A 55,585-nucleotide genomic window follows, 5' to 3' on the forward strand; every position below is an offset into this window, starting at 1 on the left:
GGGGTGGACGGGACCCCGAAGGGCGCGGACGGCCCGGAGCCGCTGTGCACGGACCCGGTCCCGGTGTCCCGGCCGGACGCGCCTTCGCGGTGCCAGCCACACGCCCGGTCGCAGCCGTGCCGCCGGCCCGGTGTGCCGGTGAACGTTCCGCATGTGAATGGCCGGAGAACGGCCTTCACAGAAGACACACAACGGTCGCACAGTCTCAGCAACGACCGAACACCCCCCACGGAACGGATGGTTCACCATGCCTGGCGCCTTCCTCATGAGCGGTGCGGTGGCCGCACTGCTCACCGGGACCACCGCCTTCCTGCCCGCCCAGCACGTCGCGTCCCCCGTGTTCACCGACCCGCCGCCCGACCGGATCGTCATCGATGTCGCGACCGTGAACGGATCCGGCTGCCCGCAGGGCACCGCGGCCGTGGCGGTCTCCGAGGACAACACGGCCTTCACGGTGACCTACAGCGACTACCTCGCCCAGGCCGGCGGCAATTCCGACCCGATCGCTTTCCGCAAGAACTGCCAGATCAACCTCGTCGTCCACGTCCCGCAGGGCTTTACGTACGCCATCGCCAGCGTCGACTACCGGGGTTTCGCCGCTCTCCAGTCCGGAGCGAGCGGCATGCAGAAGGCCTCGTACTACTTCCAGGGCTCACCGCAGACCGCGTTCCGCAACCACCCGTTGGACGGCCCCTACAACGACAACTGGCAGGCCACGGACGAGACGGACTGGGCCCAACTGGTCTGGGCGCCCTGCGGAGTCCAGCGCAACTTCAACATCAACACGGAGCTGCGCGTGACTGCGGGCACCACGGAGCCCGACAAGGTCAGCTTCATGACCATGGACTCGACGGACGGGGACATCGGCACGGTGTACCACATGGCGTGGAAGGAGTGCCCGTCGTCGCAGTGACCGCGCTGCCGGTCCCCCTTGCCCGGCCGGGCCCGCTCAGCCCGCCGCGGCGGGCCAGCCCGCGGCGCTGGGCCAGCCCGTCGCCGGCGCCGGGGTGAGCCCGTTGGTGCCCCTGACCTGGGCCGCGGTGAGTCCGCCCTGGGCAGGCACGCCGGGCGGTGTGATGCCCGCCGCAGCCGGCTGCGGTGCCGGAACGGGTTGCGGCACCGGTACGGGCTGGGGCGCCGGAAGGGGCTGCGGCACCGGCAGGGGCTGGGGTGCCGGAAGGGGCTGCGGCACCGGTGCCGGCTGCGTCAGCGGCTGGGGCGCCTCCGGCAGGGGTGCCGGGGGCGCCGTCGGGATCTGCATCCCCGCGCCGTTGGTGGCACCGACCAGCCGGTCCACCGCCGCCGTACCCGAGCTGTAGCTGGTCCCGGTGCCCAGCTCGGGCACGGCGGCTCCCCTCCTGGTCCCGTAGAGCACCTGTTCCAGGCCGGACACCAGGCGACGCACGTCGACCTGGGGGCGCACCACGAGCCGCAGGAAGCGGCTGGACGAACCGATCTTGTTGCCGCACTCGCGGACCAGGATCCGGTGCTCGGTGAGGAGCCGGTCCCGGACCGCGGTGCCCTCCGCGCCGACGGGCAGGCGCACGAAGAGGAAGTTGCCCTGCGAGGGGTAGACCGTCAGGCCCGGCAGCTCGGACAGCCGGCTCGCCATCTCCAGCCGGTCCCGACGGACCTGCTGCAGGCTCTGGGCGTACTCCGCGGCGTGCTCCTTCAGCATGAAGACGACGTGCTCGGCGAAGGAGTTGAGGTTCCACTTCGGCAGCATGGAGCGGATCCGTCCGGCCAGGGCCGGGTTGGCGACCAGATAGCCGAAGCGTACGCCGTGCAGGCCGAAGTTCTTGCCGAGGCTGCGCAGGACCACGACGTTGGGCCGGAGCATCGCCTCCTGGACGACCGAGGGTTCCGTCTCCGCGTCGGCGAACTCCAGGAAGCTCTCGTCGATCACGACCAGGTCCCGGTCGGCCATCGCGTCCATGAACTGCACCACCGCGTGCTTGTGCAGATAGCCGCCGTCGGGGTTGTTGGGGTTGCAGATCACCACCGCCCGCGTCCCGCGCGTGCGGACGAAGTCGGCGTACTGCGCCAGGTCCAGGGCGAAGCCGCCGGACTCCTGCAACGGGAACATGTCGACCCGCTTCCCGGTCTCCATCGGCTGGTCGGTCCAGCGCCCGAACGTGGGGACGGGCACGGCGAGCGACTCGCGGACCAGGAGGTGGTCGATCCAGGTGATCAGCTCCGTCGACCCGTTGCCCATCGCCACGCACTGCGGCGGGAGCTGGAGAAGGCTGCACAGTTCCGCGGTGATCGTGTCGGCGCTGCTCGGGTAGTACGTGACGATCTCCCGGAGGCGGGCCGCCATCTCGTCGAACATCGCAGGGGTGGGGAAGTACGGATTGCAGGGGATACAGAAGTCCGTCGGTCCCGCCCCGTCCCCGTCCTCCCGGGTCAGCGCCGCCATCGACGGGCTGTGCGCCGTGGTGCTGCGGAAGAGCGAGGTGACGTTGCCGGTCAAGGGGACCTCCGTGTCAGGGTGGCCCGTGCGGGGGAGCACGGGCCACCCTGAGATACGGCGGCGGCCCGGGCACCGTTCAACCGGTGCGGCAACGGCCGCACGGCGGGTTCCGCTTCATCGGCCGGGCAGGCGCGGTCGCTCCACCGCCGGGGCCGGTGCCGGCGGCGCCCCCTGTCGGCAGGTGCCTGACCCGGTACCGGACAAGGGCTGCGCAGGCGGTTCAGGAACCGGACCTGCGCTTGTTCCACACGTCGAACCCGACGGCCGCCAGCAGGGCGAATCCCTTGATGACCTGCTGCCAGTCGGTGCCGACGCTCAGCAGGTTCATGCCGTTGTTCAGCACACCGAGGACCAGCCCGCCGATGATCGCTCCGAGGACGGTGCCCACCCCGCCGCTCATGGACGCGCCACCGATGAACGAGGAGGCGATCGCCTCCAGTTCGTAGTTCAGGCCCGCTTTCGGGGAGGCGGCGTTGAGGCGGGCGGCGATCGCCAGGCCCGCCAGCGCCGCGAGCGCGCCCATGTTCATGAAGACGAGGAAGGTGACCTTCTTGTCCTGCACGCCGGACAGCTTGGCCGCCGGCAGGTTGCCGCCGATGGCGTAGACGTGCCGGCCGAACACCGCGTTGCGCATGACGTAGCCGTAGCCGACCACCAGGGCCCCCAGCACCAGCAGCAGGATCGGCGCGCCCTTGTAGCTGGCGAGCAGCAGTGTGAGCACGAGGATCGCGGCGACGATGGAGACCAGCTTGAGCAGGAAGAGGTTGCGGGGGACGACGTCCAGCGAGAACTCCTGCTGGCGCCGGCGGTCGCGGACCTCCTGGAGGACCACGAAGACGATCAGCGCCAGGCCCAGCATCAGGGTGATGTTGTGGTAGTTGGTGTGCGGCCCGGCCTCCGGCAGGAAACCGTTGCCCATCTTCTGGAGCCCGTTCGGGAACGGGCCCAGCGTCTGCCCCTGGAGCAGGATCTCGGTGAAGCCGCGGAAGACCAGCATGCCCGCGAGCGTGACGATGAAGGAGGGGATGCCGAGATACGCGATGAGGAAGCCCTGCGCGGCGCCTCCGACCGCGCCCGCGATCAGGCACAGCACCAGGGCTACCGGCCACGGCACACCGTGCTGCACCGTCAGCACGGCGGCGAAGGCGCCCACGAACGCCGTCATCGAGCCGACCGACAGGTCGATGTGGCCCGCGATGATCACCAGCATCATGCCGATCGCGAGGATCAGCACATAGCCGTTCTGCAGCACCAGGTTGGAGACGTTGCGCGGAAGAAGCAGCTGGCCGTCGGTCCAGAACGCGAACAGGGCGACGATCAGGCCGAGGGCGATCAGCATGCCGTACTGCCGCATGTTGCCGCGCATGTTGCCGGCCAGGAGCTGGAGGACGTTCCCGCCCCCGGCGGCCGGGCCGCCGCCTCTGCCCGGCGGGGCGGCGGCCGGGCTCTTGGTCGCTTCGGTGCTCATCGCGTTACCTCTTGTCCTTCGTCATCCGGCGCATCAGCACTTCCTGCGTGGCCTCGGCCCGCGGCACCTCGCCGGTGAGCCGCCCGGCGGCCATGGTGTAGATGCGGTCGCACATGCCGAGCAGTTCGGGCAGCTCGGAGGAGATGAAGACGACCGCCTTGCCCTGCGCGGCCAACCGGTCGATGACCGTGTAGATCTCGTACTTGGCACCCACGTCGATGCCGCGCGTCGGCTCGTCCAGGATCAGCACGTCCGGCCCGGCGAAGATCCACTTGCTGAGGACGACCTTCTGCTGGTTGCCGCCGGACAGCTTGCCGACCGGCTCGAAGACCGTCGGTGCCTTGATGCTCATGGACTGCCGGAACCCCTCGGAGACCTGCCGCTCCTCGTGCTCGTCGACCACGCCCCGCCGGGCGACCTTGCGCAGTGCGGTCAGCGAGATGTTGCGGTTGATGGTGTCGATGAGGTTGAGGCCGTAGTGCTTGCGGTCCTCGGTGACGTAGGCGATGCCGTGCCCGACCGCCTCCGCGACGGTCCTGGTGCGGATCTCCACGCCGTCCTTGAGGACCGTGCCGCCCGCGTACCGGCCGTAGACGCGGCCGAAGACGCTCATCGCGAGTTCGGTGCGGCCGGCGCCCATCAGGCCCGCGATGCCGACGATCTCCCCGCGGCGGACCCGGATCGACACGTCGTCGACGACCGTGCGGTGCCGGTCGATCGGGTGGTGCACGGTCCAGTTGCGGATCTCCAGCGCCGGGGCCGCGTTCTCCTCGGCCCGGTGCGGGGTGCGCTCGGGGAAGCGGCTGTCGAGGTCGCGCCCCACCATGCCGCTGATGATGCGGTCCTCGGTCGTCTCCGGCGCCCGCACGTCCAGCGTCTCGACGGACAGCCCGTCGCGGATGATCGTGACCGAGTCGGCGACCCTGCGGATCTCGCTGAGCTTGTGGGAGATGATGATCGAGGTGATGCCCTGGTCCTTCAACTGCAGGATCAGGTCCAGGAGTCTTCCGCTGTCCTCGTCGTTGAGCGCCGCGGTCGGTTCGTCGAGGATGAGCAGTCTCACCTTCTTCGACAGCGCCTTCGCGATCTCCACCAGTTGCTGCTTGCCGACGCCGATGTCGGCGACCCGCGTCTCGGGGTGCTCGTCGAGGCCGACCCGGCGCAGCAGTTCGGTGGCGTGCCCGAGGGTCTCCCTCCAGTTGATGAAGCCGCGGGCGGCGTGCTCGTTGCCGAGGAAGATGTTCTCCGCGAGGGAGAGGTGGGGAACCAGGGCCAGTTCCTGGTGGATGATGACGATGCCGAGCTGCTCGCTGGCCCGGATGTCCCGGAACCGGCACACCTGTCCCTCGAAGAGGATGTCGCCCTCGTAGCTGCCGTGGGGATGGACGCCGGAGAGCACCTTCATCAGGGTGGACTTCCCGGCGCCGTTCTCCCCGCAGACGGCGTGGACCTCGCCCTGGCGGACGGTCAGTGTGACGTCCGACAGCGCCTTGACACCGGGAAAGGTCTTGACGATCGAGCGCATTTCCAGGACGGGTCCCGTCATGGGCGTGCCTTCCAATCCGTTGGTGTCGCCCGTTACCTGAGCTGGTCGGCGGTGTAGTAGCCGCCGTCGACGAGGATCTTCTGGTAGTTGTCCTTGTCGACGCTCACCGGCTGGAGCAGGTAGGAGGGGACGACCTTGGCACCGTTGTCATAGGTCTTGGTGTCGTTGACCTCGGGCGTCTTGCCGTCCAGGACGGCGCCGACCATGTTCGAGGCGACCGCTGCCAGCTTGCGGGTGTCCTTGTAGACCGTCTGCGTCTGCTCGCCCGCGATGATCGACTTCACCGAGGCCAGCTCGGCGTCCTGGCCGGTGAGCACGGGCAGCGGCTTGTCCCCGGCTCCGTAGCTGTCCGACTTCAGCGCCGACAGGATGCCGATGGAGATGCCGTCGTAGGGGGAGAGGACCGCGTCCACCCGGGCGCTCTTGTAGGACTTGGTGAGGATGTCGTCCATGCGTCGCTGCGCGGTGGCGCCGTCCCAGCGCAGGGTGGTGACCTGGGTCAGTTCCCTCTGGCCGGAGCGGACGACGAGCTTCTTGCCGTCGATGTAGGGCTGGAGGACGCTCATCGCCCCGTTGAAGAAGTACTGGGTGTTGTTGTCGTCGTTGGAGCCGGCGAAGAGCTCGATGTTGAACGGGCCCTTGCCGTTCTTCAGCCCCAGCTTGTCGACGATGTAGTTCGCCTGGAGCTCGCCGACCCTGCTGTTGTCGAACGAGGCGTAGTAGTCGACGTTCGGTGTGCCGAGGATGAGCCGGTCGTAGGCGATGACCGGGATGTTCGCGTCCTTGGCCTGTTGCAGGACGTTGTTGAGGGACTTGTTGTCGATCGCGGCGACGATCAGCGCCTTCACGCCCTGCGTGATCAGGTTCTCGATCTGGGAGACCTGCTGGTCGGGGTCGTCCTCGCCGTAGACGAGCCTGGTCCGGTAGCCCTTGGCCTCCAGCTCCTTCCTGACGTTGTCGCCGTCGGCGATCCAGCGCTCGGAGGACTTCGTCGGCATCGCGATGCCGATGGTGCCGCCCTGGGCGGACCCCTTGTCCTCCTTGCTGCCGCCCTCGCTGTTCTGCCCGCAGGCGGTCAGGGCGAGGGCGAGGCCGGCGGCTCCGGCTGTGGCGGCGAGGGCGGCTCTGCGGTTGCGCATGGTCATCTTCCTTGATGTCTGAGCACGGCCTGGTCGGGTGGTGCGGCAACGCTGGGCAGGTGCGGTCGGTCCGGGCGGAAGTCCCGGGAGCGGATGACTGTGTGGGATTCTGTTTGACTGCGTCGCCTTCTGTGAAGTGGTGTGTCCGAAAATTTATGAGCGTGTTTCAAAGCGTCGAAGGCTTCCGGGTAGCCGCGAGCCCAGGGGTGCCATGTCCCCGTCTGCGCCGTGCCGCGCCAGCAGGTCCAGTGCCAGCCGGCCGCGCCGCACCCGTTCCCGGGCGGTGGCCAGCGCCACGTCCCGCAGGTGGTGGCCGTAGGGGTAGAGGCCGGGTGCCTTCGACAGGCCGAACTTCAGGTACAGCGGCGCCCCGCGCCGGATCAGTTCGGCGACCTCGTACATCCGTACATAGCCGCCGAGGTCGTCCGGCGCCTCGATGTACATGTCCATCGGGGCGCCCGACGCCTTCCGGATCTCGGTGAGGTGATTGAGCGTCAGGTCGCTCGGCACGTTGACGGAGTCGGCGCCGAGGTGCTCGTACACCGCGTAACTCGCCGGGTTCACGGGCCCGATGAGCGCCGAGACCTTCAGCGTGGTGTCGGCCGGGACGATCCCCCGCGCCCGCGCCCGGTGCAGGGTCCACAGCACTCCCTCGTCGGCGACGAGCAGGCACCTGACGCCCAGTTCCGTGGCGCGTACGGCGTCCTCGACGCATCCGGCGACGGCGTCGCGGCCGCGGGCGCGCGCTCCGGCCCCGCCCGAGTCGGTGCGGGTGGAGCCGCCGATGTCCCAGGTGCCGCGCGGTCCGGTGAAGAGGCAGAGTTCGACGTCGTGCCCGGCGGCGGTCTCGGCCATCTCGGTGATCTCGGCGTCGGTCAGCATCCACACGCCGCTGCCCTGGCTGATCCGGTGGATCGGCACGTCGAGCCGTGCGGCCTCCTTCAGGACCACGGTCAGCGCCTCGGGCCCCTCGCACGAGGGGATCTCCGTGCGCCAGCGGCCGCCTCCGGGGAAGGAGTGCGCGGAGGCGTCGGCGGGGTCGGGCGGAGGTGCGGCGAGGCCCAGCGCGGTGAGCGCCTGCTCGCCGGGGCGTCGGGTGGCCGTGGTGGAGGGAGTGATCACGAGCGGTCCTTCTGTTCGGTATATCGGACGACGTTCGGAGATCTCGGTGTGCGGGGGCGGGACCCGACGCGCGAGGCCCGGCTCGGCGGCGGCGTGGGGTCCTGATGGGGCGGGGTCCCGTGGGGCAGGGCCGGCGGCGCCCGTGCGCGGGGCGCGCGGTACGCCGGTTGGAAAGGCCCGTCGGGTCGCCCACGGACCGGCGTACGCCTACGGGTGGACGAGTACCTTCCCGACCGTCGGGTCGCCGGACCCCACCAGCTCGACGGCGCGGGAGAACGCCGCGAGCGGCAGTTCGTGCGTCACCAACGGCAGCGGATCCAGCAGCCCGGCGGCGAACACCCGCACGGCGTACGCCCAGGCACGGGGCGGAGCCCCGAAGACGGTGTGCACCTCCAGTTGCCGTACGACGAGGTCGGTCGGGTCGAGCCCGTCGGCGCCCGGCGAGGGGATCCCGGTCAGCACCAGCCGCCCCCCGCGCCGCAGCAGCCGGGCGGCGGTCCGGGCGGCGTCGGCGGAACCGGCGGTCTCGATCACGATGTCGAAGTCGTCCGGCAGCCGCCGGTCCCGGGTCAGGAAGGCGGTGGCGCCGAAGTGCCGGGACAGCCCGGCACGGTCGTCGTGCCTGCCGACGACCAGCAGCTCGCCCGGGGACACGGCGCGCAGGAACTGCACGGCGAACATGCCGAGCGTCCCGGTGCCCACCACCGCGACCCGGTCGCCTGGCCGGGCGTTCGCCCGGAGTGCGGCGGCGGCCACGCAGGCGGCCGGCTCCAGCAGCGCCGCCGCGCTCAGGTCGGCGTCGTCGGGCAGCACGTGCAGCAGCCGGGCCGGCAGGGTGAGGGTGGCGGCCATGGCGCCCGGCTGCGTGAACCCGGTCTCCTCGTACCCGGCGGAGCACAGGGTCGTCTCGCCGGCCTGGCAGCGGTCGCAGACCTGGCAGTTGCGGAAGCCCTCGCCGACGACCTTCCTGCCGGCCAGCGAGCGCGGCACCCCGGGTCCGGTGGCCTCGACCGTCCCCGACCACTCGTGACCGGGGACGAGCGGGTAACGGACGTATCCCTCGGGCCGGTTGCCCTGGTACACCTCGCGGTCGCTGCCGCACAGGCCGACGGCGTGCACGCGCACCAGCGCCTCGCCGGGCTGCGGCTCTCGGGGCTCGTGCGGGACGAGCCGGTGCACGCCCGGCGCCTCGACGACGATGGCGCCGCTCATCGCCCGGGCGCCTTCGGCCGCCGCTTCTCCCAGCCCTCGGCCCACAGGTCGAAGCGGGCCCGCTGCTGCGGGAACTCGGCGGCGGCGTCGACGTCGAGCTCGACACCGAGGCCCGGCGCGTCGGTGAGCGCGAAGCAGCCGTCCTCGGGGTCCACCTGCCACGCCCCCTTGACGACCTTCTTGATCTCCGCGTCGGCGAAGTCGTCGAAGTGCTCCAGGACCTTGAAGTTGGGGGAGGTGAACCCGACCTGGAGGGAGGCCGCGGTGAGTACCGGCCCGCCGACGTTGTGCGGCGCCACCAGCATGTAGTGCGTCTCGGCGGTGGCGGCGAGTTTGCGCGTCTCCCAGATGCCGCCGATGTGGCCGACGTCCGGCTGGACGATGTCGACGGCCTGGCTGTCGAACAGCTCGCGGAACTCGATCCGGTCGTGGATCCGTTCGCCCGTGGCCACCGGCACGTCGACCTTGGCGGCGACCTTCTCCAGCGCCCTGAGGTTCTCCGGCGGGACCGGCTCCTCCAGCCAGGCGGGCCGGAACGGCGCGAGTTCCCCGGCGAGCCGGACGGCCGTCGAGGGCGAGAACCGTCCGTGCATCTCCAGCATCAGCTCGGCGTCCGGACCGACGGCGTCGCGCACGGCCTCGACGAGGGAGACGGCGTCCAGGGTCTGCCGGTGGTCCAGCTCGAAGTGACCGGTGCCGAACGGGTCGATCTTCAGCGCCCGGTACCCGCGCTCCATCACCCCGCGGGCCGCCGCGTGGTAGGCCTCGGGCGTCCGCTCGGTGGTGTACCAGCCGTTGGCGTAGGCCTTGACCCGGTCGGTCACCTTCCCGCCGAGCAACTGCCAGACCGGCACGCCGAGGGCCTTGCCCTTGATGTCCCAGCAGGCCATCTCCACGACGGCGATGCCGGACATGACGATCTCGCCGGCCCGCCCGTAGTCCCCGTACTTCATGCGCCGCACGAGGTCCTCGACGGCGAACGGGTCCGAGCCGAGGACGTGGTTGGCCTCGGCCTCCCCGAGATAGCCGAGGAGGGCGCCGGTGCGCCCCAGCATCCGGGTCTCGCCGACTCCTGTGATCCCCTCGTCGGTGTGCACCTGGACATACGTCAGGTTGCGCCAGGGCGTCCCGACCACGTGTGTGCTGATTCCGGTGATGCGCACGGCTGTCGCCCCTCGTGAACGTCAGATCCTGTTCGAAATTTCGTCCCACGTTCGAAATGCTGGCGCGACAGCAGGAGGGTGTAGAGGACATGTCAATGGGCGGGGCGCGGAACGCTTCCACCGGTTCCTGCGGCGGAGACCTGCGGTCGCCTCCTGCGGTGGTGCGCCCGGGGGCGGTCCGTGCGTCGATGTCCGGTCCGCTCCTTCGGCGGTGCGGCCGGGGTGGTGACGGGTCAGGCGGGCGACTCCCCGGAGGAGGACCCCGATTCCAGCATCCGCCGCAGCAGATCGCGCAGGGACAGTCGCTCCTCCTCCGACAGGGCCGCCAGCGGTTCGCGGGCGAAGCCGAGGGAGTCGCGCAGGGCGCGGGCCAGGTGGCGGCCTTCGTCCGTGGCGACCGCCACCTTGACGCGGCGGTCGGCCGGATCGGGCCGGCGCTCCACCAGGCCGCGGGATTCGAGCCGGTCGACGATGCCGGTGACGTTGGACGGCTCGCACTTGAGCTTCTGGGCCAGCTTGCGCATCGGCAGCGGCTCCAGGGTGAGCAGACCGAGCAACCTGGCCTGGGCGCCGGTCAGGGAGTGCTCGGCGGCGGCCTGCTCGTACTCCTCGTGGTAGCGGGCCACGACCGAGCCGATGAGCTCGACGACCTCCAGGGTCACTGCGTCGGGGCGGTGGGTCTTGTGCGGTGTGGCCATGGACACCAGGGTACCCGTTTACTTGACAACATGAAATATTCAGGCGCATGGTTGTTTCAGGTAATGAAGTAAATGGAAGGCTCCTGGCATGATCAACCGTGAATGGCACCTCCTGTCCCGCCCGGTCGGCTGGCCCGAGGCAGGGGACTTCGCCCTGGTGGAAGCTCCGATGCCGACGCCCGGTGAGGGCCAGGTCCTGGTTCGCAACAGGTACCTCTCCGTCGACCCGTACATGCGCGGCCGGATGAGCGCCGCGAAGTCCTATGTCGCCCCCTTCGAGCTCGGCAAGGTCATGCAGGGTGGCGCCGTCGGCGAGGTCGTCGAGTCCCGCGCCGAGGGGATCGAGGTGGGTGACCACGTCCTGCACTTCCTCGGCTGGCGGGAGTACGCCGCGGTGGACGCCGCCCAGGCGGTCAGGGTCGGCTCGGCCGGCTCGGGTGACGTCCCGCTGTCGGCCTACCTCGGCGTCCTCGGCATGACCGGTCTCACCGCCTACGCCGGCCTGCTGCGCACCGCCTCCTTCAAGGAGGGCGACGCCGTGTTCGTCTCCGGCGCCGCGGGTGCCGTCGGCAGTCAGGTGGGGCAGATCGCCAGGCTCAAGGGCGCCTCCCGCGTCATCGGCTCGGCGGGCTCCGACGAGAAGGTCAAGCTCCTGGTCGAGGAGTACGGCTTCGACGCCGCCTTCAACTACCGCAACGGCCCGGTCGCCGAGCAGTTGCGCGCCGCCGCCCCCGACGGCATCGACGTCTACTTCGACAACGTCGGCGGCGACCACCTGGAGGCTGCCATCGGCTCCCTCAACCGGGACGGCCGGATCGCGGTCTGCGGCATGATCTCCGTCTACAACAACACGGAGCCCGCGCCCGGCCCGAAGAACCTGGCCCGACTGATCCAGACCCGCGGCCGCATCGAGGGCTTCCTGGTCGGTGACCACTACGACCTCCAGCCCCAGTTCGTCCAGGAGGTCGGCCCGTGGGTCGCCTCGGGTGCGCTCAAGTACCGCGAGACGGTCGTCGAGGGCGTCGAGAACACCCTGGAGGCGTTCCTCGGCGTGCTGCGCGGCGACAACATCGGGAAGATGGTCGTCAAGCTCTGAGGCGGCCCTGCGGCCGGTGCCCCTGCGGCTCGCGGTCCGGGTGACCCCGAACCTCCTCGGCCCCGGCCCCGTCGTCCCCGCGCCCCGGTGGTGCGGGGTTCGGCGGCTCAGGGGGTGCGGCTTCGGGCCGCCCGTTCCGCGTCCTGGGGGCTTCCCGGGCCGGCCCGGGAAGCCCGACCCTCCGGGACACCCTTCCCGTCGATTCCGGCATGCGGTAACTTCTTTCCGAAATTCGCCGACGGCCTGGGCGCGAGCCGCGGCGGACCGAGGAGGAAGACCATCCCATGCCGATTCAGCAGTCCGACGTCCTGTACACCGCCGTCGCCGTCGCCGAGAACGGCCGCGACGGCCGGGTCGCCACCGACGACGGCAAGCTCGACGTCGTCGTGAACCCGCCGAAGGAGATGGGCGGCAGCGGTGCGGGCACCAACCCGGAGCAGCTGTTCGCCGCCGGCTACAGCGCCTGCTTCCAGGGCGCCCTCGGCGTCGTGGCCCGCCAGGAGGGCGCGGACGTCTCCGGTTCGACCGTGACCGCGAAGGTCGGCATCGGCAGGAACGGTGACGGCTTCGGCATCATCGTGGAGATCTCGGCGGACATCCCGAGGGTCGACGCCGGCACCGCGCGGTCCCTGGTGGAGAAGGCCCACCAGGTCTGCCCGTACTCCAAGGCCACCCGCGGCAACATCACCGTCGTGCTGGTCTGACGGACGGCGCCCGCGGAGGAGGGCCCCGCCCGGACGCCGGGCGGGGCCCTCCTCCGTCACCTCACACGCGCAGGGCAGCCGTGTGCACCGCCCGCACCAGCCGGGCGTTCTCCGGCGCCGCCCCGCCCGGAAAGGCCAGCCGGCGCCGCGTGTAGCCGTAGGCGAGGCCGCTGCGGGGGTCGGCGAAGGCCTGCGATCCGCCGGCGCCGCTGTGGCCGACGGCCCCCGCGCCCAGGAACGGGTACCACATGTCCGCGGTCGCCTGGAAGCCGAGCGCGAACGACTTGTGAGTCCGCTGCACCAGGTCGTACCCCGTCGAGTGGATCTGCCCGAACTCGGCCAGCGTGTCCGGCTTCAGCAGCGGCGGCCGACCGTCCATCTCGCTCGTCATCGCCGCGTACATCCCGGCCAGCCCGCGCGCCGAGGCCACTCCGCCCGCCGACGCCGGCCCCCTGGCGCGCACGGCACGGGAGTTGGCGAGACCCTCCAGCGTCCCCGGGTCCGGCACATGCGTGTTGAACGCGATCGAGGCCAGCGTGTGCGGCCCGTCCGGGCGGGCGTCCAGTGCGGCCTGCTGCCCCGGCGTCGGCCGCATCGGTTGCACGGAGCGGAAGCGGGGCTCCTCGGCCGCGGGCAGCCCCAGGTGGAAGTCCAGGGCGTACGGCGCCCGCACCCGGTCCTCCCAGACGTCCTGGAGCGTTCGCCCCGTCGCCCGTCTCACGACCTCGCCGGTCAGCGCGCCGATGACCAGCGCGTGGTAGCCGAAGGCCGTGCCCGGGCGCCAGAACGGCTTCTGGTCGGCGAGGCGTTCGGCGACGGCCCGGTCGTCGGCCAGTTCCTCCCGGGTGAACCCCGCGTCGAGCCCGACCAGTCCGGCCCGGTGCGCGAGCAGGTCCCGCAGCGTCAGCGAGCCCTTGCCCTCGCTGCCGAACTCCGGCCAGTAGTAGGTCACCTTGCGATCCAGCTCCAGCGTGCCGTCCTGCACGAGCAACGCGACCACGAGGTGCGCCGCGCCCTTGGTGGAGGAGTACACGCCGTAGAGGGAACCGGCGTCCGCGCCCGCCCACAGGTCGACGACCCTGCGCCCGTGCACACAGGCGCACAACTGCCCCTCGTAGTCGGGCCGCTCCTGCGCGACGAACGCGGCGAACTCCTCGCGTGCCGCCTCGAACCCGGCCGCCACCGTGCCGTGGATCTCCTGCGTCATCCGCTCTCCCTCCTCCGCTCTCCGAGATCGGTACGGCGAGATGTACCTGTTCGACTCAACCGCAACATGGGGGTGCCGGTGTCACCGATGCCCGTGCCAATGCCCCGGATGGCGCACGGCCCGGACACCCAAGGGGCATGCTGGGGGCGGGTGCGGCAGGGGAGAACCGCACGGCACGGCCAGGACATCGTACGGGCACGGCACGGGCACGCAGGGCGGGCGAGGCGAGGAGAGCTCCTGGCGACGATCCGGTCGGCTCCCCGCGGGGACGACGTGCAGCGCATGGCACGCACGCACCACCACCGACACCACCGGCCACCTTCCGTGCACCGCCGCGAACGTCACCAGGATCGCAGTCAACACCCCCGGTCCGCACGGTCGTTCCGGCACGGAGCTACCGCCCGCGGACAGTCGCCGCGGCCACCCGCTGACGCCCCTGCACGCCGTGCTCGCGAAACGGGCGTCGGCCCTCCGGGACCGAACCGGCGCTCCTGCGGGAGGTGCCGGGCCGGACGGGCCGCCGGCCGGGGCAGGCCGGGACCCGGCCCTGCCCGCAGGCGGCCGGTAGAGTTCGCCCATGCGTGATCTCGGGGCGGGGCTCGGTCATCTCCTCAAGGGCCAGCGATGGGTGGCCGGGCACGGCAGGCAGTTCGGGTTCGGACTCGTCCCCGGCCTGATCACCTTGGTCCTCTACGCCGCGGCACTCGTCTGCCTCGCCCTGTGGGGGCAGGACTTCGTCACCTGGGCGACGCCCTTCGCGGACGACTGGTCCAGCCCGTGGCCCGGTCTGTTCCGCGGACTCCTGACGGCCCTGCTGTTCGCGCTCGGCCTGCTCCTCGCGGTCGTCACCTTCACCGCGGTCACGCTGCTCGTCGGGCAGCCCTTCTACGAGAGCCTGTCGGTGACCGTCGACCGCGACGTGTCCCCGGACGGCACCGCACCCGAGTCGGAGCTGCCGCTCTGGCGCGAGCTGTGGATCTCCGGCCGGGACAGCCTGCGGATCGTGGTCCGCGCGGGTCTGTGGGGCGTGCTGCTGTTCGCCCTCGGCTTTCTGCCGTTCGTCGGGCAGACCGCCGTCCCGGTGCTGGGCTTCTTCGTCACCGGCTTCTTCCTCACCGAGGAACTGACCGCGGTCGCCCTCCAGCGCCGCGGCGTGCAGCTGCGCGAGCGTCTCGCCCTGCTGCGTTCCCGCAGGCTTCTGGTGTGGGGCTTCGGCACGCCCCTCGCGCTGGCGTTCCTCGTCCCCTTCGTCGCCGTGTTCCTGATGCCCGGCGCGGTCGCCGGAGCGACGCTGCTGGCACGGGAGCTGCTGGGCGAGGAGGTCCGTGACGGCGACGGGCGCCACGACCCCGAGGACGACGTCCCGCCCGCACCCCGGGACGAGCACGCTCACCGGTGACGCCCCCGGAGGCACCCGCCCCGGCCCCGACCATGCCGGCGGGGTGATACTGCGACGCATGAAAGCAGCCAGAGCAGCCAATCTGGGGGTCCTGTTCCTCGTCGAGCTCGGCGCCGTCGCAGCCGCCGCCTACTGGGGCGTCACCCTCGGCGTCCCCGCCGGGCTCGCCTGGCTGCTCGGCCTCGCCGCCCCCGCCGCGCTGATCGTGCTGTGGGGGGCGTGCGGCTCGCCCAGGGCGCCGTACCGGATGCGGGGAGCGGCCCGCGCCGGCTTCGAGACGCTGTGGTTCGGGGCGGGCGCGGTCGCGCTGGTTGCCGCCGGGGCCGTCGGCTGGGCGGTCGCCTTCGCCCTCGTCTGCGCCGTGAGCAAGACGCTGGCGGTCGCCTGGGGGCAGTGACCCCCGTCCACCGCTGGCGTGTCAATCCGCCTGCTCCGTCGATCCACTGCGCGGCTGCTCGGCCGCCCGGCTGCGCGGCTGCTCCTCGGGCTCGCCCAGCAGCCGCAGGAAGTCCCGGAACGCCGCCGGCATGTCCACCGACTCCGGGTCCAGCAGCCACTGGTACTGGAGCCCGTCCATCACCGCCACCAGCAGCGGGGCGGTGCGTTCGGGGGACAGCCCGCTGGGCAGCCGGTCTCCGTACGCGGAGCGCAGGACGCCCGTCATGGTGTCCCGCACCCTGCGGTAGCGCTCGGTGAAGTACCCGCGTGCCGGATGCCCCTCCGTGACGCTCTCGCCGAGCAGCGCCGAGAACGTCCGGATGATGGCGGGCCGCATCGCGTTGTACTCGACGAGGGAGGCGAGCAGGTCGACCCGCCACCGGCTGTCCGGCACCGCGTCCCACCGGTCCCGCTCCTTCAGGACGGCGACGAGCAGTGCCTCCTTGGTGGGGAAGTGGTGCAGCAGTCCCTGCTGGGTCAGTCCCACCCGTTCGGCCACCGCGGCCAGGCTCGCGCCCCGGTAGCCGCGCTCGGCGATCACCTCCAGGGCGGCCCGGACGATCTCCGCTCGCCGTTCCTCGCTCCTGACCCGTGCGTTCATGGCGTCACCGTACGCCATACGACCGCTTGTCATATAACGGGCACATAACGAAACCTACCGGGTTACAGGCGGTGGGTGCACGATGGGGAAACCGCACGGACGTCACCGAGGAGGCACTGCCATGCCGGAGACCCGGCCCACCCCCGCCGACGAAGCCCGCGAGGCAGCCGTCGCATCCGCCCTGGGCAAGCTCGACCTGGACACCAAGACCCGGCTCCTGGCCGGCCAGGACGTCTGGTCCCTGCCCGCCCTCCCGGAGATCGGTCTGCGGTCCCTCGTGATGTCCGACGGCCCGATCGGCGTCCGGGGTGTGCGCTGGTCCGCCGACGACCCGTCCATCGCCCTGCCGTCCCCGACCGCGCTCGCCGCCACCTGGGACCCCGCGCTCGCCCACCGCACCGGCGTCCTGCTCGCCCAGGAGGCCCGGCGCAAGGGCGTGCACGTGCTCCTCGCCCCCACCGTCAACCTCCACCGCTCCCCGCTCGGCGGCCGTCACTTCGAGGCCTACAGCGAGGACCCGTACCTGACCGGCGTCATCGGCGCCGGCTACGTGCGGGGCGTGCAGTCCGGCGGTATCGGCACCACCGTCAAGCACTTCGTCGCCAACGACGCCGAGACCGACCGCTTCACGGTCGACAACCGGGTGGGCGAACGAGCCCTGCGCGAGCTCTACCTGGCCCCCTTCGAGGCCATCGTCGAGCAGGCCCGCCCATGGGGCGTCATGACCGCCTACAACACCGTCAACGGCACGACCATGACCGAGCACCACCATCTGGTGAACGAGGTGCTGCGCGGCGAATGGGGCTTCGACGGGTGCAACGTGTCGGACTGGACGGCCGCCCGCTCCACCGTCGGCGCCGTCGAGGGCGGCCTCGACATCGCCATGCCGGGGCCGCGGACCGTCTACGGCGAGGCGCTCGCCCGGGCCGTCCGGGACGGACGCGTCCAGGAGGGCACCGTCGACGGGGCCGTGCGGAACGTCCTGCGGCTCGCCGCCCGCGTCGGCGCCCTGGAAGGCGCCGCACCCGCCGTCGCCGAGCCGCCCGAGCCCGTCGACGGCCCCGCACTCGCCCGCGAGATCGCCCGCCGCTCCTTCGTCCTGCTGCGCAACGAACGCGGCGCCCTCCCGCTCAGGCCCGGCACGGTCGCGCTGATCGGAGCCGCCGCCCGCGACGCCCGCGTCCTGGGCGGCGGCTCCGCCACGGTCTTCCCGTCCCGTGTCGTCTCCCCGCTCGACGGTCTCACCGCTGCCCTGCCCGAGGGCAGCCTCGGCTACCGGGTCGGCGCCGACCCGGCCACCGAACTCGCCGTCGCCCGGTTCGGCTTCGAACTGCGCGCGGTGTGCCGGGACGCGCGCGGCGACGCCATCGGCAGTCGCTCCGCCCCGAGCGGGCAGATCCAGTGGACGGGCGCCGACCTGCCCGAGGGCGTCACCGGCGCCGCCCTCCACACCGTCGAGCTGACCGGCACCTTCACACCCCGCGAGACCGGCCTGCACACCTTCGGCATCAAAGGCGCCGGAGCCTTCACCCTCACCGTCGCCGGTACGGCGCACTACGACGGCGTCCAGCACCCCGCCGGTGACGGCGACCCCTTCGAGGCGTTCTTCGGCGCCCCGGTCGCCCGTGCCCGGGTGGAACTGATCGCCGGCGAACCGGTCGAGGTCTCCCTCACCCATGTCCACGACCTCCCCGCGGAGGTCCCCATGGAGGTCGTCGCCTTCGCCCTCGCCCACCAGGAACCGCAGCGCGACGCGGACGAGTTGATCGCTGAGGCGGTCGAGGCCGCCCGCGCCGCCGACACCGCCGTCGTCGTGGTCGCCACCACCGAGCGCGTCGAGTCCGAGGGCTTCGACCGCACCGACCTGCGCCTGCCCGGCCGCCAGGACGACCTGGTGCGCGCGGTCGCCGCCGCCAACCCCCGTACCGTCGTGGTCGTCAACTCCGGCTCCCCGGTCGAACTGTCCTGGCGGGACGAGGCGGCCGCCGTGCTGCTCAGCTGGTTCCCCGGCCAGGAGGCCGGCGCGGCACTCGCCGACGTCCTGACCGGTGCCTGCGAGCCGGGCGGCCGGCTCCCCACCACCTGGGGCCCACTGGCCGACGCCCCCGTCACCCAGGTCGCCCCGGCGGACGGCCGGCTCCGCTACGACGAAGGCGTCTTCATCGGCTACCGCGCCTGGGAACGGCAGGGCCGCACCCCGTCCTACCCCTTCGGCCACGGGCTCGGCTACACCGACTGGGCCTACGAGTCCGTCGAGGTGCAGGGCACCACGGCGAGGGTCCGTCTGCGTAACTCCGGCCCGCGCACCGGACGCGAGGTCGTGCAGGTGTACCTCGCGCCCGCCGCGCCCGACGACGCCCGCCCGGCGCGCTGGCTGGCCGGGTTCGCGAGCGTCGGGGCCGGGCCGGGCGAGAGGGCCGAGGCCGTCGTCGAACTCCCGCGCCGTGCCTTCGAGATCTGGGACGAGACGGCCAACGCCTGGACGTTTGTGAAGGGTTCGTACGAGATCCAGGTGGGGCGCTCGATCGCCGACCGCAGGCTCACCGCGGACGTTAACGTCTGATCCGGGACGGGTTCCCCCTCGGGCAGCCCCGGTCCGGAACCTGACCTCCGGACCGGGGCTCGTGAGTGCGGGCGCGCCGCGGGACGTGTCGCGTGAGCGGAGCCTGCCGGAGCGGGGCCCGAACGGCATCCGGCCGCTGCGGCAGTTCACCATCGCCAACTCCAACCACCGCAACCACACCGTCCAGACGCGGGCTCTGCACTCCCACCTGCGATGGCGCAACACGAACGCCCGACACCCCGACGTGCTGGCCGCCCAGCGCCGCGAGCGCGCCCGCATCCGCGGTGAGAAGGGCATCCGCTGGGGAGTGCGGCCCCTCGCCGATGCGGCTTGACCGGCCCCGGCGACCTTGCCCGGCCGGGGCCTAGCAGTAGCCGTTCACCCTGGTGGCGGCTGGAGCGAGGTTGGGCCAGGGATGCCCGGCTCTGTCGGAGGCAGCGGACCGCAGGAGGTCAAGAAGAGCGCGCCCCGGGTAGCCCCGAAAACTCGCGTAGGTGCCGCGGTAGTAGCAGCTCCAGTAGCTCACGACCCGTCGTTGAATGCGTGCGAAGTAGGCCGGGTTGTCCACGATGAACTGCCCGTACGCGAGGTGGCCGCAGGTGCCGGGCGCGGCGAGATCACGGAGTTCATCGCAGATGACGACCAGGATCTCCAAGACGTACTCGCCGACCAACTGCGCGACGAAGGGGACAGCCCATGGGTCCGTGGAACCCACGATCTTCTCCAGGTGGCGTTGCCTGACCACCCCGTCGCAGTGCCTTGAGTACAGGCAGTGCAGAAGCTGCCGTTGGCGCGACGAAAGCGACGCCACCGCATCAGGTGGCGGCTCGTCGTTGTAGAGGCGCTCGGGGATCAAAACCTGCTGGCCCTCTACAACGACCGAGAACGGCGCTGTCGGCAGGAGGCGAGAAGCAGGCATGACCGACACTACTGCCTCGGCCTCGCATGCAAGCTCGGCCGGGAACGCCATGGTCAACGGAGCGCTTCTATCGGGTGGTTGCACAGGCTGAGCATAGGCGGACGTCCCTAGCACGAGCCTGCCCCCCACCACCTCACAGCCACCCATCCCGGTGAACCTATGCGGTCAGAGCACTAGCGGACGCCGAACCCGTAGACCGTCTCCGACCGGTACGTCCCGCCCGGCCGGAGCACCGTGCTCGGGAAACCGGGCCGGTTGGGGGAGTCGGGGAAGTGCTGAGTCTCCAGCGCGACGCCCTGCCCCGGCACGAACGGCTCACCCAGGTGATCTGCGGTGTACAGCTGAAGACCCGGCTCGGTCGTCGCCACCGTCAGCACCCGCCCGGAGAGCGGGTCGTGCAGCTCGGCCACCTCGACGGGGGCGGCGGTGACACCCTTGTCCAGTACGAAGTTGTGGTCGTAGCCGGAGTCCGTGCGGCGGGCCGTACGGAAGTCGAAGCGGGTCCCGGACACGTCCGCGAGTTCCCCCGTGGGGATCAGGTCCGGGCCGACCGGCGTGTAGCGGGAGGCCGCCAGGCGCAGCACATGGCCGGTGGCGGCGCGGCCGGAGCCGGCCAGGTCGAAATAGCTGTGGTTCGTCAGGTTCACCACGGTCGGCGCATCCGTGACCGCCTCGTACGCGACGTGCAGGGCACCCGCCTCGTCCAGGGTGTACGTCGCCGCGACCTCCAGGCGGCCCGGGAAACCCTCCTCGCCGTGCGGGGAGACCCGGGTCAGGCGCAGCCCGTGCCCGGTCGGCTCGACGTCCCACACGCGCTTGTCGAAGCCCCCCGCACCGCCGTGCAGCGAGTGGGCGCCCTCGTTGGGCGCGAGCGCGTACGTCCGCCCGTCCAGGGCGAAGCGGGCGCCCGCGATCCGGTTGGCGTACCGGCCGACCAGCGCACCGAGGTACGGCTCGGGACGGTTCAGGTAGCCGTCGAGGCCGGGGAACCCCAGCACCACCTCCCCGGCACGCCCCTCGCGGTCCGGGACCCGCACCGACTGCACGATCCCCCCGTACGACAGGACCCGCACACGGACGCCCGCGCGCTCCAGCGTCCAGCGGTGCACCGGCGTTCCGTCGGGAAGTGCGCCGAAAAGTTCGCTCATGTGGAAAACCCTAGGTCACGGGCTTCTCGGCGCTGACGGTGCGGTAGGCGATCTCCGCCAGCCTGGCCTGCCCCTCCCTGCTGGGGTGGAACCAGTCCCAGTGGCTCAACTGGTCCGGGCCGAACCGGTAGTCGTGGACGGCACCGCCGTCGTAGCGGCAGTGACGGTCCCCGGCGCAGACCTTCTTCAGCACCTCGTTGTACGCCTCCACCCGCTCCTGCACCGTGTTGCGCCGCTGGTCGGCCGCCGCGTCCAGGGCGTCCGCGTCGCCCAGCATGGACGGGCAGATACCGAGCTTCCACACCTGCCTGCCCAGCGGGTCGGTACGGCCCAGCGACCACAGCCGTTTCAGGTCCGGCACGCTCGCGACGTACACCTGCGCCCGGGGCGCCCGGGCCCGCAGGGTGCGCAGCGCCTCCTGGAACTGGCTGCGGAAGTCGGCCACGGACGTCATCCGCGACGTCGTCCGCCGGCAGGCGTCGTTGGCACCCGCCAGCACCGTCACCAACTCCGGCTTCCGGGACGCCGCCCGCGCCATCTGATCCGGCAGATCCGCCATCCGGGCGCCCGTCACCGCGTAGTTCCAGCTGTGCGTGGCCGCCCGCGCCGGACCCAGCAGCCGCACGGCGAGGGAGTCGACGGCCGCGTCGGCGCCGGTCGCCCAGGACACCTCCGGGCAGTCCGACAGCACCGAGCAGGCGTCGAAGCCGCGCGTGATGGAGTCGCCGACGGCCGCGACCGAGTCCGGGCTGCGGTTCCAGGACGGCGTCGGCGACGGGGTGGCCGCTCTCCTCTGCCCTCCGGAGGAGCCCGGAGATCCGCCACCGGACCCGTCGCAGCCGGCGGCAGCCAGCACGGCGGCCGCCACGACGGCCACCACGGCCCGCCCGCGCTGGATTCGCTTCCGCATCCCCGGCTGATCCCCTCGGTCCCGACGGCAGAGCTCCCCCCAGCATGACAACGACCGGGCGTTCCCGGCCGGTGCCGTGCAACGGCTCACACCCGTACAAGCGTCCCCCTGGGTGAATGGCAGGTGTTTCCCGGCCCCGGGACCGACGGTACGTCACACTCCTTGCGCCGCCGCACGGTAGCCTCGCCATCAACGTGGCAGCCCTGCCGCCGCCGCTGTGCCCGCCCTGCAAGACGACCCGCCTGCCCGGAGGTCCCGGTGACGACACGTGGAGTTCTGTACGTGCACTCCGCGCCGCGCGCGCTGTGCCCGCACGTCGAGTGGGCCGTTGCCGGGGTGCTCGGCACGCGCGTCAACCTCGACTGGATCCGGCAGCCCGCCGCGCCGGGCACCTGGCGTTCGGAGTTCTCCTGGCAGGGCGAGGCCGGCACGGCGTCCAAGCTGGCCTCCGCGCTGCGCGGCTGGCACCTGCTGCGCTTCGAGGTCACCGCCGAGCCGTGCACCACGGCCGAGGGCGAGCGCTACAGCTGTACCCCCGACCTCGGCATCTTCCACGCCGTCACCGGCATCCACGGCGACATCCTCATCCCGGAGGACCGGCTGCGCGCGGCCCTGCTGCGCAGCCGGCGCGGGGAGACCGACCTGGAGGCCGAGATCTCCAAGCTGCTCGGCAAGCCCTGGGACGACGAACTGGAGCCGTTCCGGTACGCCGGGGAGGGCGCGCCCGTGCGCTGGTTGCACCAGGTGGTGTGACCCCGCCGGGGGCGAGGGCGCGGGGCACTCGCGCGACCACCCCACCCGCACCCCAAGGCTGGCGCGTACGTCGATTCCGCCTGCCCGGGCAGGCGCCGTTGAGCCCGTCCCGTTCTGACGGACCCCTCGCACCACGCCCCGTCCTTCGCCCGGGCCCGACACGCCGTACGACACCGGCTCCCGACACGCCGTGCAGTGCCGGTGCACGACACGCCGAAGTCCCGGCCTCCTCACGGAGACCGGGACTTCGCGCACGCTGCGGAGCGTCAGACCGTCCGGAACGCGAGCACCACGTTGTGGCCGCCGAACCCGAAGGAGTCGTTGAGCGCGGCGATGCGGCCCTCGACGGGCAGCTTCCGCGCCTCGCCACGGACGATGTCCGCGTTCACCTCGGGGTCGAGGTTGTCCACGTTGATGGTCGGCGGAGCCACCCGGTGGTACAGGGCCAGCACCGCGGCGACCGTCTCCACGCCGCCGGCGCCGCCCAGCAGGTGACCGGTCATCGACTTGGTCGCGGAGATCGCCATGTGGTCGACATCGTCGCCGAAGGCCTTCCGCAGCGCCTTGATCTCACCGATGTCGCCCTGCGGGGTCGACGTGGCGTGCGCGTTGACGTGCGCGACCTCGGCCGGGTCCAGGTCGGTGGCGGCGAGCAGGTTCTGCAGGGCCGCCGCGATGCCCGTGCCCGAGGGCTCGGGCTGGGTGATGTGGTGGGCGTCGGCGGAGATGCCCTGGCCGACGGCCTCCACGTAGATGCGGGCGCCGCGGGCCCGGGCGTGCTCCTCCGACTCCAGGACGATCACGCCGGCGCCCTCGCCGAGGACGAAGCCGTTGCGGTCGACGTCGAAGGGGCGCGAGGCGCCCTGTGGGTCGTCGTTGCTCTTGGACATCGCCATCATGTTGCCGAACGCGGCGATGGGCAGCGGGTGGATCGCCGCCTCGGTGCCGCCGGCGACGACGACGTCGGCACGGCCGGTGCGGATCATCTCGATCGCGTAGCCGATGGCCTCGGCGCCGGAGGCGCACGCCGAGACGGGGGTGTGCACGCCGGCCTGGGCACCCAGCTCGATGCCGACGTTGGCCGCCGGGGAGTTGGGCATCAGCATCGGCACGGTGTGCGGGGAGACCCGGCGGACACCCTTGTCGCGCAGGATGTCGTACTGGTCCAGCAGGGTGGTCACGCCGCCGATGCCGGAGGCGACGACCGCACCGAGACGGTGCGGGTCGACCTGCGCGTCATCGCCGGCCCTGCCGGTGAAACCGGCGTCCTTCCAGGCCTCCTGAGCCGCGATCAGCGCGAACTGCGCCGAGCGGTCCAGCTTGCGGGCCTGCGGGCGAGGAATGATCTCACCCGGTTCGACGGCGATCTGCGCGGCGATGCGGACCGGCAGCTCGGCCGCCCACTCCTGTTCGAGGGGGCCGACGCCGGAACGACCGGCGACCAGGCCTTCCCAGGTCGAGGCTGCGTCGCCACCCAGCGGTGTGGTTGCGCCGATACCGGTGACGACCACGGTGCGATTGGTCGGGCTCACGGGAAATCTTTCTCCAACGGATCAGAGGATCGAGCGGCGCCACCGCCGGGTGGCGGGGCCGGGGCTACCCGGCCGGAGCAGTGACTCAGGCCTGGTGCTTGAGGATGTAGTCGGTCGCGTCGCCGACCGTCTTGAGGTTCTTGACGTCGTCGTCCGGGATCTTGACGTCGAAGCGCTCTTCGGCGGCGACGACGACCTCGACCATGGACAGCGAGTCGACGTCGAGGTCGTCGGTGAAGGACTTGTCCAGCTGGACGTCCTCAACCGGGATCCCGGCGATCTCGTTCACGATCTCGGCGAGACCGGCGACGATCTCTTCCTGAGTGGCGGCCATGTCGGCGCTCCTTCGTTGGTGTTCCTAGAGGGTGTGGCGCCCGCCGCCGCGGCGGCGGGAGGGCGTTGCCCGCACCGGACCGGATGATCCGGCACGAGGTGCCTAGGGGAGGGTAACGACCGTCGCGGCGTACACGAGACCCGCCCCGAATCCGATGACGAGTGCGGTGTCGCCGCTCTTCGCCTCGCCGGTCGCCAGGAGCCGCTCCATCGCGAGCGGGATCGAGGCGGCCGAGGTGTTGCCGGTGGTGCGTACGTCGCGGGCGACCGTGACGGACTCCGGCAGCTTGAGAGTCTTCACCATCGAGTCGATGATCCGCTCGTTGGCCTGGTGCGGAATGAAGACGTCGAGCTCGCTTGCGCTGATCCCGGCCGCGTCCAGCGCCTGCTGGGCGACCTTCGCCATCTCGAACACGGCCCAGCGGAAGACCGCCTGGCCCTCCTGCGTGATCGCGGGGAAGCGCTCGATCGCGCCGTCACGGTAGTCCGTCCACGGCACGGTCTGCTTGATGGTCTCCGACTTGTCGCCCTCGGAGCCCCACACCGTCGGGCCGATCGCCGGCTCCGGGGAGGGGCCGATCACGACCGCGCCGGCGCCGTCACCGAACAGGAAGGCCGTCGCACGGTCCTCCAGGTCGGTGAGGTCGCTCAGCCGCTCCACGCCGATGACCAGGACGTACTCCGCCGATCCCTCGGCGATCATGCCCTTGGCGAGGGTGATGCCGTAGCCGAAGCCGGCGCAGCCGGCCGAGATGTCGAAGGCCGGGGCCTTGTCCGTGCCCAGCTTGTCGGCGATCTCGGTGGCGACCGCGGGGGTCTGCTTGAAGTGGGACACCGTCGAGACGATCACGGCGCCGATCTGCTCGGCGGAGATCCCGGCGTCCGCGATCGCCTTGCCGGACGCCTCGACCGACATCGCGGCGACGGTCTCGTCCTCGCCGGCCCAGTGCCGGGTCTGGATGCCGGAGCGCGAACGGATCCACTCGTCGGACGAGTCGATCTTCTCCAGGATCACCTCGTTCGGCACGACCCGGGTGGGGCGGTAGCCGCCCACGCCGAGGATGCGCGCGTACGGGGTGCCCTTGCTGGCCTTGATCTTCGCCATGTTCGAATCGGCTCCTTGGGGCTCTCAGGCGTGCTCTGCGATGAGCTCGCGGGCCGCGTCGAGGTCGTCGGGGGTCTTCAGGGCCAGCGTCTTGACGCCGGGCAGGGCGCGCTTGGCGATCCCGGTGAGGGTGCCGCCCGGGCACACCTCGATCAGGGCGGTGACGCCGAGCTCCTGGAAGGTCTCCATGCACAGGTCCCAGCGGACCGGGTTGGCGATCTGGCCGACCAGGCGGGCGACGACCTCGTCACCCGTGGCGACGGTCCGGCCGTCCTTGTTCGAGACGTAGGTGACGACGGGGTCGGCCGGCGTGAACTCCTCGGCCGCCTTCGCCAGCTTGTCGACCGCGGGCCCCATGTGGTGGGTGTGGAAGGCACCGGCCACCTTCAGCGCGACCACCCTGCGGACGCCTTCTGGCTTGTCCGCCTCCAGCGCGGCCAGCTGCTCCAGGGTGCCCGCGGCGACGATCTGGCCCGCGCCGTTGACGTTCGCCGGGGTCAGGCCCAGCTTCTCCAGGTGCGGGATGGTCGTGTCCGGGTCACCGCCGAGCAGCGCCGACATGCCGGTCGCGGTGATCGCGGCGGCCTCGGCCATCGCCAGGCCCCGCTTGCGGACGAGGGTCAGCGCGGAGGCGTCGTCGAGGACGCCCGCGAAGGCGGCGGCGGTGATCTCGCCGACGCTGTGTCCGGCGACGGCGCCCGGGGCGACGTCACCGAGTGCCGCGGCCGACAGGAGCCCGGCGGCGACCAGCAGCGGCTGCGCGACGGCGGTGTCGCGGATCTCCTCGGCGTCGGCCTGCGTGCCGTAGTGGGCGAGGTCCAGTCCGATGGCGTCCGACCACGCGGCGACGCGGTCGGCGGCACCGGGGAGATCGAGCCAGGGGGTCAGGAAGCCAGGCGTCTGAGCGCCCTGGCCGGGAGCGACGAGTACGAGCACTCTCACACTCTCTCTTGGGTACGGGCGCAGCCGCCCGTGAGGACAAGGACGAAGAACACGAGGGGGTTTTGTGGACCTCCGACAAAGACTAGGTCTGGGGATCTCCATCCACCAGACGCCCGAGGATCAACGCGATGCGCAGGGTGAACGCGGAGCGTACATCGGACGGCGACCAGCCGGTGACGTCGGTCACACGTCGGAGCCGGTAGCGGACGGTGTTGGGGTGGACGAACAGCATCCGGGCCGCCCCTTCCAGACTGCTCGCCTGTTCCAGGTAGACACTGAGGGTCTCCAGCAGGGCCGAACCGGCCTCCTCCAGCGGTCTGTAGATCTCCTCCACCAACTGCTCACGCGCGCTCGGATCCCCGGCGATGGCGCGCTCCGGCAGGAGATCGTCCGCCAGCACCGGCCGCGGGGCGTCCTGCCACGCCGAGCACGCCTTCAGCCCCGCCGCGGCGGCCTGCGCGGACCGCGTCGCGGCCAGCAGGTCGGACACCACCGGCCCGGCGACGACCGGCCCGGTGGCGAACGGCCCGATCAGCGACCGGGCCACGGCGAGCGGATTGTCGCTGCCGCCGGCGATGACGACGAGCCGGCTGCCGAGCACTCCGGTGAGGACCTGGAGCTTGGCGTGCCGGGCGGCGCGCCGGATCGCCTCGACGGTCAGTTCGCTGTCCCCGTCCGGTGCGGTGCCCAGCACCACGCACACGTGCTCGGGCGTGTTCCAGCCGAGCGCGGCGGCCCGGCTGACGGCACCCTCGTCGGCCTCCCCGGACAGCACCGCGTTGACCACCAGGGACTCCAGCCGCGCGTCCCAGGCACCGCGTGCCTCGGCGGCCTGTGCGTAGACCTGCGCGGTGGCGAAGGCGATCTCGCGGGCGTACACCAGCAGCGCCTCGCGCAGCACGCTCTCGTCACCGGGTGCGGCGACCTCGTCGATCGCCGACTCCATGACCTCGATGGTGGTGCGCACCATCTCCACGGTCTGGCGGAGCGTGATCGCGCGGGTCAGCTCGCGCGGCGCGGTGCCGAAGACGTCGGTGGAGATCGCCTGCGGGGCGTCCGGGTGCCGGAACCACTCGGTGAAGGCCGCGATACCGGCCTGTGCCACCAGCCCGATCCAGGAGCGGTTCTCCGGGGGCATGGCCCGGTACCACGGCAGCGTCTCGTCCATCCGCGCGATGGCCTGCGCGGCGAGGCTTCCGGATGACTTCTCCAGCCGTTTCAGCGTCGCGGCGTGCGGGTGGACGGCGTGCGCTGCGGCGCCGGTCTGGCGTGTTTCGGGTTCGGGCACGGGACAAGACTAGTTTGGATGGTTCGGTCGCCTTTGCTGGGTCGGCCGCCTCGCCGGTACCCGGCCCGCAGGACCCCTCGGCCGGCGGGCCCCGGCCCGTGCGGAACACCCCCTAGGGTGGGTGCCGTGATGGTGGACGTACGGCGCGCCGAGGAGCGCTACCGGGGCGGGGATCCGGCAGCCGGGATCGAGACGCGGCACGCCTTCTCCTTCGGCCCGCACTACGACCCCGACAACCTCGGCTTCGGTGCGCTGATCGCCTGCAACGAGGAGCGCCTGGCGCCCGGAGCCGGGTTCGACGAGCACCCGCACAGCCACACCGAGATCGTCACCTGGGTGGTCGAGGGCGAGCTGACCCACCGCGACTCCACCGGCCGCGCGAGCACGGTGCGGGCCGGGGACGTGCAGCGGCTGAGCGCGGCGGCGGGGGTGCGGCACGTGGAGCGCAACGACGGCGGCGCGCCCCTGGTCTTCGTGCAGATGTGGCTCACGCCCGGGGAGCCGGGCGGCGATCCTTTCCACGAGGTCGTGCACGGCATCGCCGACTCCACCCCGTACGACGTCCCGGAGGCGGGTGCCGTGCTGCACGTGCGCCGGCCGGCGGCGGGGGAGCGGGTGGCGGTGCCGGACGCGGAGTACGCCTACGTCCACGTGGTGCGCGGCGCGGTGCGGCTCGCGCGACGGGAGCTGGGGCCGGGCGACGCGGCGCGGATCACCGATGCCCGGGACGTGGAGATGGTCGCGGGCGCGGGCGGTGCGGAGGTGCTGCTGTGGGAGATGGCGGCCGCGCCCCGCGGGCGGACGGCACCCGGGCGCGGGTGACGCGCCCGCCCGTCCTCGCCGGACGCCGCCCCTAGCGGCGGAGCTCCGTCAGCACCGCCTCCGTGAACACCGGCCACGCCTCGATCGCCCACGGCCCGAAGGCGCGGTCGGTCAGCGCGACGCAGGCCGCTGCCGCGTCGGGGTCGATCCACAGGAAGGTGCCCGCCTGCCCGAAGTGCCCGAAGGTGCGGGGCGAGGACGAGGCACCGGTCCAGTGGGGCGCCTTGGAGTCCCGGATCTCGAAGCCGAGCCCCCAGTCGTTGGGGTTCTGGTGGCCGTAGCCGGGCAGGACCCCCTTCGTCCCGGGGTACTGCACCGTCATCGCCTCGGCCACGGTCCGCGGGTCCAGCAGCCGCGGTGCCTGCACCTCCGCGGCGAACCGCAGCAGGTCCTCGACCGTCGACACCCCGTCCTTGGCGGGGGAGCCGTCCAGGGACGTGTTCACCATCCCCAGCGGCTCCAGCACGGCCTGCCGCAGGTACTCGGCGAAGGGGATGTCGGTGGCCTTGGCGACATGGTCGCCGAGCTGCTCGAACCCGGCGTTGGAGTACAGGCGCCGCTCGCCGGGGGCGGACATCACCCGGTGTTCGTCGAAGGCGAGCCCCGAGGTGTGCGCCAGCAGATGGCGCACCGTCGCTCCGGGCGGCCCGGCCGGTTCGTCCAGGTCGATCGCGCCCTCCTCGTGGGCGACGAGGACGGCGTACGCCGCGAGCGGCTTGGTGACCGAGGCCAGCGCGAACCGCTGCCCGACGGGACCGTGCACCGCCCGGACCGTCCCGTCGGCCCGTACGACACCCGCCGCGGCGGAGGGGACCGGCCAGTTCTCGATCAACGCGAGGCTCTTGAACGACATGCGTCGAGCCTAAGTGCTCCCGGCGCGGGCCTCGCGGACGGGGCCGCGGACGAACGGGTACGGGAGGTGTCCTTCCGCCGAATCACGATCGGACCCGCTTGCCTGGAGTGCGCTCCAAGGCCATAGCGTGGTGGTCATGACGGTGACGCAGCCCACGGGCACGGCCCCGCAGCAGACCGGGGAGACAGCCACCGGGAGCGACATCTGCGCCGCTCCGCCGCCGCGCCACCCGCGGCCCGACGGCCAGGACCGCTACACGATCAGCGAGGTCGCCGCCTTCACCGGACTGACGGCACACACCCTGCGCTGGTACGAGCGGATCGGTCTGATGGACCACATCGACCGCTCGCACACCGGCCAGCGCCGCTACACCAACCGCGATCTGGACTGGCTCGACCTCGTCGGCAAGCTCCGGCTCACCGGCATGCCCGTCGCCGACATGGTGCGTTACGCACAACTGGTCCGCGAGGGCGACACGACCTACGCGGAGCGGCGTGAGCTGCTGGAGGCGACCCGGCGGGACGTCGTCGCCCGGATCGCCGAACTCCGCGACACCCTCGCGGTGCTCGACCGGAAGATCGGCTTCTACACGGCCGCCGCGTGCTCCGGCACCGGGGAGGAGACGAGCTGACGACACCGCGCCCCGGGGAGGAGGTCCGCCGGAAGCAGCGCGCCCCGCATGCACCCCCTAGAGCTCGGCCAGCAGCTCCGCCTTCTTCGCCAGGAACTCCTCGTCCGTCACCAGGCCCGCCCGGTGCAGTTCCCCGAGATGGCGGATCCGCTCCGCGATCTCGGCCGGGTCACGCCGCGGAGCGGTGACCGCGGGCACCGGCCCGCACGCGCGCACGGCCGCCAGTACGGCCGCGGCGAACGGCAGCGACTCGTGCACGGGCCCGTACCCCAGCCCGAAGACGACGGCGGCCGGATCCTGGTCCGGCTGCGCCGGTTGCGCGGACTGCTCGGCGGTGTCCCGCGGCCGCAGCCGCATGTGTCCCTCGAACGCCTCCGGCGAACGCCATTCCACTCCGCTGAGGCCGGTCACCGGGAAACTCTGGTCGCCCGCCTTCCACTTCGCCGACGAGGCGCCCGTCCAGGACCAGCGGAAGCGGACGGTGGTGCCGTCGAAGGACGCCTTCCCGTCGTAGGCCTTGAACGACTGCGGCGCCTCGGGCGCGGCCACCAGGAATCCGTCCGCCGGACCGGCCCCGGCCAGCCGCCCGCGCAGTTCGTCGGCGTAGTACTCGGCGAGTGTCTCCCGCTCGGCGGGCAGGACCAGCCGGTAGGGATCGCAGCCCTCCTTCAGCTGCCCGTCGGCCGCCTCCATCAGCGGGTCGGCGCCCGGCCGTGGACGGGCGTGCAGCACGACGGTGCCGCGCCTGCCCGGAGCGAGCGTCACCGCTTCGAGCGCGGCCAGCGGCACCCGTCGCTCGCCCAGCGCCTGGAACAGTTTGGGTGTTCGAATCCCCCGTTCGTAGCGGATGAGCACGGAGTCGGACTCGAACTCCCAGGCGGCATGAAATCCGGCCAGTACGTCACCCATGCGGCTCATCGTATGCGGCACCCCCTTCCGAGTCGCCACCCCGTGCAGGCCGCAGTTCCTGTTGTCTCTACGCGCGTTCGGCCATCGAGGTACCGGTCAGATCCGCCCGGCACCTGTCATCGTCGTGTGCGCACCGCACCGCGTCATAGGCACCCACCCCGATGTCGGCGAGGTTGCGCAGGCTGTCCGTGCCCGGTTCGAAGTAACCGCTGTGCCCCTCGGCGTCCCGCGCCGACAGCACCCGTGCGCCGAACGCCGCCGACACCGGGTCCTCGCCGTGGCCGAGCCCGCCGAACTCCAGATGGGGCACGTCCTGCACCCAGTCGGTGGCGTCCCGCATCGCCCACACGCGGGCGCCGGTGCCCAGATGGCCGGCCGTGGCGGCCCGCATCCCGGGGCTGGCGGCCACCGCTATGTCGGCGACCCGGGCGGGCATGTCCCGGGCGGCGACCCCGCAGAGCACCGAGCCGTAGCTGTGGCAGAACATCGACACCGGCGCGCTGCCGGGCAGCGCGTGCAGCAGGGCGTTGAGCCGGACGGCGCCGTCCTCGGCGCGCATGGCGGTGGCCGAGTCGATGCCGAGCCCGGCGGGTGCGGTGTAGTCGGCCCAGGCGATCACGGCCGTCCGCGTCACCGGGTTCGCCGCGCGCTCGGCGGCGTACAGCGACTCGGCCATGCCGACCGGAGCCGAGTAGCGGCGGTTGGTGCGCTGGAAGGTGAGCAGGTCGGTGTCGACACCGGGGACGATCACCGAGATCCGCTCGGCGACGTCCAGGTCGCCGAGGACCTCGGCGACGCGGCCGGAGCCCTCCGGGTCGAAGGCGAGGATCTGGCGGCCGGCGTCGTGCAGCGACTCGAAACGGTGCATCCGGCGGACCGCCTCCCGTTTCCCGGTCGGGGTGAGCCGGGAGTCGTGCGTCCGTGCACGCTCGGCGTCCCGTGCCCGTCCCAGCGCGATCCGGTTGGCGCGGTAGCGCAGTGCGACGGGGGCGCCGTTCATGTTGCCCACCGCGAGGGGATAGTGCCGGGCGAGTCCGCTGCGCTCCTCGGCGGTGAGCGAGGCGAAGAAACGCGCGAGGCGGGAAGGGCCGGAGTGCGGGTCCGGCAGTGGCCGCCCGCGCATGCTGCCGTGCTCCCAGGAGGTGAGCGAGGCCTTCAGCGCGGAGGGTTCCCGGTGGTGGCGCACCGCCGTCCACCCGGTGGTCGCCAGCATCACGAACACCACGGCCAGCGCGAGCAGAGCGCGCCCGACGCCGAGTTGCGGGGAGGTGTCGAAGGAAGTCACTGGGAGGACACACTAGGAGAACGGGCGGGTCTCGCGTTAACCGAGTGACAGGGATCACGTTTCACTCTTCGCGGCGGTCGTGCGGTGACGATCTCAGGGGGCGCGCCAGTCGCCGGCGAGCACCGGGCCCACCTGATCGAGGTACCGGGCGGTGAGTTCGCGGATCGCCTCCAGGCTGAAGTCCTCGCCCGTGCTCCACTGCCGCTCGGTCACCCGGATCACCCCGGCGAAGACGGCGACCACCAGCCGGGGCCGGGGGTCGGTGCGCACGTCGACCCCCTCGCGCTCGGCGAGGATGCACGCGATCTTCTCCTCCACCTCCATCGAGCGCCGCAGGTGCGCCGCGAGCAGCACGGGCGTCGACTCGATCAGCTGGTACATGCGCAGGTACAGCTCGACGGGCACGACGGCCGAGACCGCCTCGTGCAGCTGGTCCCATCCGTCGACGACGGCCTGCCGCAGCGCCTCCATCGGCGCCTCGTGCGCCGGGCGGGCCCGGACGCCCTCCACGAAGTGCGCCTCCGTCATCTCCTGCACGGCGAACGCGGCCTCCTCCTTGCTGGCGAAGTAGCGGAAGAAGGTGCGCTGCGAGACGTCGACGGCGGCGGCGACGTCGTCGACGGTCGTCGCCTCGTAGCCGCGGGTGGTGAACAGCTCCAGGGCGGCGCGCAGCAGTGCGTCCCGGGTTCGCTGCTTCTTGCGTTCGCGCAGTGTTTCCATGTGTGTCAGTAACTGACGTGTGAATTGCTTTGTCAATTGTCAGCGGCTGTCACTAACCTCGACGCATGACTAGTCAGACCACCGTAGGCACGACGGGTCAGGGCGGCGAGTCGCCGTCGGCCCCCTCGGAGCAGCCGCCGGCCTCCGGCCTGCGCGGGCATCCCTGGATCACCCTCATCACGGTCGCTGTCGGGGTCATGATGGTGGCCCTCGACGGCACCATCGTCGCCATCGCCAACCCCGCCATCGCCAAGGACCTCGGGGCGAGCTGGGCGCAGGTGCAGTGGATCACCAACGCCTACTTCCTCGCCCTCGCGGTCTCCCTGATCACCGCGGGCAAGCTCGGTGACCGCTTCGGCCACCGCCAGACCTTCCTCGTCGGGGTGGTCGGCTTCGCCGCCTCCTCGGGCGCCATCGGGCTGTCCCACAGCATCGGGGCGGTCATCACCTTCCGCGTCTTCCAGGGCCTGTTCGGCGCGCTGCTGATGCCGGCCGCGCTCGGGCTGCTGCGCGCCACCTTCCCGGCCGAGAAGCTCAACATGGCCATCGGCATCTGGGGCATGGTCATCGGCGCGTCCACCGCCGGCGGCCCGATCCTCGGCGGCGTCCTGGTCGAGCACGTGAACTGGCAGTCGGTGTTCTTCATCAACGTGCCGGTCGGTGCGCTCGCGCTGCTCCTCGGCGCCTTCATCCTGCTCGACCACCGCGCCGAGAACGCCCCGCGCTCCTTCGACCTGCTCGGCATCGTCCTGCTCTCGGCGGCGATGTTCTGCCTGGTCTGGGCGCTGATCAAGGCCCCGGACTGGGGCTGGGGGGCGGGACGGACCTGGCTGTTCGTCGCGGCCTCGGTGGTGGGCTTCGGCCTGTTCGCGCTGTGGGAGACGAAGGTCGCGGAACCCCTCGTCCCGCTGACCCTCTTCCGCTCGGTCCCGCTCTCGGCGGGCGTCGTCCTGATGATCCTCATGGCCATCGCCTTCATGGGCGGCCTGTTCTTCGTGACGTTCTACCTCCAGAACGTGCACGGCATGAGCCCGATCGACGCCGGCCTGCACCTGCTGCCGCTCACCGGCATGATGATCGTCGGCTCCCCGCTCGCGGGTGCGATGATCACCAAGCTGGGCCCGCGCATCCCGCTCGCGGGCGGCATGACCGCCACCGCGGTCGCCATGTACGGCATGTCCACGCTGGAGACGGACACCGGCAGCGGCGTGATGTCGCTCTGGTTCGCCCTGCTGGGCCTCGGCCTCGCGCCGGTCATGGTCGGCGCCACGGAGGTCATCGTCGGCAACGCGCCCATGGAGCTCTCCGGCGTCGCGGGCGGTCTCCAGCAGGCGGCGATGCAGATCGGCGGCAGTCTCGGCACGGCCGTGCTGGGCGCGGTGATGGCTTCCAAGGTCGACCGCGACCTGCCGGGCAACTGGGCCGGCGCGGGTCTGCCCCGGCTCACCCCGACCCAGCTGGACCAGACGGCCCAGTACGTCCAGCAGGGCGCCGCTCCGGTGGCACCGGGCACGCGGCCGGAGACCGCCGCGAAGATCGCGGACGTGGCGCACGAGACGTTCATCTCCGGCATGAGCCTGGCGTCGTTGGTCGCCGCGGGCGTGGCGGCCGTTGCGGTGCTGGTCGCCTTCCTGACGAAGCGGGGCGAGAACGTGGAGGCGGGCGCGGGCGCGGCGCACGTCTGACGTGCGGTCCGCGTCCCTTGCGGCTGACGTGGCGTCAAGGTAATTCCCTCATCAGGGTGATAACGCTCAAGATCCCTCCCCTCCGGAACGCCGCGCACGTCACAGTGGGTCAAGTCCTCCGGTACGGAATGTTCCCCAGGCACATTCCGTACGGCTCGTTCCGTACGGCCGGTTCCGTACGGCTCGTGGCGCTACGGCCACCGTGCGACGCGGAGGGCGCCCGGGCCCCGGCGCGCTGCCGGAGGGGGACAGCGCGCCGGGGCCGCCGGCAGGGGCCGCCGCGGGCGAGGTGCGGGGCCTGCGCCACCGGGGACCGGTCGCCCGCGCAACGCCCCCGACCCGGAGGAGCCGACGACGGCGGCTGCCGGACAGGGAGCGTGCGGGCGCCCCTCAGGGGACCCGGTCCTCCGCGGCCGGCTCCGGCAGGGCCACCGCACCGGACAGCGCCGCGACCTCGGCCCGCAGGGCCCGCACCTCCTCCGTCAGCGCCTCGATCGCCTGTGTCTGGCGCCGCTCCTCCACGTCGTCCTTCTCGAAGCGCGCGATGAACCACGCCGCGATGTTCGCCGTCACCACACCCAGCAGGGCGATCCCGGAGAGCATCAGCCCCACGGCCAGCATCCGCCCCAGCCCGGTCGTCGGGGCGTGATCCCCGTATCCGACGGTCGTCATCGTCGTGAACGACCACCACACGGCGTCACCCAGCGTCCGGATGTTCCCGTTCGGGGAGTCCCGCTCCACCGACAGCACGGCCAGCGACCCGAACATCAGCAGACCGACGACCGACCCGGCGACATACGTCGTCAGCCGGATCTGCGAGGCCATCCGCGCCCGCCGCCCCACCAGCATCAGCGTCGCGACCAGGCGCAGCAGCCGCAGCGGCTGGAGCAGCGGCAGCACCACCGCACACAGGTCCATCCAGTGGGTCCGCACGAACGCCAGCCGCCGCCGGGTCAACGACAGCCGCACCACGTAGTCCGCGGCGAACGCCCCCCACACCACCCACTCCGTCGCCGTGCAGAAGACCGTCAGCGACCTGCTCGCCGAGCCGTCCACGATCGGCACGCCGTACGCCAGGGCGAACAGCACGGCCAGCACGAGCAACGGCCGCTGGGTACGCAGCTCCCAGCGGGCCTGCGCCGTAAGTTCCTTCATGCCCCGCATCGTAAAGAACAGGTAAGAGTGGCGGGCCCGCAAGCCCACCGCCCTCACCCCGGCGCATCGTGGCGCGCGGGTCCGGGTGCCGCGTCAGGACCCGCGCTGGCCGGGCCCGCGCCGCCGAACCGGCGCGGCGTCCCGCAGCGGCGCGCCGTCCGGTGCCGCCGGCCACCGCGTCACCGCGGCGGGCCGGCGGTCCGGCGCGGCGTTCCCCGCTCCGTAACTCAGGCCTCGCCACCCGCCGTGCCCGGGTCCGCCGCCGTCACGTCGAGCAGTTGGTAGCGGTCGACGGCCTGCTTCAGCACCGACCGGTCCACCTTGCCCTCGCGGGCCAGTTCGGTGAGGACGGCGACCACGATCGACTGGGCGTCGATGTGGAAGAAGCGCCGGGCGGCACCCCGGGTGTCCGCGAAGCCGAACCCGTCGGCGCCCAGGGACTGGTAGGTGCCGGGCACCCACCGGGCGATCTGGTCGGGAACCGACCGCATCCAGTCGGACACGGCCACGAACGGGCCCTGCGCCCCCGAGAGCTTCTGCGTCACGTACGGCACCCGCTGCTCCTCCTCGGGGTGCAGCAGGTTGTGCCGCTCCACCTCGACGGCCTCGCGGCGCAGCTCGTTCCAGGAGGTCGCCGACCAGACGGCGGCGCGCACGTTCCACTCCTCGGCGAGCATCCGCTGCGCCTCGACCGCCCACGGCACCGCGACGCCGGAGGCGATGATCTGCGCCGGGATCGAGCCCCCCGGCCCCTCGCCGAGCCGGTGGATGCCCTTGAGGATGCCCTCGACATCCACGTCGTGCGGCTCGGCCGGATGCCGGATGGGCTCGTTGTAGACCGTCAGGTAGTAGAAGACGTCCTCGCCGTGCGGGTGCTCGTCGTCGCCGCCGTACATCCGGCGCAGGCCGTCCTGGACGATGTGCGCGATCTCGTAGGCGTACGCCGGGTCGTAGGCGACGCACGCCGGGTTGGTCGACGCCAGCAGCTGCGAGTGCCCGTCTGCGTGCTGGAGGCCCTCGCCGGTCAGCGTCGTACGCCCGGCGGTCGCGCCCAGCACGAAACCGCGCGCCAGCTGGTCGGCCATCTGCCAGAACTGGTCACCGGTGCGCTGGAAACCGAACATCGAGTAGAAGACGTAGACCGGGATCAGCGGCTCGCCGTGTGTGGCGTAGGCCGACCCGGCGGCGATCAGCGACGCCGTGCAGCCCGCCTCGGAGATGCCGTCGTGCAGCATCTGGCCGGTCGGCGACTCCTTGTAGGCGAGCAGCAGCTCGCGGTCCACCGCCTCGTACTGCTGACCCAGCGGGTTGTAGATCTTCGCGCTCGGGAAGAACGAGTCCATGCCGAACGTGCGGTACTCGTCCGGCGCGATCAGCACGAACCTCCTGCCGATCTCCTTGTCCCGCATGAGGTCCTTCAGAAGCCGGACGAAGGCCATCGTGGTGGCGATGGACTGCTGACCCGACCCCTTCTTCACCGACGCGTACGTCTTGTCGTCGGGCAGCGCGAGCGGCCGGGAGCGCACGACACGGGTCGGGACGTAGCCGCCCAGACCCATGCGCCGGTCGTGCATGTACTGGATCTCCTCGGTGTCCCGGCCCGGGTGGTAGTACGGCGGCGGGCCGCTCTCCAGCTCCTTGTCCGAGATCGGCAGGTGGAGCCGGTCGCGGAAGTGCTTCAGGTCGTCGACCGTCAGCTTCTTCATCTGGTGCGTGGCGTTGCGGCCCTCGAAGTTCGGACCGAGCGTCCAGCCCTTGACCGTCTTGGCCAGGATGACCGTCGGCTGCCCCTCGTGCTCCTCGGCCGCCTTGAACGCGGCGTAGATCTTGCGGTGGTCGTGACCTCCGCGGCCCAGGTGCAGGATCTGGTCGTCGGTCATGTTCTCGACCATCGCGCGCAGCCGGTGGTCGTCGCCGAAGAAGTGCTCGCGGATGTAGCCGCCGGACTCGGTCGCGTACGTCTGGAACTGGCCGTCCGGTGTCGTGTTCATCCGGTTGACCAGGATGCCGTCCCGGTCCTGGGCGAGCAGCGGGTCCCAGGTGCGGTCCCAGATCAGCTTGATCACGTTCCAGCCGGCGCCGCGGAAGACCGACTCCAGTTCCTGGATGATCTTGCCGTTGCCGCGCACCGGCCCGTCCAGCCGCTGGAGGTTGCAGTTGACGACGAACGTCAGGTTGTCCAGGCCCTCGCGTGCGGCGATGGTCAGCTGGCCCAGCGACTCCGGCTCGTCCATCTCGCCGTCGCCGAGGAAGGCCCACACGTGCGAGCCGGAGGTGTCCGCGATCCCACGGGCGTGCATGTACCGGTTCATCCGCGCCTGGTAGATCGCGCCGATCGGGCCCAGACCCATCGACACCGTCGGGAACTCCCAGAAGTCCGGCATCGACCGCGGGTGCGGGTACGACGACAGCCCGTCGGGGGCCTTCGAGTGCTCCTGGCGGAAGCCGTCCAGGTGCTGCTCGGAGAGCCGGTCCAGCAGGTACGCGCGCGCGTAGATGCCCGGGGAGGCGTGCCCCTGGAAGAAGACCTGGTCGCCGCCGCGGCCGTCGTCCTTGCCCCGGAAGAAGTGGTTGAAGCCCACGTCGTACAGCGAGGCGGAGGAGGCGAAGGTCGCGATGTGCCCGCCGACGCCGATGCCCGGGCGCTGGGCGCGGGAGACCATCACCGCGGCGTTCCAGCGGGTCGCGTTGAGGATCCGGCGCTCGATCTCCTCGTTGCCCGGGAAGAACGGCTCGTTCTTGGTGGCGATCGTGTTGACGTAGTCCGTGCTGCGCATCTCGGGCACGGCCACGCGCCGGGCCCGGGCCCGCTCGATCAGCCGCAGCATCAGGTAGCGGGCCCGCTCCCGGCCGCGCTCGTCGATGGCGGCGTCGAGCGAGTCGAGCCACTCCTGGGTTTCCTCGGGGTCGAAGTCAGGAACCTGACTCGGAAGGCCGCCAATGATGATCGGGGTGCGATCGGGTCCGGAAGCCACGCTGTTCCTTACCTGTCGGAGGGCGATTGGGCAGGGCGGCCGCAGACGGCTTTGCCGCTGCTCCCCATCGTGTACCTCGGGGCCGCAATCGTCATCTCTACCGCCGGGTATCCGTGGAAGGTTCCCCGTCCCGCAAACCGGGCAGAAAGGTGTGGTGTACGTCACTATGTCCGAGGGGCGGCATGGCTGCAGTTGCGGCGACACGGCCGGGATCGTCACCGTTTCGGCGGTCTGAACCGCCGGGTACTTGCGCGATCCGCCCCGCCCGTGTGGACTACGCCCAATGCTTCGCGCACGCGCGAGGCTGAGATTCCCCGAGCCCGGAGAGGGCCGGGGGTGCACCCGACCGAAGACATGATCAGGAGGCAACCCGTGAGCGCGACCGCGGACCACGCGGAGGAGCGGACGAACCCTGCCGGCAGGCTGGGGTTCCAGCCCGGGCAGGTGGTCCAGGAGATCGGCTACGACGACGACGTCGACCAGGAGCTCCGCCAGGCCATCGAGGAAGCCGTCGAGGGCGACCTGATGGACGAGGACTACGACGACGTGGCCGACGCCGTGGTGCTGTGGTTCCGTGACGACGACGGTGACCTGACGGATGCGCTGGTGGATGCCACCACGTACATCGAAGAGGGCGGCGCGATCCTGCTCCTCACACCGAAGACCGGCCGTTCGGGGTACGTGGAGCCGAGTGACATCTCGGAAGCCGCGACGACCGCCGGACTCACGGCGTCCAAGAGCGTCAGCGTGGGCAAGGACTGGAGCGGCAGCAGGCTGGCGACCCCCAAGGCGGCCAAGTCCAAGCGCTGACGCTCCGCCCCGGGCGGGCGGCGGGCGCGACCGGAGGGGCCCCGCCCCCCGGACGGCGTCCGGACGGGCCGGCGCGTGCCGGCCCGTCCGCGGGTCCCGCTCGCCTCTGCGTAGGCTGTTCCCCGGTTTCCCACCCGAACAGCCCACGAAGGGACATCCACCACGATGGCCATCCAGGTCGGCGACAAGGCCCCCGAATTCGAGCTCAAGGACAACCACGGTGCCACCGTCAGGCTGTCCGACTTCCGCGGCAGCAGGAACGTCGTCCTTCTCTTCTACCCCTTCGCCTTCACCGGCGTGTGCACCGGCGAGCTGTGCGAGGTGCGGGACAACCTCCCGCGGTTCTCCGACCGCGACACGCAGGTCCTCGCCGTCTCCAACGACTCCATCCACACCCTGCGCGTCTTCGCGGAGCAGGAGGGGTTGGACTACCCGCTGCTCAGCGACTTCTGGCCGCACGGCGAGGTCTCCCGCGCCTACGGCGTCTTCGCCGAGGACAAGGGGTGCGCCGTGCGCGGCACCTTCGTGATCGACAAGGAGGGCGTGGTCCGCTGGACCGTCGTCAACGAGCTGCCCGACGCCCGTGACCTGAACGACTACGTCAAGGCGCTCGACACCCTGTGATTGTCCGGCCCCCGGGACTGCGGGGTGCGGGAACCCGTCACTAGGATCGTTTCGTTGATCCGATGTCACAGCTCGACGGGGCTCCCCGCCCCAGGACACCAATGGAGGACCCGTGGGAGTCAGCCTCAGCAAGGGCGGCAACGTATCGCTGACGAAGGAGGCCCCCGGCCTGACCGCGGTCAACGTCGGTCTGGGGTGGGACGTGCGCACCACGACCGGCACGGACTTCGACCTGGACGCCAGCGCGCTGCTGCTGAACACCACCGGCAAGGTCGTCAGCGACCAGCACTTCGTCTTCTTCAACAACCTCAAGAGCCCCGACGGCTCGGTCGAGCACACCGGTGACAACATCACCGGTGAGGGCGAGGGCGACGACGAGTTGATCAAGGTCAATCTCGCGAGCGTCCCGGCCGACATCGACAAGATCGTCTTCCCGGTCTCGATCTACGACGCCGAGAACCGCCAGCAGTCCTTCGGCCAGGTGCGCAACGCGTTCATCCGCGTGGTCAACCAGGCCAACCAGCAGGAGATCGCCCGCTACGACCTGAGCGAGGACGCCTCCACCGAGACCGCCATGGTCTTCGGCGAGCTGTACCGGCACGGCGCGGAGTGGAAGTTCCGCGCCATCGGCCAGGGCTACGCCTCCGGTCTGCGCGGCATCGCGCAGGACTTCGGCGTGAACGTCTGAGCCACGCCGCAGCGTCTCACCGTCCGGCGTCGCACGGTTTGCGTGCGGCGCCGGACGCGCAGGACCAGCACCAGAACACCGTTTCGGGGAGGGACAGCAGTATGGGTGTCACGCTCGCCAAGGGAGGAAACGTCTCCCTGTCCAAGGCCGCGCCGAATCTCACCCAGGTGATGATCGGGCTCGGCTGGGACGCACGCTCCACCACCGGGGCCCCCTTCGACCTCGACGCCAGCGCGCTCCTCCTCGGGAGCGGCAACCGCGTCCTGGGTGACGAGTGGTTCGTCTTCTACAACCAGCTCAAGAGCCCCGACGGCTCGGTGGAGCACACCGGTGACAACCTCACCGGCGAGGGTGAGGGCGACGACGAGTCCATCCTCGTCGACCTGGCCAAGGTGCCGCCCCAGTGCGAGAAGATCGTCTTCCCGGTCTCGATCCACATGGCCGACGAGCGTGGCCAGACCTTCGGCCAGGTCAGCAACGCCTTCATCCGCGTGGTCAACCAGGCCGACGGCCAGGAGCTCGCGCGCTACGACCTCAGTGAGGACGCCTCCGGCGAGACGGCCATGATCTTCGGCGAGGTCTACCGCTACCAGGGCGAGTGGAAGTTCCGCGCGGTGGGCCAGGGGTACGCGTCCGGGCTGCGGGGCATCGCCCTGGACTTCGGGGTAAACATCTCGTAAAGAGCCACCCCGTCCGCTCCCCCCGCGCTGATCGCCCGTGTCGCACCGGCAGCGGGCCGCCGGACCGGCCTCCCGGTCCGGCGGGCCTCACCGTAGACTCTCCTCGCAACGTCAACATCGAGTAAAGCCGAGTGCGGCGCGGGGGAGACCCTCCCCCAGACTCCGTCTGGGAGGGACCCCCGACACAGGATTGGGTAGCCAGTGCTTCTGAAAACCTTCGGCTGGTCGTTCGCGGTCACCGCGCTCGGCCTGGTCGCAGCGGTCTTCTACGGGGGGTGGGAAGCCTTCGGCATCGTGGCGATCCTCTCCATCCTCGAGATCTCGCTGTCGTTCGACAACGCGGTGGTCAACGCCGGAATCCTGAAGAAGATGAACGTCTTCTGGCAGAAGATCTTCCTCACGGTGGGCGTCCTCATCGCGGTCTTCGGCATGCGGCTGGTCTTCCCCGTCGTCATCGTCGCGATCAGCGCCAAGATGGGCCCCATCGAGGCCGTCGACCTAGCGCTCAACAACAAGGACCGCTACCAGGAACTGGTCACCGACGCGCACCCCGCGATCGCGGCCTTCGGCGGCATGTTCCTGCTCATGATCTTCCTCGACTTCATCTTCGAGGACCGGGACATCCAGTGGCTGCGCTGGATCGAGCGGCCCCTGGCCAAGCTCGGCAAGGTCGACATGCTGTCGGTCTGCATCGCGCTGATCGTCCTGCTGATCACCTCCTTCACCTTCGCCACCCAGGCCCACCAGCACGGCGGCGTCCACGTCGACAAGGCCCAGACGGTGCTCATCGCCGGCATCGCCGGCCTGATCACCTACATGGTCGTCGGCGGGCTCTCCGGTTACTTCGAGGACAGGCTGGAGGAGGACGAGGAACGGGAGCACGAGGAGGAGGAAGAAGCCGCCCGCACCGGAAGACCGCGCTCCGCGGTCAAGCTGGCCGGCCAGGCCGCGTTCTTCATGTTCCTCTACCTGGAGGTCCTGGACGCGTCCTTCTCCTTCGACGGCGTGATCGGCGCCTTCGCCATCACCAACGACATCGTCCTGATGGCGCTCGGCCTCGGTATCGGCGCGATGTACGTCCGTTCGCTCACGGTGTACCTGGTGCGCCAGGGCACCCTCGACGACTACGTCTACCTGGAGCACGGCGCCCACTACGCCATCGGCGCCCTCGCGGTCATCCTCATGGTCACCATCCAGTACGAGATCAACGAGGTCATCACCGGTCTCGTCGGCGTCGTCCTGATCGCCTGGTCCTTCTGGTCCTCCGTGCGCCGCAACCGCGCCCTGGAGGGTTCGGAGGGAAAAGCGGAGGGCTCGGACGAGAAGGCTGAGGTCTCGTCCGGAGTGTGACCGCATCCCGGTTGAGGGAACGCTTCGGTGCGGGGCGGCCGTGAGGGAGGACGTGTCCTTCCGGCCGCCCCGCCGGTCTTTTCGACAACTGCACCTGGGGGCGGGAATGGGCATCTTCGACGGGCTGCTGGGCGGGCGCTCGGCCGACTTCGACTCGGGCAGCGCGGCCACCAACTCCATCGAGCTGACCAAACGGCACCGTACGGTCTCCCTCACCAAACAGGGCGCCGCCACGGGCCACCTGCGCATCAACCTGACCTGGCGGATGCGCACCTCCGACATCGGCGGCATGCAGCGCGAGAGCCTGCTGCGCCACCCCTTCAAGGCGCTCAAGCCACCGGAGGTCGTCGGCCACAGCCAGAGCATGGTCAACGTCGACCTGGACCTGGGCTGCCTGTACGAGCTGGCCGACGGCACCAAGGGCGTCGTCCAGCCGCTCGGCAACCTCCTCGGCGACGTCAACGCGCCGCCCTACGTCAAGCTCAGCGGGGACGACCGGTTCGGCTCCGCGTCCGGCGAGACGATCTACGTCAACCTCGACCACCGCGAGAAGATCAAACGGCTGCTGGTCTTCGTCTACATCTACGACCAGACCCCGGCCTTCGACCGCACGCAGGCCATCGTCACCCTCTACCCCAGCAACGGGCCCCGCATCGAGATCGGCCTCGACGAGCGGCACCCGCAGGCCCGCTCCTGCGCCGTCGTACTGATCGAGAACGTCAAGGACGAACTGATCGTGCGTCGCGAGGTGACGTTCGTCTACGGCTTCCAGGCCGAACTGGACCGCCTCTACGGGTGGGGCCTGCAGTGGGGCCGGGGGTACAAGAACCAGGCCGCTAGCGCCCGATGAACTGCGGACCCTGCGGAGGCATCCGGAACTCCGCGTCCGGCACCCGGGCCGCGGCCGGCGGGTACCCGTACCCGGACGCGCCGCCCGCCGCCGGCTGCGGATAGCCGTAGGCGGGCCCGGGACCCGGATGGCCGTGGACGGGCTGCACCGGGGCCGTCGGCGCCGCGGAGTCCGCCGCCTGCGGGAACCCGTACGCCGGGCCCCCCTGCGCCGGCACCCCGGCGGGCTGCTCCGGCGGCAGCGGCCGGGAGTTCTCCGGTGCCGCCGGCTCGCCCACCGCCTCCGGCCCCTCCTCGGGCTCCGACTCGTCCACGGAGATCCCGAAGTCGGTCGCCAGCCCCTTCAGACCGTTGGAGTAGCCCTCGCCCAGCGCACGGAACTTCCAGCCCTCGCCGCGCCGGTACAGCTCCCCGCAGATGAGCGCCGTCTCGCTGCCCGTCTCCGGCCTGATGTCGAAGTACGCCAGCGGTTCGTCCCCGGCGGCGTCGGCGTCGTACAGCAGGATGCGCAGCTCCCGGACCCGGTCGAACGCGACCCCGTCCGCCGAGGCGACCAGCAGGATCCGGCCGACCTCGGACTCGACGCCCGCGAGATCCGCCTGGACGGTGTCGGTGAGCCCCTCCGCCAGCCGCTTCTTGCCCAGCCGCCACACCTTCCCCGACGGGTGCCGGGGCTGGTTGTAGAAGACGAAGTCCTCGTCGGAGCGCACACGGCCGTCCGGGCCCAGCAGCAACGCGGAGGCGTCCACATCCGGAACCTCCTGCTCTGCCGCCCAGCGCAGCACGGCGCGCACCGTGGCCGCTTCCAGCGGGATGTTCGACCCCTTCAGCATCGCGTGCGTCATGCGGTCATCCTGCCCTCTCGGTCCTGGTCACGACAACGCGGGGGTACGGTGCGGGCACAGCTCCGGCACAGCGCGTGCCCAGCCGCGTAACCGGAAATTCATGCCCACAGGGAACTCAGGACACGGCTCCCTACGTACTATTACCGGCCACCTATCGACACGTGATCGGTCGGTCCACCGGCCGCCCACAGCACCACGGGGGAGTTTCATGCGTCATTTCGGGCACATCGCCCCTGAGGTGCGCCGCCGCCTCTTCCACCAGGAGCCCTGCTCCTTCACGGCCGACTCCCCGGCACGCCTGCTCTCCGCCGCCCTCGGGGCCACGCTGTACAGCCCGGCCACCCGGCCCCGGCTCGCCGAGGACATCCTCAAGCAGGCCGCGAACGGCGTGGTCTCCATGGTGCTGTGCCTGGAGGACTCCATCGACGACGCGGACGTCGTGTACGGCGAGGAGAACCTCGTCCGCCAGTTCGCCGACCTCGACGGCGCCGGCACCGCACTGCCGTTGCTCTTCATCCGCGTCCGCAACCCCGAGCAGATCCCCGACCTCGCCGACCGCCTGGGCGCCGGGGTCCGGCACCTGTCCGGGTTCGTGCTGCCGAAGTTCACCGAGGAGCGCGGGATCCCCTTCCTGGAGGCCCTCGCCACCGCCGAGGCCGCCTGCGGGCGGCGCCTGTTCGCCATGCCGGTCCTGGAGTCGCCCGAACTGCTGTACCGCGAATCCCGCGTCGACACCCTGGAAGGCATCTTCCGCGCCGTCGACAAGTACCGCGACCGCGTCCTCGCGCTGCGCCTCGGCGTCACCGACTTCTGCTCCTCCTACGGCCTGCGCAGAGCCCCCGACATGACGGCCTACGACGTCCAGGTCGTCGCCTCCGTCATCGCCGACGTCGTCAACATGCTGGGCCGCGCCGACGGCACCGGCTTCACCGTGACCGGCCCGGTGTGGGAGTACTTCCGCGTCCCCGAGCGCCTGTTCAAGCCGATGCTGCGTACCAGCCCCTTCCTGGAGGGGCAGGCGGTCGAACTCCGCGAGGCGTTGATCGAGCACGCCATGGACGGACTGCTGAGGGAGATCTCCCTCGACCACGCCAACGGCCTGCTCGGCAAGACCTGCATCCACCCCTCGCACGTCCCCGCGGTGCACGCGCTGTCCGTCGTCAGCCACGAGGAGTACAGCGACGCCGCCGACATCCTGCGCCCCGAGCGCGGCGGCGGGGGAGTACTCAGGTCGCAGTACACGAACAAGATGAACGAGGTGAAGCCGCACCGCGCCTGGGCGGAACGGACCATGCTGCGTGCGGAGGTCTTCGGTGTCGCGCACGAGGACATCAGCTTCGTGGACCTGCTCGCCGCCGGAATACCCGGCTGAACACGACAAGGGATCATGAACAAGGCAGAGAACAACGGCGTCTGGTCCGGCAGTTGGGTCGCCGAGCGACTCGGGGTCGAACTCGTCGGCGACGCCCGGCTGACCGGCCTGCTCGGGCTCGCGCTGCGCCGCAACCCCAAGCGGGCCCATCTGCTCGTGTCGAACGTCCTCGGCAAGCACGTCCCGCAGTCCCCCTCCGTCGTCTACGGCCACGGCCTCGCCCTCGGCCGCCGGGTGCGCGACCTGCTCGGCGCGGACGACTCGGACCGCGCCGTCGTCCTCGGCTACGCGGAGACCGCCACCGGCCTCGGCCACGCCGTCGCCGACGGCCTCGCCACCGCCCCCTACCTGCACTCCACCCGCCGGCCCGTCGCCGGTGTCGACCCGGCCGGCGGCTTCGAGGAGGCCCACTCGCACGCCACCTCCCACCTGCTGCTGCCCGAGGACGCGGCCCTGCTCGCCGGCGACGGACCGCTGGTCCTGGTCGACGACGAGTTCTCCACCGGCAACACGGTCCTCAACACCGTCCGGGACCTCCACGCCCGCTACCCGCGCGGACGGTACGTGGTCGTCGCCCTCGTCGACATGCGCTCGGCCGCCGACGCGGCCCGCCTGGAGGACTTCGCCCGGGAGATCGGGGCCCGCGTCGACCTGGTGGCGGCGGCCTCGGGCACCGTACGGCTGCCGGACGGGGTGCTGGAGAAGGGGCGGCGGCTGGTGGCCGCCCACGAGTCCGGCGCCGGGGGACCTCAGGCCGGCGACGGCACCGGGGACCCGCACCCGGCCGGCGGGGACACCTTGCCGGAGCGGCCCCGCGACCCGGTCGCACGGGTGGACCTGCACTGGCCCCCCGGCCTGCCCGACGGAGGCCGGCACGGCTTCACCCCGGGCCACCGCGCACGTCTGGAGAACGCGCTGCCCGCGATGGCCGCACGCCTCGCCGAGGCGCTGCCGAAGGGCGCACGCCGGGTCCACGTCCTCGGCTTCGAGGAGCTGATGTACACGCCCCTCAGGCTCGCCCGCGAGCTGGAGCAGATCACCTGCGCCGAGGTCCGCTACTCCACCACCACCCGCTCACCCGTCCTCGCCGTCGACGACCCCGGCTACGCGATCCGCAGCCGCCTGGTCTTCCCCGCCCACGACGCCCCCGCCGACGGCCCCGGCGACCGCTACGCCTACAACGTGGCCGGCGCCGGCTTCGACGCGGTCGCCGTCGTCGTCGACTCCGCCGCGGACACCCCGGACCTGCACGCCCCCGGCGGCCTCCTCGACCGGCTCGCCGCCCACGTCCCGCGCGTCGTGCTCGCCGTCGTGCCGTCGTACGTCCCGGGGCCGCCGCGCCCCGCCGCTCCTTCCGGAACAGGAACCACCATGCTGCCCGAGCCTCTTCGCGGCCCCGCCTTCTCCTCGTACGCGGCCGAGGAGGTCGGCTGGCTGCTCCAGGACCTCTCGGACGTGGCGCTGGAGGCGCCGACCGAGGAGCGCGAGGAGGCCGTCCAGAGCGGCGGCGCCCACTACGCCGAGTCGCTGCCGGTGGAGTACCAGCCGAGCGAGCAGTACCAGGAACTGTTCCGCACCGCTCTGGAGGCTTCCGCGGACCGCCTCGCGCACGCCGTCGGCGTGGTCACCGACACCGTGATCGCCGAGCGCTCCCCCCGCCCGGTCCTGGTCTCCCTGGCCCGCGCCGGAACCCCCGTCGGCGTCCTCATGCGCCGCTGGGCCCGGCACCGCCACGGCCTCGACCTGCCGCACTACGCCGTCTCCATCGTGCGCGGCCGGGGCATCGACGCCAACGCGCTGCGCTGGCTGGCCGCCCACCACGACCCCTCTGACGTCGTCTTCGTCGACGGCTGGACCGGCAAGGGCGCCATCACCCGCGAACTCGCCAGTGCCCTCGCCGAGTTCGAGGCAGGCGACGGCGTCACCGGCTTCGACCCGGAGATGGCGGTCCTCGCCGACCCGGGTTCCTGCGTGCGCACCTACGGCACCCGGGAGGACTTCCTCATCCCCTCCGCCTGCCTCAACTCCACCGTCTCCGGCCTGATCTCCCGCACGGTGCTGCGCGGCGACCTGGTCGGTCCGCACGACTTCCACGGCGCCAAGTTCTACCGCGAGCTCGCCGGCGCCGACGTCTCCGCGGCCTTCCTCGACGCCGTCTGCGCCCGCTTCCCCGAGGTCGCCGGCAGCGTGGACGCCGCGGTCAAGGAACTCCGTGCCGGCGACCGCACCCCCACCTGGGCGGGCTGGGCCGCCGTCGAGCGGATCAGCGAGGAGTACGGCATCCACGACGTCAACCTCATCAAGCCCGGAGTCGGTGAGACCACCCGCGTCCTGCTGCGCCGCGTGCCGTGGAAGATCCTGGCCCGTGCCGGGTCGGGCCCCGACCTGGACCACGTCCGGCTGCTCGCCGAGCAGCGCGGCGTCCCCGTCGAGGAGGTCGCCGAACTGCCGTACACCTGCGTCGGCCTGATCCACCCCCGGTTCACGCGCGGCGCGACCGGTGCGGACGGCAGGGCGGTGAACGTCTGATGCCGGTGCTGGTGGCGAGCGACCTCGACCGCACGCTGATCTACTCCGCGGCGGCCCTGTCCCTGACCATGCCGGACGCACGGGCCCCCCGGCTGCTGTGCGTCGAGGTCCACGAGAGCAGGCCGCTGTCGTTCATGACGGAGGCGGCGGCGCAGCTGCTGACCGATCTCGCCGGCGCGGCGGTGTTCGTGCCGACCACGACCCGCACCCGCAAGCAGTACCAGCGCATCAACCTGCCGGGCCCGGCGCCCACGTACGCGATCTGCGCCAACGGCGGACACGTCCTGGTCGACGGGGTCCCGGACGGCGACTGGCACGCGGCGGTCACCGCCCGGCTGGCCGCCGAGTGCGTGCCGCTGGCCGAGGTGCGGCACCATCTGATGACGACCACCGACCCGGCGTGGGTGCGCAAGCACCGCGTCGCCGACGACCTCTTCGCCTACCTGGTCGTCGAGCGCGAGCTGCTGCCCGGGGAGTGGGTGAAGGAACTGGCCGCCTGGGCGGACCCCCGCGGCTGGACGGTGTCCCTGCAGGGACGCAAGATCTACGCCGTGCCGAAGCCGCTGACGAAGAGCGCCGCCGTCCGCGAGGTCGCCCGCCGTACCGGCGCGGACCTGACGCTGGCGGCCGGCGACTCCCTCCTCGACGCCGACCTGCTCCTGGCCGCCGACCGAGGCTGGCGCCCCGGGCACGGTGAACTGGCCGACGCGGGCTGGACGGCGCCGCGGATCAGCGCCCTGCCGGAGCGGGGCGTACTGGCGGGGGAGCGCATCCTCGGGGAGTTCCTGAGCGCCTCCCGCCCGCAGGGGTAGAGGACCCGGGCGGCCCTGGGGCGGAGCCTCGGCAGGCGCCCCGCCCCGGAGGCCGTCCCGGTGTCAGCCGCAGCAACCGCCGCCGCAGCAACCGCCCCCGCCCCCGCCCCGGGGCGCCGGGGCGGCGGCGGACGCGGCGGCCGTGCCGCCGACGGCCACCGTCGACAGCAGCTTCACCGTGTCGTCGTGCCCCGCGGGGCAGCTCGCGGGGGCGGAGGACTCCGCCATCGGACGGTTCATCTCGAAGGTGTCGCCGCAGGTACGGCAGCGGTACTCATAGCGAGGCATGCGCACAGGTTAACCGGGCGAGGCCCGCGCGCGGCAGCTCAGTGGGCGGCGCCCGTACCCCGGTCCTGGCGGATCTGCCCGACCACCCGCGCCACCGTCTCCCGCACCGACTCCGTCTCGGTGAGGAAGTGCCAGTAGTCGGGGTGCCGCCCGCTCTCCAGTGTGGCGACGGCGCGGTCCAGCCGGGCCACCGACTCGTCCAGCGGCCGCGCGTGCCGCGGATCCGGTGTCGTCCGCCCCGTCATGGCCAGCCGCTGCGCGTCCCGGATCGCGAACCGGGTCCGCTGGATCTCCTGCTGCGGATCCCGCTGCACCGCGTTGAGCCTGTTCAGCCGGTCCCCGGCGGCGGACACGGCCTCGTCGGTGGTGTTCAGCAGGGCCCGCACCGTGGACAGCAGCGCCGTCGCGTCCGGCCACCGCTGCTCCTCGCGGGCGGCCCGCGCCTCCGCCAGCTTCCGCTCGGCCTGCCGCACGTTCTCCGCGGCCACCTCGGGCACCCGCTGGAGATCCTGCCAGCACGCGGCCGTGAACCGCCGCCGCAGCTCGCTGAGGACGGGCTCGACCTGCCCGGCGCGGGTGGTCAGGGCCTGCGCGCGGGTGCGCAGCGACACCAGCCGGTGGTCGATCTCGGCGGCCTGCTCCGGCAGCCGCCCGGCCTCCACCCGGATCGCCTCGGCCTCCCGTGCCACCCGTTCGGCCCGCTCCAGCGTGGGTGTGACGCCGTGCTGCCCCGCGCCCTGGTTGAGCCGGGTCAGCTCGGGGGACAGCGAGGCAAGCCGGGACGCGAGGTCGTCCGCCCTCAGCCCCGACTGCCGTACGGCGTCCAGGGCGTTGGACGCGGCGAGCAGGCCCTGCCGGGCCCGCTCGACGGCGGGCGCCACCCGGGCCAGCTGCGTCTCGGCCTTCCCGAGCAGCGGGCCGAGCCCACCGGCGAAACGGTCCAGCTCCCCCTTGACCCGCTCCAGCTCGTCCTTGGCCCGGGTCAGGTCGGTCCGCGCCCGGGCGGCGGCCGAGGCCTCCAGGTCGTCCCGGTCGAGATCGTGCGCGTCCACGGCACCGATGTACTGGTGGCTGACCTCGTCGATGCGCCGTCCGAGCGCCGCGAACTCGGCGACCGCACGCCGGGCGGCGGGCGAGTCGTCGACGGCGGTGATCGTCTCCACCGAGATCCGCAGATCCCGCTGGGCGGTGTCCAGCTCGTAGAACGCGGCCGCCGCGGCGTCCTTCGCGGCCTGCGCCTCCGCCCGCTGGCTCTCCGCGCGCCCGCCGAACCAGCGTCGGGTGCCGCCGCCCGCGAACGCGGCGGGCAGCGCGAGGGCGGCGACGAGCGGCAGCCCCATCAGGACGAGTGCGTCCCGCGCGGCGCGCGCGTACGGCATCGACGGCGACGAGTACGGCTGTGGTGGTGTCGCCGTCACATCCCTCTCCCGTGCTGTGGTCGGCCCGGCCCGGTGTCATTCTCCCACCGGTTGAAGACGAACACACGGGTCGTTCAGTTCGCCGTGTGCACGGTGATTCCGCCGTCGCCCGTGTGAACGGACACCCGGTGCGGGCTGGAGTCGTCCCGCGGCACCGACACCCGCACGCGGCCGTCGCCGCTCGACGCCGACACCCGGTAGGCGGCGCGGGGCAGGGAAAGGGTCACCGATCCGTCCCCGCTGACGGCCTCCACCCGGTCCGGCACGGCGCTCAGCTTCACCCGCACCGAGCCGTCCCCGGTGCGCGTACGGACGTCCCGCGAGGCCACCTCGGCGTGCACCGACCCGTCGCCGGTGCGCAGCGTCAGCGGACCGCTGGTGTCGGTGACGTGCACGGAACCGTCGCCGGTATGGATGCTGAGCGCCTCCCGGAACCCGCGCGCCCGCACGCTGCCGTCGCCGTTCTCCACCGCGACGGCGACGCCCCGGGGCACCTCGACCCGGTGCCGGGCGGCGCAGTCGGCGCCGAACCCGGAGCAGTGCACCCGCAGCACCAGCCGGTCGTCCTTCAGGGACCAGGTCACCTTCGGCCCCGACCCGACCAGCACCGACCCGGTGAACCACCGGGTGACGCGCACCCGCCCCGTCGCGTTCCCGTCCGCGGCGACGATCTCCAGTGCCGAGTCGTCGGAGTCGACGGTGAGGGACCTGCCCTCCAGGGCGAAGGTCCGGTGGTCGGGGTCCTTGTCGTCGCCGGGTGAGGCCCCGCAGCCGGTGGCCCCTGCGGCGAGCACGGCGGCCAGGGCGGCGACGGCGACGGCGCGGGCGGGACGGGAACGGGCCATGACGATGATCTCCCCCTGGGTGTGTGCCTCGGTGGTGCGGTCACCTCTCGACGTTAGGGGTCCCGACGCGGTCGCGGGATCCGGCGGGCCACCTGATCCACCCGGGGGTTGTCCCCCTGCCGTCCGCGGTCGGGGGTTTGCGGAGGACCGCCCCCGGCAATGTAGGCTGTCGACTCGTTCCCGGGTGCGTAGCTCAGGGGTAGAGCGCCTGCCTTACAAGCAGGATGTCGGCGGTTCGAAACCGTCCGCGCCCACCCAGTCCAGGGCCCCGCTCCACGATCAGGAGTGGGGCCCTGTAGATCGTTCGGGGGATGTTCGGGAGATCTCTGCCGGGCCCGTTGGCGAGTTCGGACCCGTGGACAGAGCCACCGGCTCTCCGCGTGTGGTGTGGCGGACCGGTCCCGGAACTGTGAGCGGGGCTGTGGCGTCCCACCTGTTGTGAAGGAAGAGATCAAGGGCCTCGCCGGTTTCCTGGTGGCCGGTCTGGGTGCCGCGGCGGCGCTGCTGGCCTGGGCACCGCTGGCGCGGGTCAACGTGGAAGGCGGATTCGAGGGGATCCACCGGGACCTCGGTGTCCTGTACGTCGACCTGCCGCTCGTCGCCGTGGGCGGCGCCCTGGTGCCTCTCGCCTGCTGGTTGCTCACCCTGCGCTGGTCCCGTCGCCCGTGGCTCGCCGCCTTGGCCGCCGTCGCCGCGGCCGCCCTGGGGATCTGGGGACTGACCAGCTGGTGGGTCCCCTACCGGGCGCCCGAGTTCGGCTACTGAGCAGGCGGTTCGTGCGGTGACGTCCTCTTCACGGTGAGGTCCTCTCCACGCTGGGGCCGGGGCGGGGTGTCCACGGTGAGGCGGCCGGGGCAGAGCGCTTGCCCCGGCCCGCCGGATACCGCTTCCCGACCGAGATCAAGCAGGTGACGGGGCGTCGGGGCCGGCGTCCGCGGACCGCTGGTCCGCGGCATGGCCGGGCGGGGTTCCGGGTGTCTGCTTGAGGCGCATGCGGGCCTCCACCCGGCTGTCGGCGGCTACCTCGGACCAGAAGCGGTGGGTGCTGACGAAGACCGCGAGTTCGTGTTCGCGGCGCCGTAGCTTCTCGACCTCGGCCTGTTCGTCCGGCGTCCAGCCGGGGGAGGCGGGGCGCTCCACCCTGCGCCAGCCGTCGTTGTCGCTGAAGCCGTCCAGCGGCTCCACCGACCAGGGGAGCCGCTTCAGCAGGGCCGACAGCTCAGCCCGGACCTGATGCAGCTCCTCCTGGCCGGCGCGGAGGTCACTGGGGAAGTCGTAGGTCGCAGCCACGCGCCAATGCTACGCCTGTTCGATTTCTTGGGGCGAGTCCGTTCCTCCGGTTCATGCGGACGAGTGACCGAGTCGCGCCGCCCCCTTCCTGCCGGCCCGCGGCGGCGGGCCGTGAGCAGCGATGGCCGACGCCCCGGCCGGGGAGCCGTGGAGGACGCCCCGGCCGGGGGGCCGTGGACGATGTCAGCGGGTGAGGTCCCGCACCAGCCGGGCGGTCACCGGCGCGGCCACCCCGTGCCGCTGCGCCGCGCGCAGCAACGCCCCGCCGATCGCGTCGAGTTCCATCGGGCTGCCCGCCTCGGCGTCGCGCTGCATCGAGGACCTCGTCCCGGGCGGGAAGGCGTCGTAGCGGGCGAGGGCCCCGGCCGGGTCCGCCGGTCCGCCGCAGGCACCGCTGACCGCCGCGGCCTCCCCCACCAGGGCGGTCAGCTCGTCGCGGTGCCGGGTGCGGATGTCGCCGATCGGGACGCGGTGGTGGGTGGTGAGCAGGGCGAACGGCGCGAGGAACGACATCTTCGCCCACAGGGCCGCCGCCTCGTCGTCGAGGACGCGGGTCGCCGGGCCCGCCTCGGACAGGGCCCGGGCAAACGCCTCCAGCCGGTCGCGCGGCACGGTGTCGCCGGCCAGGTCGATCTCGGCGAACGGGCTGCCGTGGTCGATGACGCCGGGTGCGACGCGGGTCGACTCCGCCCGGATGACGGCCGGGGCGACCAGGTCGGCCGGGTAGCGGGTGCGCAGGACGGCCGGGTGCTCGACGCCGTTCAGGAACGGTACGACGAGAGCGTCGCCGAGCGCCGCGGCGGGCAGGCGTTCCAGAGCGGCGTCGAGGGCGGTGTGCTTGACGGTGACGAGGGCGGCGTCGACCGGTTCGCGCAGTGTGGTGGCGGCCTGCGCGCGCACCGTGAAGTCGCCGAACAGGCCGCTGCGGACGCGGATTCCGTGCGTGTCCAGGGTCGCGGCGGTCTCCTCGCCGGCCAGGCAGACCACGCGGTGGCCGGCGCGGGCGAGGAGGGCGGCGAGCAGGCCGCCGATGCCTCCGGGGCCGAGGACGGCGATGGTGAGCTTGTCGTGCGCCATGCTGGGTGGCTCCTCGTTCGTCGGTCGGCCCCGCGGTCGGTGGCCGCCTCGGCAGTGATCATCGCAGGTGCCCGGTCCGCGGGGGAGGGGGCGGCTGTCAGTGGTGCGCGCGAGACTGGGGGCATGTGCCGGAGCATCAAGACTCTTCGTCCGCCTGCGTTGCCCGAGGAGGCGACGGAGGAGGAGATCCGGGCAGCGGCCCTGCAGTACGTGCGGAAGGTGTCCGGGTTCCGGGCGCCGGCCGTCCACAACCGGGAGGTGTTCGAACGGGCGGTGGACGTGATCGCCGAGGCCACGGCAGAACTGCTGGACGGGCTGGAGATACGGGGTGCCGGCATCCGGCGGTGACGAGCACCCCGGCCGGTCCGTCGTGCCGTCGGATCACCCGGTCGGCGCACCGAGGAAGAGCCCGGTCCCCACGACCGCCCAAGGCGGGCGGGGTTCGTGGCGCGTCCGCCCGCGGAGGGATGGGCCGGCCGGAGCGCGCGGCAGTGCGGGCGCGCCCTGGCCCACTGCCGCGGTGCAGGGCCGTGAAACGGCCCGGGGAAGGTTGTGCGACCGTGCGCGAGGGCGGGCCGGCGGGTTCGGCGCGGCGCGTCCGGCGGAGCGCTCAGCCCGCGACCGCCGGCCTGCGGCGCATCAGGTACGTCGCGCCCGCCCCCGCCGCGAAGAGCGCGCCCAGGGACACCGCCGTGGCCAGCCATCTGGTCCCCAGCCACTGGGCGCCGAAGTAGCCGAGGGCGGTGCTGTAGGCGGCCCAGGACAGGCCGGCCAGGGCGGACCAGGGGAGGAACTCGCGAGCCCGGCGGCGGGCGGCGCCCGCGGTCAGGGAGACGACGGAGCGGCCGGCGGGGGCGAACCGGGCCAGGACGACCAGCGCACCGCCTCCTCCGGCGAGCGCCGTGCCGAGACGTTCCTGCGCGGCGCGCAGCCGGCGGGACCGGGCGAGGGCGCGGTCCAGCCGGGGGCCGCCGCGCCAGGCGAGGCGATAGACCGCGAGGTCGCCCAGCACCGATGCGGTCGCGGCGGAGAGGATCAGGAACAGCGCGTCGGGGACCTGGCCCCGGGTCACGTCCGTGCCCGCCGCCGCACCCGTGCCGGCTGCCGCGGCGGTCGCCGCCGCGATGACGAGGACGCCGCTCGGCAGGATCGGTACGAAGACGTCCAGCAGCACCGAGGCGGCCACCACCGCGTAGATCCATGGACTGCCGGTCAGCGCGCCGACCTGTCCGAGACTCTCCAGCACCGCTGACTCCCCGTATCCCCCGTGGGCCGTACCGAGCCGCGGTGTCGCGGGGAGCGGCAGGAAGCGGC

Annotated in this window: 52 protein-coding genes, 1 tRNA gene and 1 pseudogene; 23 read left to right on the forward strand and 31 right to left on the reverse strand. The window is 71.9% G+C overall.

Annotated elements, in window-relative coordinates; translation table 11 throughout:
• Positions 1-247 precede the first annotated feature (247 nt).
• A complete protein-coding gene (locus I3F54_RS18855; protein WP_240119987.1) occupies positions 248-913 on the forward strand; it encodes a DUF4360 domain-containing protein in 666 nt (221 codons plus the stop codon).
• 36 nt (positions 914-949) lie between these two features.
• Here I3F54_RS18855 and I3F54_RS18860 read toward each other — a convergent pair whose 3' ends face one another.
• From I3F54_RS18860 to I3F54_RS18895, 8 genes are all read right to left on the reverse strand, one after another.
• Positions 950-2,473: a histidinol-phosphate transaminase gene (locus tag I3F54_RS18860; RefSeq protein ID WP_240119988.1), complete on the reverse strand. Its 1,524-nt coding sequence runs from the start codon at positions 2,471-2,473 to the stop codon at positions 950-952.
• Between the two features lie 220 nt (positions 2,474-2,693).
• The gene (mmsB, locus tag I3F54_RS18865) at positions 2,694-3,941 is read right to left on the reverse strand and encodes a multiple monosaccharide ABC transporter permease (RefSeq protein ID WP_240119989.1); all 1,248 of its coding nucleotides are present in this window, start codon (positions 3,939-3,941) and stop codon (positions 2,694-2,696) included.
• Positions 3,942-3,945: 4 nt separating this feature from the next.
• Entirely contained in the window at positions 3,946-5,487 is a 1,542-nt protein-coding gene (gene mmsA / locus I3F54_RS18870; RefSeq protein WP_240119990.1) for a multiple monosaccharide ABC transporter ATP-binding protein, read from the reverse strand.
• Positions 5,488-5,519: 32 nt separating this feature from the next.
• Entirely contained in the window at positions 5,520-6,626 is a 1,107-nt protein-coding gene (gene chvE / locus I3F54_RS18875) for a multiple monosaccharide ABC transporter substrate-binding protein (RefSeq protein WP_240119991.1), read from the reverse strand.
• A gap of 153 nt (positions 6,627-6,779) precedes the next feature.
• Positions 6,780-7,748: a hypothetical protein gene (locus tag I3F54_RS18880; protein WP_240119992.1), complete on the reverse strand. Its 969-nt coding sequence runs from the start codon at positions 7,746-7,748 to the stop codon at positions 6,780-6,782.
• A 207-nt stretch (positions 7,749-7,955) separates the two neighbouring features.
• Entirely contained in the window at positions 7,956-8,960 is a 1,005-nt protein-coding gene (locus tag I3F54_RS18885; RefSeq protein WP_240119993.1) for a zinc-binding dehydrogenase, read from the reverse strand.
• A complete protein-coding gene (locus I3F54_RS18890) occupies positions 8,957-10,123 on the reverse strand; it encodes a mandelate racemase/muconate lactonizing enzyme family protein (RefSeq protein WP_240119994.1) in 1,167 nt (388 codons plus the stop codon). The genes I3F54_RS18885 and I3F54_RS18890 overlap by 4 nt, the downstream gene beginning before the upstream one ends.
• A 233-nt stretch (positions 10,124-10,356) precedes the next feature.
• On the reverse strand, positions 10,357-10,821 hold the full coding sequence (locus I3F54_RS18895) for a MarR family winged helix-turn-helix transcriptional regulator (RefSeq protein WP_240119995.1): 465 nt from the start codon (positions 10,819-10,821) through the stop codon (positions 10,357-10,359).
• Positions 10,822-10,909: 88 nt separating this feature from the next.
• On the opposite strand from I3F54_RS18895, the gene I3F54_RS18900 reads away from it, so the two are divergent.
• Positions 10,910-11,917, forward strand: coding sequence for an NADP-dependent oxidoreductase (locus tag I3F54_RS18900; RefSeq protein WP_240119996.1), 1,008 nt, complete (start codon positions 10,910-10,912; stop codon positions 11,915-11,917).
• Positions 11,918-12,201: 284 nt separating this feature from the next.
• Entirely contained in the window at positions 12,202-12,621 is a 420-nt protein-coding gene (locus tag I3F54_RS18905; RefSeq protein ID WP_240119997.1) for an organic hydroperoxide resistance protein, read from the forward strand.
• Positions 12,622-12,682: 61 nt separating this feature from the next.
• On the opposite strand, the gene I3F54_RS18910 is transcribed toward I3F54_RS18905, so the two are convergent.
• A complete protein-coding gene (locus I3F54_RS18910) occupies positions 12,683-13,828 on the reverse strand; it encodes a serine hydrolase domain-containing protein (protein ID WP_240119998.1) in 1,146 nt (381 codons plus the stop codon).
• A gap of 577 nt (positions 13,829-14,405) precedes the next feature.
• Here I3F54_RS18910 and I3F54_RS18915 point away from each other — a divergent pair.
• Both I3F54_RS18915 and I3F54_RS18920 read left to right on the forward strand, forming a co-directional pair.
• Positions 14,406-15,227: an EI24 domain-containing protein gene (locus I3F54_RS18915; protein ID WP_240119999.1), complete on the forward strand. Its 822-nt coding sequence runs from the start codon at positions 14,406-14,408 to the stop codon at positions 15,225-15,227.
• Positions 15,228-15,285: 58 nt separating this feature from the next.
• Positions 15,286-15,624: a DUF2568 domain-containing protein gene (locus I3F54_RS18920; protein ID WP_240120000.1), complete on the forward strand. Its 339-nt coding sequence runs from the start codon at positions 15,286-15,288 to the stop codon at positions 15,622-15,624.
• A gap of 21 nt (positions 15,625-15,645) precedes the next feature.
• Here I3F54_RS18920 and I3F54_RS18925 read toward each other — a convergent pair whose 3' ends face one another.
• Positions 15,646-16,284: a TetR/AcrR family transcriptional regulator gene (locus tag I3F54_RS18925; protein WP_240120046.1), complete on the reverse strand. Its 639-nt coding sequence runs from the start codon at positions 16,282-16,284 to the stop codon at positions 15,646-15,648.
• 103 nt (positions 16,285-16,387) lie between these two features.
• Between I3F54_RS18925 and I3F54_RS18930 the strand changes: the two genes are divergently transcribed.
• Together I3F54_RS18930 and I3F54_RS18935 are read left to right on the forward strand one after the other, a co-directional pair.
• Positions 16,388-18,829 carry a glycoside hydrolase family 3 C-terminal domain-containing protein gene (locus I3F54_RS18930; protein WP_240120001.1) on the forward strand — a complete coding sequence of 814 codons (2,442 nt, stop codon included), beginning with the start codon at positions 16,388-16,390 and terminating at the stop codon, positions 18,827-18,829.
• Positions 18,830-18,962: 133 nt separating this feature from the next.
• Positions 18,963-19,163: pseudogene (locus tag I3F54_RS18935) on the forward strand (IS630 family transposase); the annotation flags it as partial.
• A 30-nt stretch (positions 19,164-19,193) separates the two neighbouring features.
• Here I3F54_RS18935 and I3F54_RS18940 read toward each other — a convergent pair.
• From I3F54_RS18940 to I3F54_RS18950, 3 genes are all read right to left on the reverse strand, one after another.
• A complete protein-coding gene (locus I3F54_RS18940; protein ID WP_240120002.1) occupies positions 19,194-19,832 on the reverse strand; it encodes a hypothetical protein in 639 nt (212 codons plus the stop codon).
• Between the two features lie 89 nt (positions 19,833-19,921).
• Entirely contained in the window at positions 19,922-20,896 is a 975-nt protein-coding gene (locus tag I3F54_RS18945; protein WP_240120003.1) for an aldose epimerase family protein, read from the reverse strand.
• Between the two features lie 10 nt (positions 20,897-20,906).
• The gene (locus I3F54_RS18950; protein WP_240120004.1) at positions 20,907-21,806 is read right to left on the reverse strand and encodes an SGNH/GDSL hydrolase family protein; all 900 of its coding nucleotides are present in this window, start codon (positions 21,804-21,806) and stop codon (positions 20,907-20,909) included.
• Between the two features lie 258 nt (positions 21,807-22,064).
• Between I3F54_RS18950 and I3F54_RS18955 the strand changes: the two genes are divergently transcribed.
• The gene (locus I3F54_RS18955) at positions 22,065-22,559 is read left to right on the forward strand and encodes a DUF3145 domain-containing protein (RefSeq protein WP_240120005.1); all 495 of its coding nucleotides are present in this window, start codon (positions 22,065-22,067) and stop codon (positions 22,557-22,559) included.
• Positions 22,560-22,825: 266 nt separating this feature from the next.
• Here I3F54_RS18955 and fabF read toward each other — a convergent pair whose 3' ends face one another.
• The 5 genes from fabF to fasR form a co-directional block, all read right to left on the reverse strand.
• A complete protein-coding gene (gene fabF, locus I3F54_RS18960) occupies positions 22,826-24,091 on the reverse strand; it encodes a beta-ketoacyl-ACP synthase II (protein ID WP_240120006.1) in 1,266 nt (421 codons plus the stop codon).
• An 85-nt stretch (positions 24,092-24,176) separates the two neighbouring features.
• Positions 24,177-24,425 (reverse strand): acyl carrier protein, encoded by a 249-nt coding sequence (locus I3F54_RS18965; RefSeq protein WP_004931691.1) that lies wholly within the window; start codon positions 24,423-24,425, stop codon positions 24,177-24,179.
• A gap of 102 nt (positions 24,426-24,527) precedes the next feature.
• On the reverse strand, positions 24,528-25,529 hold the full coding sequence (locus I3F54_RS18970; RefSeq protein ID WP_240120007.1) for a ketoacyl-ACP synthase III: 1,002 nt from the start codon (positions 25,527-25,529) through the stop codon (positions 24,528-24,530).
• Between the two features lie 24 nt (positions 25,530-25,553).
• Positions 25,554-26,465, reverse strand: coding sequence for an ACP S-malonyltransferase (locus I3F54_RS18975; RefSeq protein WP_240120008.1), 912 nt, complete (start codon positions 26,463-26,465; stop codon positions 25,554-25,556).
• An 88-nt stretch (positions 26,466-26,553) separates the two neighbouring features.
• A complete protein-coding gene (gene fasR, locus I3F54_RS18980; protein WP_240120009.1) occupies positions 26,554-27,759 on the reverse strand; it encodes a fatty acid biosynthesis transcriptional regulator FasR in 1,206 nt (401 codons plus the stop codon).
• A 129-nt stretch (positions 27,760-27,888) separates the two neighbouring features.
• Between fasR and I3F54_RS18985 the strand changes: the two genes are divergently transcribed.
• Positions 27,889-28,581, forward strand: coding sequence for a pirin family protein (locus I3F54_RS18985; protein WP_240120047.1), 693 nt, complete (start codon positions 27,889-27,891; stop codon positions 28,579-28,581).
• Between the two features lie 31 nt (positions 28,582-28,612).
• Here I3F54_RS18985 and I3F54_RS18990 read toward each other — a convergent pair whose 3' ends face one another.
• Positions 28,613-29,434 carry a serine hydrolase gene (locus tag I3F54_RS18990; protein WP_240120010.1) on the reverse strand — a complete coding sequence of 274 codons (822 nt, stop codon included), beginning with the start codon at positions 29,432-29,434 and terminating at the stop codon, positions 28,613-28,615.
• A gap of 136 nt (positions 29,435-29,570) precedes the next feature.
• On the opposite strand from I3F54_RS18990, the gene I3F54_RS18995 reads away from it, so the two are divergent.
• Positions 29,571-30,065 (forward strand): MerR family transcriptional regulator, encoded by a 495-nt coding sequence (locus I3F54_RS18995; RefSeq protein ID WP_240120011.1) that lies wholly within the window; start codon positions 29,571-29,573, stop codon positions 30,063-30,065.
• Between the two features lie 57 nt (positions 30,066-30,122).
• Here I3F54_RS18995 and I3F54_RS19000 read toward each other — a convergent pair whose 3' ends face one another.
• The 3 genes from I3F54_RS19000 to I3F54_RS19010 all read right to left on the reverse strand — a co-directional run bounded on the left by I3F54_RS19000 (position 30,123) and on the right by I3F54_RS19010 (position 32,979).
• Positions 30,123-30,974, reverse strand: coding sequence for a DUF4429 domain-containing protein (locus I3F54_RS19000; protein WP_240120012.1), 852 nt, complete (start codon positions 30,972-30,974; stop codon positions 30,123-30,125).
• Between the two features lie 67 nt (positions 30,975-31,041).
• Complete coding sequence (locus I3F54_RS19005; protein ID WP_240120013.1) at positions 31,042-32,259, reverse strand: alpha/beta hydrolase; 1,218 nt, start codon at positions 32,257-32,259, stop codon at positions 31,042-31,044.
• 93 nt (positions 32,260-32,352) lie between these two features.
• The gene (locus I3F54_RS19010) at positions 32,353-32,979 is read right to left on the reverse strand and encodes a TetR family transcriptional regulator (protein ID WP_240120014.1); all 627 of its coding nucleotides are present in this window, start codon (positions 32,977-32,979) and stop codon (positions 32,353-32,355) included.
• A gap of 65 nt (positions 32,980-33,044) precedes the next feature.
• On the opposite strand from I3F54_RS19010, the gene I3F54_RS19015 reads away from it, so the two are divergent.
• Positions 33,045-34,664: a DHA2 family efflux MFS transporter permease subunit gene (locus I3F54_RS19015; protein WP_240120015.1), complete on the forward strand. Its 1,620-nt coding sequence runs from the start codon at positions 33,045-33,047 to the stop codon at positions 34,662-34,664.
• A 390-nt stretch (positions 34,665-35,054) separates the two neighbouring features.
• Here I3F54_RS19015 and I3F54_RS19020 read toward each other — a convergent pair whose 3' ends face one another.
• A complete protein-coding gene (locus I3F54_RS19020) occupies positions 35,055-35,819 on the reverse strand; it encodes a potassium channel family protein (RefSeq protein WP_240120016.1) in 765 nt (254 codons plus the stop codon).
• 227 nt (positions 35,820-36,046) lie between these two features.
• On the reverse strand, positions 36,047-38,794 hold the full coding sequence (gene aceE / locus I3F54_RS19025; protein ID WP_240120017.1) for a pyruvate dehydrogenase (acetyl-transferring), homodimeric type: 2,748 nt from the start codon (positions 38,792-38,794) through the stop codon (positions 36,047-36,049).
• A 372-nt stretch (positions 38,795-39,166) separates the two neighbouring features.
• Between aceE and I3F54_RS19030 the strand changes: the two genes are divergently transcribed.
• From I3F54_RS19030 to I3F54_RS19055, 6 genes are all read left to right on the forward strand, one after another.
• Entirely contained in the window at positions 39,167-39,604 is a 438-nt protein-coding gene (locus I3F54_RS19030; protein WP_240120018.1) for a DUF3052 domain-containing protein, read from the forward strand.
• 165 nt (positions 39,605-39,769) lie between these two features.
• Positions 39,770-40,228: a peroxiredoxin gene (locus I3F54_RS19035; RefSeq protein ID WP_240120019.1), complete on the forward strand. Its 459-nt coding sequence runs from the start codon at positions 39,770-39,772 to the stop codon at positions 40,226-40,228.
• A gap of 112 nt (positions 40,229-40,340) precedes the next feature.
• On the forward strand, positions 40,341-40,916 hold the full coding sequence (locus tag I3F54_RS19040; RefSeq protein WP_240120020.1) for a TerD family protein: 576 nt from the start codon (positions 40,341-40,343) through the stop codon (positions 40,914-40,916).
• A 101-nt stretch (positions 40,917-41,017) separates the two neighbouring features.
• The gene (locus tag I3F54_RS19045; RefSeq protein ID WP_240120021.1) at positions 41,018-41,596 is read left to right on the forward strand and encodes a TerD family protein; all 579 of its coding nucleotides are present in this window, start codon (positions 41,018-41,020) and stop codon (positions 41,594-41,596) included.
• 201 nt (positions 41,597-41,797) lie between these two features.
• Positions 41,798-42,946, forward strand: coding sequence for a DUF475 domain-containing protein (locus tag I3F54_RS19050; protein ID WP_240120022.1), 1,149 nt, complete (start codon positions 41,798-41,800; stop codon positions 42,944-42,946).
• A 106-nt stretch (positions 42,947-43,052) separates the two neighbouring features.
• Positions 43,053-43,796, forward strand: coding sequence for a Tellurium resistance (locus I3F54_RS19055; RefSeq protein ID WP_240120023.1), 744 nt, complete (start codon positions 43,053-43,055; stop codon positions 43,794-43,796).
• Here the strand turns inward: I3F54_RS19055 and I3F54_RS19060 are convergent.
• Complete coding sequence (locus I3F54_RS19060) at positions 43,783-44,640, reverse strand: TerD family protein (protein WP_240120024.1); 858 nt, start codon at positions 44,638-44,640, stop codon at positions 43,783-43,785. The two genes, I3F54_RS19055 and I3F54_RS19060, sit on opposite strands and share 14 nt — an antisense overlap.
• A gap of 208 nt (positions 44,641-44,848) precedes the next feature.
• On the opposite strand from I3F54_RS19060, the gene I3F54_RS19065 reads away from it, so the two are divergent.
• The 3 genes from I3F54_RS19065 to I3F54_RS19075 are packed head-to-tail and all read left to right on the forward strand — an operon-like array spanning position 44,849 to position 49,353.
• Positions 44,849-46,012: an HpcH/HpaI aldolase/citrate lyase family protein gene (locus I3F54_RS19065; protein WP_240120025.1), complete on the forward strand. Its 1,164-nt coding sequence runs from the start codon at positions 44,849-44,851 to the stop codon at positions 46,010-46,012.
• A gap of 15 nt (positions 46,013-46,027) precedes the next feature.
• Positions 46,028-48,541, forward strand: a complete 2,514-nt coding sequence (locus tag I3F54_RS19070; RefSeq protein WP_240120026.1) for a phosphoribosyltransferase — start codon at positions 46,028-46,030, stop codon at positions 48,539-48,541.
• On the forward strand, positions 48,541-49,353 hold the full coding sequence (locus tag I3F54_RS19075; RefSeq protein WP_240120027.1) for an HAD family hydrolase: 813 nt from the start codon (positions 48,541-48,543) through the stop codon (positions 49,351-49,353). The genes I3F54_RS19070 and I3F54_RS19075 overlap by 1 nt, the downstream gene beginning before the upstream one ends.
• Before the next feature lie 63 nt (positions 49,354-49,416).
• Here I3F54_RS19075 and I3F54_RS19080 read toward each other — a convergent pair whose 3' ends face one another.
• From I3F54_RS19080 to I3F54_RS19090, 3 genes are all read right to left on the reverse strand, one after another.
• A complete protein-coding gene (locus tag I3F54_RS19080; protein WP_240120028.1) occupies positions 49,417-49,641 on the reverse strand; it encodes a zinc ribbon domain-containing protein in 225 nt (74 codons plus the stop codon).
• Positions 49,642-49,679: 38 nt separating this feature from the next.
• Positions 49,680-51,059 carry a hypothetical protein gene (locus tag I3F54_RS19085; RefSeq protein ID WP_374205937.1) on the reverse strand — a complete coding sequence of 460 codons (1,380 nt, stop codon included), beginning with the start codon at positions 51,057-51,059 and terminating at the stop codon, positions 49,680-49,682.
• Positions 51,060-51,133: 74 nt separating this feature from the next.
• Complete coding sequence (locus I3F54_RS19090) at positions 51,134-51,904, reverse strand: DUF4097 family beta strand repeat-containing protein (protein ID WP_240120029.1); 771 nt, start codon at positions 51,902-51,904, stop codon at positions 51,134-51,136.
• A 182-nt stretch (positions 51,905-52,086) separates the two neighbouring features.
• Here I3F54_RS19090 and I3F54_RS19095 point away from each other — a divergent pair.
• Together I3F54_RS19095 and I3F54_RS19100 are read left to right on the forward strand one after the other, a co-directional pair.
• Positions 52,087-52,158, forward strand: a tRNA-Val gene (locus I3F54_RS19095).
• Between the two features lie 184 nt (positions 52,159-52,342).
• The gene (locus I3F54_RS19100) at positions 52,343-52,669 is read left to right on the forward strand and encodes a hypothetical protein (RefSeq protein ID WP_240120030.1); all 327 of its coding nucleotides are present in this window, start codon (positions 52,343-52,345) and stop codon (positions 52,667-52,669) included.
• A 135-nt stretch (positions 52,670-52,804) separates the two neighbouring features.
• Here the strand turns inward: I3F54_RS19100 and I3F54_RS19105 are convergent, their stop codons facing one another.
• Both I3F54_RS19105 and I3F54_RS19110 read right to left on the reverse strand, forming a co-directional pair.
• On the reverse strand, positions 52,805-53,194 hold the full coding sequence (locus tag I3F54_RS19105; protein ID WP_240120031.1) for a hypothetical protein: 390 nt from the start codon (positions 53,192-53,194) through the stop codon (positions 52,805-52,807).
• A 183-nt stretch (positions 53,195-53,377) separates the two neighbouring features.
• Positions 53,378-54,271 carry a 2-dehydropantoate 2-reductase gene (locus I3F54_RS19110; RefSeq protein ID WP_240120032.1) on the reverse strand — a complete coding sequence of 298 codons (894 nt, stop codon included), beginning with the start codon at positions 54,269-54,271 and terminating at the stop codon, positions 53,378-53,380.
• Positions 54,272-54,394: 123 nt separating this feature from the next.
• Here I3F54_RS19110 and I3F54_RS19115 point away from each other — a divergent pair, with 123 nt between their 5' ends.
• Positions 54,395-54,619: a DUF2277 domain-containing protein gene (locus tag I3F54_RS19115; RefSeq protein WP_240120033.1), complete on the forward strand. Its 225-nt coding sequence runs from the start codon at positions 54,395-54,397 to the stop codon at positions 54,617-54,619.
• A gap of 262 nt (positions 54,620-54,881) precedes the next feature.
• On the opposite strand, the gene I3F54_RS19120 is transcribed toward I3F54_RS19115, so the two are convergent.
• Positions 54,882-55,517, reverse strand: a complete 636-nt coding sequence (locus I3F54_RS19120; protein ID WP_240120034.1) for a DedA family protein — start codon at positions 55,515-55,517, stop codon at positions 54,882-54,884.
• Positions 55,518-55,585: the final 68 nt, after the last annotated feature.

Source organism: Streptomyces sp. MUM 2J (assembly GCF_022414535.1).
GTDB lineage: Bacteria > Actinomycetota > Actinomycetes > Streptomycetales > Streptomycetaceae > Streptomyces.

Excerpts from the sequence above, each read along its gene's own strand:
- I3F54_RS18855 (WP_240119987.1), top strand. The coding sequence starts at position 248 with ATGCCTGGCGCCTTCCTCATGAGCGGTGCGGTGGCCGCACTGCTCACC.
- mmsB (WP_240119989.1), bottom strand. The coding sequence starts at position 3,941 with ATGAGCACCGAAGCGACCAAGAGCCCGGCCGCCGCCCCGCCGGGCAGA.
- mmsA (WP_240119990.1), bottom strand. The coding sequence starts at position 5,487 with ATGACGGGACCCGTCCTGGAAATGCGCTCGATCGTCAAGACCTTTCCC.
- chvE (WP_240119991.1), bottom strand. The coding sequence starts at position 6,626 with ATGCGCAACCGCAGAGCCGCCCTCGCCGCCACAGCCGGAGCCGCCGGC.
- I3F54_RS18885 (WP_240119993.1), bottom strand. The coding sequence starts at position 8,960 with ATGAGCGGCGCCATCGTCGTCGAGGCGCCGGGCGTGCACCGGCTCGTC.
- I3F54_RS18895 (WP_240119995.1), bottom strand. The coding sequence starts at position 10,821 with ATGGCCACACCGCACAAGACCCACCGCCCCGACGCAGTGACCCTGGAG.
- I3F54_RS18900 (WP_240119996.1), top strand. The coding sequence starts at position 10,910 with ATGATCAACCGTGAATGGCACCTCCTGTCCCGCCCGGTCGGCTGGCCC.
- I3F54_RS18905 (WP_240119997.1), top strand. The coding sequence starts at position 12,202 with ATGCCGATTCAGCAGTCCGACGTCCTGTACACCGCCGTCGCCGTCGCC.
- I3F54_RS18910 (WP_240119998.1), bottom strand. The coding sequence starts at position 13,828 with ATGACGCAGGAGATCCACGGCACGGTGGCGGCCGGGTTCGAGGCGGCA.
- I3F54_RS18915 (WP_240119999.1), top strand. The coding sequence starts at position 14,406 with ATGCGTGATCTCGGGGCGGGGCTCGGTCATCTCCTCAAGGGCCAGCGA.
- I3F54_RS18920 (WP_240120000.1), top strand. The coding sequence starts at position 15,286 with ATGAAAGCAGCCAGAGCAGCCAATCTGGGGGTCCTGTTCCTCGTCGAG.
- I3F54_RS18925 (WP_240120046.1), bottom strand. The coding sequence starts at position 16,284 with ATGGCGTACGGTGACGCCATGAACGCACGGGTCAGGAGCGAGGAACGG.
- I3F54_RS18930 (WP_240120001.1), top strand. The coding sequence starts at position 16,388 with ATGCCGGAGACCCGGCCCACCCCCGCCGACGAAGCCCGCGAGGCAGCC.
- I3F54_RS18945 (WP_240120003.1), bottom strand. The coding sequence starts at position 20,896 with ATGAGCGAACTTTTCGGCGCACTTCCCGACGGAACGCCGGTGCACCGC.
- I3F54_RS18950 (WP_240120004.1), bottom strand. The coding sequence starts at position 21,806 with ATGCGGAAGCGAATCCAGCGCGGGCGGGCCGTGGTGGCCGTCGTGGCG.
- I3F54_RS18965 (WP_004931691.1), bottom strand. The coding sequence starts at position 24,425 with ATGGCCGCCACTCAGGAAGAGATCGTCGCCGGTCTCGCCGAGATCGTG.
- I3F54_RS18970 (WP_240120007.1), bottom strand. The coding sequence starts at position 25,529 with ATGGCGAAGATCAAGGCCAGCAAGGGCACCCCGTACGCGCGCATCCTC.
- I3F54_RS18985 (WP_240120047.1), top strand. The coding sequence starts at position 27,889 with ATGGTGGACGTACGGCGCGCCGAGGAGCGCTACCGGGGCGGGGATCCG.
- I3F54_RS18990 (WP_240120010.1), bottom strand. The coding sequence starts at position 29,434 with ATGTCGTTCAAGAGCCTCGCGTTGATCGAGAACTGGCCGGTCCCCTCC.
- I3F54_RS18995 (WP_240120011.1), top strand. The coding sequence starts at position 29,571 with ATGACGGTGACGCAGCCCACGGGCACGGCCCCGCAGCAGACCGGGGAG.
- I3F54_RS19000 (WP_240120012.1), bottom strand. The coding sequence starts at position 30,974 with ATGGGTGACGTACTGGCCGGATTTCATGCCGCCTGGGAGTTCGAGTCC.
- I3F54_RS19010 (WP_240120014.1), bottom strand. The coding sequence starts at position 32,979 with ATGGAAACACTGCGCGAACGCAAGAAGCAGCGAACCCGGGACGCACTG.
- I3F54_RS19015 (WP_240120015.1), top strand. The coding sequence starts at position 33,045 with ATGACTAGTCAGACCACCGTAGGCACGACGGGTCAGGGCGGCGAGTCG.
- I3F54_RS19020 (WP_240120016.1), bottom strand. The coding sequence starts at position 35,819 with ATGAAGGAACTTACGGCGCAGGCCCGCTGGGAGCTGCGTACCCAGCGG.
- I3F54_RS19035 (WP_240120019.1), top strand. The coding sequence starts at position 39,770 with ATGGCCATCCAGGTCGGCGACAAGGCCCCCGAATTCGAGCTCAAGGAC.
- I3F54_RS19045 (WP_240120021.1), top strand. The coding sequence starts at position 41,018 with ATGGGTGTCACGCTCGCCAAGGGAGGAAACGTCTCCCTGTCCAAGGCC.
- I3F54_RS19055 (WP_240120023.1), top strand. The coding sequence starts at position 43,053 with ATGGGCATCTTCGACGGGCTGCTGGGCGGGCGCTCGGCCGACTTCGAC.
- I3F54_RS19060 (WP_240120024.1), bottom strand. The coding sequence starts at position 44,640 with ATGACGCACGCGATGCTGAAGGGGTCGAACATCCCGCTGGAAGCGGCC.
- I3F54_RS19065 (WP_240120025.1), top strand. The coding sequence starts at position 44,849 with ATGCGTCATTTCGGGCACATCGCCCCTGAGGTGCGCCGCCGCCTCTTC.
- I3F54_RS19070 (WP_240120026.1), top strand. The coding sequence starts at position 46,028 with ATGAACAAGGCAGAGAACAACGGCGTCTGGTCCGGCAGTTGGGTCGCC.
- I3F54_RS19075 (WP_240120027.1), top strand. The coding sequence starts at position 48,541 with ATGCCGGTGCTGGTGGCGAGCGACCTCGACCGCACGCTGATCTACTCC.
- I3F54_RS19080 (WP_240120028.1), bottom strand. The coding sequence starts at position 49,641 with ATGCCTCGCTATGAGTACCGCTGCCGTACCTGCGGCGACACCTTCGAG.
- I3F54_RS19090 (WP_240120029.1), bottom strand. The coding sequence starts at position 51,904 with ATGGCCCGTTCCCGTCCCGCCCGCGCCGTCGCCGTCGCCGCCCTGGCC.
- I3F54_RS19110 (WP_240120032.1), bottom strand. The coding sequence starts at position 54,271 with ATGGCGCACGACAAGCTCACCATCGCCGTCCTCGGCCCCGGAGGCATC.
- I3F54_RS19115 (WP_240120033.1), top strand. The coding sequence starts at position 54,395 with ATGTGCCGGAGCATCAAGACTCTTCGTCCGCCTGCGTTGCCCGAGGAG.